Source organism: Acinetobacter sp. SWBY1, from assembly GCF_002946595.1.
GTDB classification, from domain to species: domain Bacteria; phylum Pseudomonadota; class Gammaproteobacteria; order Pseudomonadales; family Moraxellaceae; genus Acinetobacter; species Acinetobacter towneri.
The window spans coordinates 1556507-1613529 of sequence record NZ_CP026616.1; the positions used below are offsets into that span (position 1 = coordinate 1556507).

A 57023-nucleotide genomic window follows, 5' to 3' on the forward strand; every position below is an offset into this window, starting at 1 on the left:
CGTTCTGCTAACGTGGTGAGTGTTGGCCCAATGCTACAAGGCTTGAACAAGCCAGTGAATGACTTGTCACGTGGTGCATTGGTAGATGACATTGTGTTCACCATTGCATTGACTGCAATTCAAGCAGAGCAACAAGCAGCTCAATAACTCGTAAAGTTAAGTTTTACAAACCACCTGATTGAAAAATTGGGTGGTTTTTTATGTGTAGATTTCGTCTAAGAGATTTTTTTTAAATGAGAAGGCACCTAGGTAGGTGCCTCTCATTTAGATTTTTGATTCAATGAAGTCTTCTATATCTCTCAAATATATTAGAACTGTTTTTGCAAAATATTGACTCTAATAGTATGAGTAGTTTATGGACTGTACTTAAAGGATTAATAGAGGTAAGCGTCCGCTGAACACACCTTCTGAATTCATCCTATAAGCCTTAATTTAGTCCCCACTTAGAAACAAGTGGGGACTTAAATTTATGACTACAAATAATCAGACATCCATCGCATCTCTTGCGAAAAAACGAAGAACATACAGTGCTGAATTTAAACAGCAGATCGTTCAGGCTTGTAAAGCACCGGACGTTTCAATTGCTTCAGTCGCTTTGCAACATGGATTGAATACAAATCTTGTATCCAAATGGATTCGCTTAATTGATGCTAAGCCAGGGAGTGATCGCTCACCACTACCGAATAAACCTGCATTTATTGCCTTATCTTGCTCTGCACCATTAGATCCTACTCCTACTGACATGTTAACGGTTCAAATTACTTTACCCCACTCAAAAGCAAAAATTGGCTTGAAATGGCAAGTATCGAAAATATCTGCTTTAGCAGAATTACTCAAGGTACTTGCAACATGATCCGCATTGATGAAATCTGGCTCTCCACCCAACCTCTGGATATGCGAGCAGGGATGGATACGGTCATGGCGCAGATTATGAAAGCCTTTGGCTCAATCAAACCGCATTGCGCCTACCTGTTCTGTAATAAACGTGGCCATCGTATGAAAGTGCTGGTACATGATGGACTGGGCATCTGGCTGTGTGCCAGGCGGCTGGAACAGGGAAAATTCCACTGGGCTCAAGTTCACCAAGGTGAAACCGTGGCCCTCAGCCCGGAACAGTTACAGGCATTAATCCAGGGTTTGCCCTGGCAGCGCATTGGACGACAGCAGGTGGTGACGATGCTTTAAACCAGGCTGTTCCATTCTGCTATTCTCCAAACGTTCTATTTCATTCTTCTCATGACCTCAGGCATACTGCGGTCATGAATACGCTGCCTGACTTAAGCCAACTGACCCATGAACAACTGCTGGAATTTACCCGGCAGTTGGCGATGCAGCATCAGTCTCTGGCACAATCAAATCAAGAATTAGAAAAATCAAACCAGCAATTGGATGCCAAAGTTCAGCATCTTTCTATTCTCAATCAAAAATACGAGCATGAACTGGCGCTGTTTAAAAAGCATAAATTCGGCAGTAAAAACGAACATCTCACTGCAAAACAAATCCACCTGTGGGATGAAGCGGTTGAAGAAGATATTGCCGCGGTTGATCTAGAACTGGAACGGCTAAATGCAGATAAAACCGATGCAGTGACACACAAAGCCAAAACCAATAAACCTAAACGTCGACCACTGCCAGATCATCTACACACCATCCGTATTGAGCATGAACCTGCATCAACCCAATGTGCTTGTGGCTGCCAACTTCGTCGTATCGGCGAAGATGTCAGTGAAAAACTGCATTTCAGACCGGCACAGTTCTATAAGGAACAGCATGTGCGTGGTAAATGGGTCTGTGATCAGTGTGACACTCTGACTCAGCAAGCGATGCCCGCCTATGTGATTGATAAAGGCATTGCTTCACCTGAACTGCTCAGCCATGTTTTGGTATCGAAGTATGCCGATCATTTGCCGCTGTACCGTCAGCGCCTGATCTATCAGCGGGCGGGCATTGATCTGTCCAGATCTACTTTATCTGACTGGATTGGTCGCTGCGGTGTGGAACTAGAACCTCTGGCCAATGCCTTAAAACAGGTGGTGCTGCAACAGCGGGTGATCCATGCCGATGAAACACCGGTCACCATCATGCGGATGGGTGAGAATGATAAAAAACCGAAGAAAGGTTATGTCTGGGCCTATGCCACTACACAGTACAATCCAGTTCAGGCGGTGATCTATGACTTTCAGGATAGTCGTTCAGGCCAGCATGCTGCAGAGTTCTTGAAAGGCTGGCAGGGTTATCTAGTCTGTGATGATTACAGTGGTTATAAAGCACGCTTTAAATCAGGCCAGGTCATTGAGGTGGGCTGCATGGCCCATGCACGTCGTAAATTCCATGAGCTACATGTGACCAAAAAAAGTCAGGTCGCTGAACAGGCCTTAGTGCTGATTCAGAAACTGTATGCGATAGAAGCAGAGCTCAGGAAAAAGACCGATGGTACAGCAGAACAGCGCCGCGAATACCGACAACAGCATAGTCAACCGGTGATGCAACAACTGTATGAATGGCTCAACCAACATCAACTGACTGTGCATCGAGTTCTCCCACCGCCAAGGCGATCAATTACACTCTGAAGCGTTGGCCAGCTTTAAGCGCTATCTGGATGATGGCAATCTACCGATTTGCAATAACTGGGTGGAAAACCAGATGCGCCCCTGGGCGTTGGGACGTAAGAACTGGTTATTTGCAGGTTCGCTGCGCAGCGGTCAGCGAGCAGCCAATATTATGACATTAATCCAGTCAGCAAAGCTGAATGGCTTGGATCCGTATGCCTATTTAAGTGATGTGCTGAAAAGGTTACCGACACATAAAGTGACCCAAATAGAAGAATTACTGCCACACCGGTGGCAACCCGACCAAAATTAAAAAATAGGTATGGGGTTCAGCGGACGCTTACGTTACAATTTGAATGCTACATCTTTTTCATAATCAATAGCCTCTAACATAAAAAGATCATTTGTTCTTAGGGTATTTTTTTTGGCATTTTTATGGGTGATAAATTGAAAGAAATAACAACATTTACTGGTTGTTTTATTGCCGGAACTTTAATCCGTGTTCAAAGAAATCTTGATTTACCACATATAATGTGGAAACAGATTGAAGATATTCAAATCGGAGATTTAGTTTTATCAAGACCTGAAGATGGTACAGATATTCAGGAGTATAAGCCTGTAGTTAATACTTTTAAACTAGATAAAAAACCAGTATGGGTACTGCGTACTTTAGAGTTAGTGGCTGATTTTATTAACAACCCAACTCTTTCTTCCGAAATTATTGCAACAGCTAACCACTCCTTCTGGGTATGTGGCATTGCTTCAATTGCTGGAGAGTTAGATAGTTTAGTATTAACTCAAGGACGATGGAGCCGCCTTGATCAGTTAAATAATGGCGATGTTGTTCAGTCAAATAATAAATATTTTGTCGTGTTACATGCAACGCAATTATATCAAACAGAAGAAGCGCATATTGCATGGGCATTAGACCCTGAAGGCGATGGCTATGGTTCAGCTTTTGATTTGAATACTATTAGAGAAACAGGAAGGATAAATGGGAAGTTTGCTTATAATTCTTATCATTCTGAGAATGAACAAGGAGAAAGTGAATATATTCCATATCTCGCTGATGTCTATAATTTTGAAGTTGAAGATTATCATACCTACTATGTCGGGACACGATCATTCTGGGTTCACAATACCAATTGTGGGGCATTTACGAACCCAAATGACCAAGTACCATAGTCTCTTTATTGAAAATTTATCAACCAATTTTCAGAGGGGCTTGAGGATAAGGGTATTTTTTAATTTCATCCTCTCCCTCTTGCGCGTAATTACGCTCATCCTTAATAAGGAGAGGGAATTTCCATTGTGAAATAAATTACAGTGAAACCCTCTGCGCCAGCAAAGTTGCAAAATGTTGTTTAATCCGATTTCCCTGTGCATCCACCCGATGCAACTCACCGACATTTTCATTAGAATTCTTTCATAAATCAAAAAAAGACCGCTCCTTCGCTGAAGATTTGCACTCTATTTTTCTGCATATTGGTGCATAATCTACAGATGAAATACATCGATTCAAAGAAGCTTTCTGAATCACAGTTTAAGCGATATACAGGCATCTCATGGTCAACCTTTTATTTAATGGTTGAACAATTAAAGAAGAAAATTCCTGCTAAAGGTAGACCACCCAAGCTAAGCTTAGAAGATCAGGTTCTTCTATGCCTGAGCTATTGGAGGGAGTATCGGACTTTATTTCATGTTGCAACGAGCTATGGTGTTTCAGAGCCAACAGCTTCACGAATTGTACGTCATGTGGAAGACTGCTTAATTCAGTCAAACCTGTTCAATTTACCGAAGAATTTACCTACAGGTGAAGGCATAGACTGGAATGTTGTCATCGTAGATGCCACAGAAATTCCAATACAAAGACCTAAAAAAACAGAAGAAAAGCTATAGTGGCAAGAGAAAGAGTCACACTTTCAAGGTACAGGCGATCATTCATTATAGAACTCAGCAAATCCTAAGCTTGTGTACGAGTCGCGGTGCAGTGCATGATTTCGAGCTATTCAAACGCAATTTAAATCAAATTCCTAAAGGGGCTTTTATCCTTGCAGATAAAGGCTATCAGGGAATTTATGCTGTTTACGCTAATAGTCTATTGCCGTTAAAAGCTAAACGACACTGTAAGTTAGATCCTAAACTTAAAATGTATAACCAAGAGATCAACAAAAGAAGAATCGGGATTGAGCACGTATTTAGTCGCCTTAAGACCTTTAAAACTCTGGCTGACCGTTACCGAAATAGAGGTAAAAGACTTGGTCTGAGATTTAATTTAATCGCGGGGATTTATAATATGGAATTGAGTGAAAAATGACTTATGAAAGAGGTCTACTATTCTGTTCTAAATATTTGTTTGAGTAAAAACATTAATTAGCTCTTCTACAATTTACATAATACACCTTATACGCAATGCTTTTGAAATTGTGTTATAATTCAATATGTTAATACCTATTTTATAGCCCACTCTCCATCGAATGGGCTTTTTTTATGGTTTTTCACTTTCTACGCTCAATTCTCAATCATTGTTCCACATTATTATTGAGCATAACGAATATCAAAACTTCTGCGCCAACCACACCGTATGCCCTGCACAATCCTGATCTTCAGCCTGCATGTCCAATACCTTAAACCCATGTTGTGCTAACAATTGACGGTATTCTTCTTGCGATAAACTGGCATGATAGAGAGCCTCACCAAACATTTCCCCGATTGCCTCGCCTGCTGCTGGCCCACTTGTAAACATCAATACGGCATTGGGTTTAGACCACTTTGCAAATTGTGTAAACATGCCATGCTGGTCTTGTGGCGTTAAATGAAAAAAACTATCCCACGCCAAAATAGCATCAAAGCGCTGATTCAATTCTACAGAACGCATATCGGCTTCAATCCAACATTGTGATGGAAAATGTTCTCGTGCCATTTCCAGCATGGTGTCTGAACTATCCACACCTGTAAGCTGATGCCTGTGTTGTAATAGATACGCTGCAATTGGACGGCCTGAACCACAACCTAAATCTAAAATTTTGGCCTGCGCAGGTAAATAACGCAGCAAACGATCCAGCCAGTTTTTCTCATATAGCACCTGACCACGTAAAGCCGTCCACGCTCGGGCATGCCTTTTATACATTGGGATAATCTGAGCCGCCAAAGCAGAGGAATCTGTCATCACATAACTTCAATATTGAGCAAATAGAGTTCTGAACATAGCGGAAAATTTAGCCTTAAAGAAGCAAAATCAGTGCATATCGCAATGTTTATTTTTGCTTGATCTTTCATCAATCTCCCACAGCCCATGTGCGATATTAAACTTTCGCCCAAAGCTTGATCAAAGTGCCCACAACGACCACATTTTGTCTTATAATTTAGTCCGCTAGCTATCCGCCCGCTCAAGAGATTTTTGATATGACAACTATTATCAAGCAAGAAGACTTGATCACTTCGATCAAAGACGCGCTTCAGTTTATTTCCTACTATCATCCACAAGACTTCATCCAAGCGATGAGCCGTGCTTATGATCGTGAAGAAAACAAAGCTGCGAAAGATGCGATTGCACAGATCTTAATTAACTCACGTATGTGTGCAGAAGGTCATCGTCCAATCTGTCAAGATACTGGTATCGTAAACGTATTCCTTGAAGTGGGCTTAGACGTTAAATTTGATTTAACCATGAGCTTAGATGATGCAATTAACGAAGGTGTACGTCAGGGTTACCTAGAAAACTCAAACGTGCTTCGTGCATCTGTATTGGCTGATCCTGCATTTGGTCGTAAAAATACCAAAGACAATACCCCTGCAGTAATTCACTACAAACTCGTTCCAGGTAACAAAGTTGATATTACGGTTGCTGCTAAAGGTGGTGGTTCAGAAAACAAATCTAAATTGGCCATGCTGAACCCATCTGACTCAATTGTAGACTGGGTACTTAAAACTGTTCCAACCATGGGTGCAGGCTGGTGTCCACCGGGTATGCTTGGTATTGGTATTGGTGGTACTGCTGAAAAAGCCATGATGCTTGCAAAAGAAGCACTCATGGAAGAAATCAACATGGACGAATTATTACGTCGTGGCCCACAAAACAAAATGGAAGAGCTCCGTATCGAGATCTTCGAGAAAGTAAACGCATTGGGTATTGGTGCTCAAGGTTTAGGCGGCTTAACTACAGTACTTGATATTAAAATCAAAGACTATCCTTGCCACGCTGCGGGCAAACCAGTGGGAATGATTCCAAACTGCGCTGCAACACGTCACGCACACTTCCAGTTAGATGGTTCAGGTGTTGCACACATTCAAGCACCTAAACTGGATGACTACCCAGAAGTGACTTGGGACTCTTCTAAATCTAAACGTGTAGATTTAGACAACATCACTCAAGAAGAAATGAACACTTGGCAGCCGGGAGATACTTTATTATTAAACGGTACGATTTACACAGGTCGTGACGCTGCACACAAACGCATGGTCGACATGATCAACAATGGTGAAGAATTGCCAGTCGACTTAAAAGGCAAGTTCATTTACTACGTTGGCCCAGTTGATCCTGTTGGTGATGAAGTGGTTGGCCCTGCAGGTCCAACAACAGCAACACGTATGGACAAGTTCACACGCCAAGTATTAGAACACACTGGTTTGTTCGGTATGATTGGTAAGGCGGATCGTGGTCCTGCAGCAATTGAAGCTATTAAAGACCATAAAGCAACTTACCTTATGGCAGTAGGTGGTGCAGCCTATCTTGTATCTAAAGCTGTACGTGAAGCAGAAGTAGTTGCTTTTGAAGACTTGGGCATGGAAGCAATCTACAAGTTCAAAGTTGAAGATATGCCTGTTTCTGTTGCGGTAGATGTAAACGGTACATCAATCCACGCCATTGCACCAAAAATCTGGCAAGCTAAAATTGGTAAAATTCCTGTTGTAGACGCTGCAGCAGAATAATTTTCCAATACAGTGATAAAGAAAAAGCACCCAACTTTGGGTGCTTTTTTATGCATGCTAGAAATGAATAAAAGCAATGCGCGAGATAAAGATGAAAAACCTTACCAGGTTCTAGGATCCCACAACTTAAATGGCTGGGTTAAATGCACATCTTCTGCAGGGTCATATTTCTCATGCTTAATTTTTTGTGGCTTTTTGCGTAACTTGCCTGTGTGCTGATCTTCCGCAACAAAGTTATAGCTTTCTGTTTTCAGTTGAGTAAATGCTATTTCCTGTTGCGCCGTACTTGAAGGCATGAGCATTAAAGGCCCTGAAACCTCTTTGCGGGTACTCAAGTTTTCTTCATCATATTTAATAAAATACGACTGCCCTGCCTGCACCTGAAAATCCAAATACTTCGGTTTTTGGAAATGTAATGCACCTAAAGGACGACTCACACTCAGACGATACGCGCCCGGTGCAAGTTCAATCCAGTAATAATGATTGTGCAATAAACTTGGAATCCGATGCTTATTGATAAACATACTGGTCGCGACAATTTCCTGTCTGTTCCATTTGGAATCTGGCCGATATAAATACACGATTGCAGCATCAGCATGTTGTGCCTGAACAGGTTTAAAATTTTGCCCTAGTTTTTGATTGACCCAACCACCAATGGTCATCATGCCCAAACGGTGTTGTTCTACAAAACCAGGTTTTTGTTCTAAATCTAAAACTTTTAAGGTACTAGGTGGTTGCGTTTGTTGCACCACGTTTTTTTTGCCATGACATCCCAGCAACATTAAACTGGTCACGACCAAAATTGCGACACCACGCATGTCTATCCCTCACTGCGTTTCTTATTTTTGTAAATCACGTTTTTGAAATCACGCTGCAAATTCATTTTGCAATTGTTGTTTTGAATAATGGGCATCCACGCCTAGGTCTAAGATTAACACTGCCTTGATTTTTTTGACAATAAAAAACGTGCCGAAACCTAGCGTTTCGGCACGTTTCAGACGAATAGCGTATTAAGCAGTTTTGCTGTCTAATACTTTTAAGTCAATTTTTTCTGCTGCAGGTTCTTCTGTTTGAGGCTGACGTTCGGTCTGAAATTCAGGTTTAGCACCTTCTTCAATCACCGCTTCAGTCACTACCACTGTGCCAACATCGGTACGGCTTGGCAAGTCGTACATGGTTTCGAGCAAGGCATTTTCCAGAATTGAACGCAAACCACGCGCACCTGTATTACGTTCAAGGGCTTTTTTCGCCACTGCACGTAATGCCGCATCTTCAAAGACTAAATCGACATTTTCCATCTCGAATAAGTATTGATATTGACGGGTTAAGGCATTTTTCGGCTCGGTCAGAATTTGCATCAATGCATCTTCATCTAGCTCGTCTAGCGTTGCAATTACAGGCAAACGACCAATGAACTCTGGAATTAAGCCAAATTTCACCAAATCGGTTGCTTCTACCTGACGAAATAAATCAGACAATTTCTTGCCTTCATCTTTTTTCTTCACGTCTGCCGTAAAACCAATGCCGCCTTTTTCTTGGCGTTGCTGCACAATTTTCTCTAAACCAGAGAATGCGCCACCGCAAATAAACAAGATATTTGAAGTATCAATTTGAATGAATTCTTGCTGCGGATGCTTACGTCCACCTTGAGGCGGAATAGAAGCCACCGTGCCTTCAATCATTTTGAGCAAGGCTTGCTGAACACCTTCACCAGACACATCACGAGTAATTGATGGGTTTTCAGACTTACGCGTGATCTTGTCAATTTCATCAATGTAGATAATGCCTTTTTGTGCTTTTTCTACATCGTAATCGGCTTTTTGCAACAGCTTTTGCACGATGTTTTCGACATCTTCACCCACATAACCCGCTTCGGTTAAAGTCGTGGCATCTGCCATTGCAAAAGGCACATCTAATAGACGTGCTAAGGTCTGTGCAAGTAAGGTTTTACCCGAACCCGTTGGACCTACCAACATGATGTTACTTTTTGAGATTTCGACAGCATCGCCTGCTTTATGCGCCTGATTGCTCACTTTTAGGCGTTTGTAATGGTTATATACTGCAACCGATAAGGTTTTTTTCGCAGTATCTTGACCAATTACATACTGATCAAGCGCAGCACGAATTTCATGTGGTTTTGGCAATGGACGTGTTGCCCAATCACCCGACTCAACTTGTTGACTGGTCTGAACCAAGTCTAAGCATACGTCCACACATTCATTACAGATGTATGCGTCCTCGCCTGCAATCAGCTTCCCGACTTCAGACTGCGTTTTACCGCAAAATGAACAATGTTTTTGTCCCTGAGGATGTTCGGACATAGTCACTCCAATATCTCAATCTTTAAAACTTATGGACGTTTTGTTAAAACTTCATCCACAAGACCGTATTCCTTCGCTGCCTGTGCAGTCATAAAGTTATCACGGTCGGTATCTCTTGCGACAGTTTCATAGTCCTGACCACTATGTTCTGCCATTAAACGGTTTAAACGCTCTTTAATGAATAGAATTTCACGTGCATGAATTTCAATATCAGATGCCTGACCACGGAAACCACCGAGTGGCTGGTGAATCATGACACGTGCATTTTCAAGACAATAACGCTTACCTTTTGCACCTGCGTTGAGCAGAAAAGCACCCATAGATGCCGCTTGTCCCATACAGTAAGTCACAACGTCAGGCTTAATAAATTGCATGGTATCGTAAATTGCCATACCTGCAGTCACAGAACCGCCTGGTGAGTTAATGTATAGGTGAATATCTTTATCCGGGTTTTCTGCTTCTAAAAACAACATCTGCGCCACAATTAAGTTGGCCATATTATCTTCGACTTCACCCGTCAAAAAAATGACACGTTCACGTAAAAGACGTGAATAAATATCAAAAGAACGCTCACCACGAGAGGATTGTTCAACCACCATGGGCACTAAAGCATTTTCAATTGTTGGAACATACATATGGTTATTTATTCCTAAATTCTTGTGACACGACTCATGTTCACAATATGAGGGATAATTGTCTAAATTGCAAAATATTCACAGCTTAAATCGTAGATATTTTGAGTTAAATGTTGTCGATCTGTGAAAAACCCAAAAACTGCGATGCAATAAAAAAGGCGCACAAAGCGCCTTTTTTACCTAAAGCCTATTAGCCTTGTTGACGAGCTTGTTGCTCTTTCAATAAGTCTTCATAGCTTACAGATGTATCAGTCACTTTTGCAGAAGCCAAGATGTGATCTACAACCTGATCTTCTAAAACAACTGCTTCGATTTGTGAACGCTGTTGTTTGTCGTTTTTGAAGTATTCAATCACTTCGCTTGGATCTTCATAAGAAGAAGCCATGTCTTCGATGTAAGCATCTACACGCGCTTGATCTACTTCAAGTTTAGCATTTTCTAATACTTTGCTAACCAATACGCCAAGTTTTACAGATTTTTCAGCTTGTTCTTTGAACAATTCATCTGGAAGCATGCTTGAGTCAAATGCTTTTGCACCTTGCGCACCAAACTGTTGTGTGAATTGCTGAATCATTTGTTGACGTTGACGGTCAATTTCTTGAGCAACCATTGCAGACGGAATTTCAACTTCGTTTGCCGCAACGAGTGCATCAAAAGTTGCGCCTTTTACTTGGTTACGTAAACCGTTTTTCACTTCACGTTCCATGTTTTTACGAACGTCAGCTTTTAACTTTTCTACGCCTTCTTCTTCAGAAATACCGAAGATTTGTAGGAATTCAGCATCAATTTCTGGAAGTTTTTGCTTTTCAACCAGCTTCAATGTGATTTTGAATTGTGCTGCTTTACCTGCAAGGTTCGCTGCTTGGTAGTCTTCAGGGAAAGTTACATCAATCACTTTCTCTTCGCCTTTTTTCATGCCCACGATACCATCTTCAAAACCAGGAATCATGCGACCAGAACCAAGTACCAGTTTAAAGTCTTCAGCAGCACCGCCTTCAAACTTCTCGCCATCTACAGTGCCTTCAAAATCAAAAGTCACTTGCATGTCTTTTTTCGCCATGCCTTTGGTTTCTGCCCAAGAAGCACGTTGCTTTTGAAGATTTTCAAGCATTTGCTCAATATCTTTGTCGTTCACTTCTGAAGACTTACGTTCAACTTCTAAACCTTCAAATTTCACTTCAACTTCTGGATAAACTTCAACAGTCGCTTCATATACTAAAGCGTCGTCTTTCATTTCAGTTTTTTCGATATTTGGCATACCAACAGCGTTGATTTTTTCTTGTTGGATTGCTTCAAAAACGGTATCACGAATAATGTCGTTCACCACTTCTTGATAAATACCCGCACCGTATTCACGACGAACAACGTTTACAGGCACTTTACCTGGACGGAAGCCGTTGATCTTCACAGTTTTGGCAGTGCGTTTCAAGCGAGCTTCAAACTGCTCGTTAATACGGCTCGTCGGTACAGATACATTTAAACGACGGGCAACGCCCGAAACCGCTTCAGAAGTTACTTGCATGGCTTCCTCGATATAGTTAGTAATAACAGTTTATAAAAAAGTGCCACATTATATGACAACATTAAAGGATATACAAAATACGTTCTGATCTCGACTGAATTTTTTTAATCGACACGCTATTTTCTGTAAATTTTCAACTTTGTGTATATTTCTTGTTGTAAATAAGAATCCTTATCATTATTATTAGCCAACTCCTTCATGAATGATTCTAATTACCATATAGGTCTGAATTAGGATCATTGATTCATATTAGAGATATAATTTTATGGCTAAGTTCAACCTACACCCGCTGTGTCTTGCATTACTTGGGGCAACCTCTACTGCTGTTTTCGCAAATACCTCTACCGATGCGACTTCAACCCACCAACTTTCCACAATTGTGGTTTCAGCGGCAGGTTTTGAACAAAAAATTAAGGATGCACCTGCATCAATTACTGTCATTAGTGCAGAAGATTTAAAAAATAAACGTATCAACTCCGTTGCTGATGCCTTGGTTGATGTGGAAGGGGTTGATATTAGTCCAACAGCAGGAAAAACAGGCGGACTAAATATTCGTATTCGTGGGATGGATGCTGAATATACGTTGGTACTGATTGATGGCCGCCGCCAAAACAGTACAGGTGATATTACCCCTAATGGTTTTGGTGAATCAAATAACAGTTTTATTCCGCCAATTTCTGCAGTTGAGCGAATCGAAATTATCCGAGGACCCGCTTCTACCCTTTATGGCTCAGATGCCATTGGCGGTGTCGTTAATATTATTACCAAAAAAGTTTCACCAGAATGGACAGGTGCTGTCACACTCGAAGGGACAATTAACCCAAACTATTCAGATTTTGGCAATCAACGCTCAGTAGATGCCTACGTTACTGGTCCTTTAATTCAAAATTTACTTGGTATTCAATTACGTGGCCGTAAAGCGGAACGTGATCAATCTCATGTAACCCCAGATGCCAATTCAGATACCGAGTTATCTCAAGGTAACAGCCCAACCAAATCTGATTTAGAAACTCTTGGTGTTCGCCTAACACTAACACCTAATGATAATCATGATATTTCTGCTGAATATGAGCAAACCGAACAATGGTATGACAATAGTAAAGGGCAATTGGGTACCTTAGGTGCAGATGGAGGATACAACTCCTCTCAAGAATATAATCGTGAAAAAGTGGTTCTAGCCCATACTTGGCGTACCAATATCGGTACTTTAGATTCAAGTATTAGCAATACTCAGACCGAAACTGTAGGACGTTTAATTCCAGCACGTGCTCAGAATTTATCCAAAACTGTCACACCTCGCTTACTTGAGAGTGAAGATACTATTTTTGATACAAAGTTCACCACACAACACTTTAGTGGGCACAACATAACACTAGGCGGTCAATGGTGGGATGCAAGCATTAAAGACGGCTTACGTGTGAATAAAGAAGTTTCTTTTGATCAACTCGGTTTATTTGCAGAAGATACTTGGGCATTGACGGATAGCTTAGCTCTGACTTTAGGTCTACGTTTTGATGATCACAGCACTTTTGGTGATTTTTGGACACCTCGTGCGTACCTCGTTTGGAATGCAAATGACAATTGGACATTTAAAGGCGGATATTCTGAAGGATATAAAGCACCACGTTTAGAGCGCTTAACCAATGGTATTTATAATGTCAGCGGCCAGGGACGTAACCCAGTTTTTGGTAATCCTAATTTAAAGCCAGAAACAAGCAACAACTTTGAGTTAGCTGCATATTTCAATAATAACGATAATTTTGATGCCAACATTACTGCCTTCTATAGTCAGGTGGAAGATAAAATTGTAAATGGTAATGCTGAACTAAAATGTGACACAGATACCAATAAAGCAGCCTGTGAAGCATTTATGGACTCCATTGGAACACCGTGGACCATGGATTATTATAAAAGCAAAGGGCAAACACGAGCAGACTCATGGAATGTTACTCGTCCAACTAACGCAGAAGAAGCCGAGGTTTATGGAATCGAAACTGGTTTCAATTGGGAGTTTATCCCTGCTTGGAAATTTGGTCTAAATTACACTTGGACAGAAACCGAAATTAAAGATTCCAAGTTGGGTAATCCACCTTTAAACGATACTCCTGAACATATTGTAAATGCTTCTTTAAAATGGCAAGCAGCTGATTACGTGAATCTATGGGCTCGTGGTGAATACCGAAGTGAGCGTGCTCGTTTTACATCAACTTATGAAAACTTAACTGCTGCCAACCAAAAGGTTTATGATGAATTAGGTGACTTTAAATCTTATGCCTTATTCCATATTGGCTCTAATTTTACCGTAAACGATAATTGGGATATTGGTGTCGCACTGTACAATGTTTTTGATAAAGACTTTACCGATTACGAACTAATTGATGGCAGTTATTACAACCGCCACAGCAACACCCAAGAAGGTCGCCGTGTTCAATTGAGTACAACCTTTAAATTCTAAACTCGCTTTATATTTCTCAAACCCTGCTTCGGCAGGGTTTTCTGTCTTTATTCCCAAGCCTTTCACGTTTACATCGTTTTATTAAATAAAAATATTGATAATGATTATTATTTTCAAATAAGAATCAAAGGAAAGTGTCATCCCACACATTGTTGTTGATAATGATTCTCAATACAATTAGCAACACTTGTTATAGACGTCATAACAACAACTTCACACTTTATTCATCTTGAACTAAAAACGCTGAATAAAGCGTGGCCTCCTGTTGGTTTACATTTAGGGAACTACCATAAATGGCACAGATCAAAAGCCGCAAACACAATCGCTCTGCGCAACTGATGGCTTTAGCCGCCTCTCTTCCACTACTTGCACATGCCGCAAGCCCTGAAGATGACGTCACCCACTTACCTACCATTACGGTTAAATCAGAAGCCGAAAGCAAATACAAGGCAGACAGTTTAAGCTCTGCAAAATACACACAGCCGTTGTTGGATACTCCACAAACCATATCTGTAATTAAAAAAGAAATTTTGCAGGAGCAAGGTGCAACCTCGTTGGTTGAAGCCTTACGCAACACTCCAGGCATTACCCTGCAACTTGGTGAAAATGGTAATACCAGCGCAGGCGATGCCTTTCAAATGCGAGGTTTTTCTACCCAAACCTCAACTTATGTCGATGGTATTCGAGATTTAGGTGCTATCAGCCGTGATGTCTTTAACCTTGATCAAATTGAAGTGGTCAAAGGCCCATCAGGTTCAGAAGCAGGTCGTGGTGCGGCTTCGGGTTATATCAATTTGGTGAGTAAATTACCGCAAAGTGAAAACAGTCAGGAAATTTCTGCCAGCTATAACACCGCAAAACATGCCCGACTCTCAGCAGACATTAACCAAGTCATCAACCCCAATACGGCATTTCGTCTGAACATGATGGGGCAAGAAGGTGGTGTGGAAGGACGTGACTATATCGAAAATAACAGTTATGCCATCGCCCCTTCTCTTGCTTTCGGATTAAACACGGCCACTCGTTTATATTTGTATTCTCAACACATCAGACAGCGCAATATTCCAGATGGTGGTATTCCAACAATCGGCATGCAGGGCTTTTATAACTCAGACTCGCTGTTAGCGACTGCACCTAAAGTCAATCGGGAAAACTTTTATGGTCATGTCAATGACTATGAAGATGTCGATGCAGATATGTTTACTGCAAAAATTGAAAGTGATTTAACAGATCGACTCAAACTGACCAACATCACCCGTGTAGGCAAAACGCAGATGAATCGGGTGCTGACAGGGATCAATACGGGTGCTAGTGGTTTAAGAACCAATGGTTCACCTGACCCAGCACAATGGGAAGTGAATCGCTCCCGCCAAGGAGTTGATCAGGAAAATAAGATTCTGGCCAATCAAACCACTTTAAATTTCGATCTACAAACTGGCGCTGTTGAACATGATGTTGTTGCAGGTATGGAGTTTTTAAAAGAACAGCAATCCAGCAAACTGTTGGCCACACAATTGCCAGGTGAAGCGACCGTCAATACACCTTGGGCTAATCTTTATCGACCTGACCGCAATCAAGCCATGCCAGCGCTTATTTATAATGGCGGTTATACCAATGGTGAAACCCAAACTGCCGCAGCTTATTTATTCGATACTTTAAAATTTGGAGAGCGTTTCCAGCTGAACGGCGGTGTTCGGGTCGATTATTATGAAACCGATTATCAGGGCTTAACTTTGCCGCGAGGTGGTAATGCCTTGGTCGCCAAAGACCTCAGTACGCACGACACATTGTTAAGCTGGAAACTTGGCGGTGTGTATAAACCTACTTTAAATAACAGTGTGTATGCCTCTTATGCCAAATCATTGACTCCGCCAGGCAGTGCCAACTTCACGCTGTCTGAATCAGGCAATGATGCCATTAATGCGCAGCCTCAAGAAACCCATCATTATGAAGTAGGCAGCAAATGGGAGTTATTGCAAGGCAAACTTGCTATGGCTGCTGCAGCGTATCGTACAGAAAATGAAAACCAATCGACCATAGATCCAATTTCTCAGCTTGCAGTACAAGAAGGTAAAAAGCGAGTCGATGGCGTTGAGCTGAGTGCTGTGGGGCAAATTACCGATGCCTGGAATATTTCTGCAGGCGTTGCCCACATGAAAGTTAAACAACTGAATCAACGTTCATCGAGTAGCACAACATTATCTGAACGCTGGTCACCTGAATGGACTGCAAGCTTATGGTCAACCTACGACTGGGCAGGCTTTAAATTTGGTTTAGGCGCTCGTTATGTTGATGAACAAAAACGTGTAGTCACTGACAGCACCGCACCTGCCAACATGCCGAATATCCCAGGCTATGTCGTCATTGATGCTTTGGTAGGCTACAACTTTAACAAACACGCTTCACTAAATCTGAACCTCTACAACCTTGCCGATAAAGAATATATCAGCACCCTTAACAATGGTGGTGGTCGTGTGGTTCTTGGACAGCCACGCTCGGCAACGCTTAGCTTGAATTACAAGTTCTAAGTAATTGCAATAAATCTATAGCGTAGCTCAAAAGAGACTATATAGATTGGTTCGGGCGATGAGTCGCTTTCATAGCACAGATCGCTCGAACTTTTACTGCTGAACCATAATGTCGAGTATTCAATTTTTTGAATTATAACTTTCACAGGAAGAATCAATATGATGCTTCACATTCCTAACGTACTCAGTAAAGTGCAAGTCCAGCAAATTCGGGCTGAGTTAGACAGTGCATCGGCTTGGCAAAATGGCCAATTCAGTGCAGGCGCACAAGCACAGAAAATTAAACAGAATTTACAATTTGACCTGCAGCATCCGAGCTATGTAACTCTGTCACAAGACATCCTCAGTGCACTAAAACAACAGGCTTTATTGCAGTCCTTTGCCTTGCCGATGCACATTCTGCAACCCATGTTCAATTGTTATCAAAACACAGCAGCCTATGGCAATCATGTTGATAATGCCGTGCAATATTGCGCACAGGTACAACGTCCGATTCGCACAGATGTGTCCATGACCCTGTTTTTAAGTGAGCCTGAAGAATATCAGGGCGGTGAACTGATTATTGAAGACAATTACGGTAGTCATGAAGTCAAACTCAGTGCAGGTGATGCCATCGTGTACCCTGCTACCAGTTTACATCGGGTCGAACCTGTTACAGCAGGTCAACGAATTGCAGCGTTTACATGGTGTCAAAGTATGGTCAAAGATGACTGGCAACGCAGTATGCTGTTCAATTTAGATATGACTATTTTGCAATTGCGTCAACAACTTGGAGATACAGCAGAAGTATTGGCACTAACCGCACATTATCACAATCTGATTCGTCAATGGAGTCAGTTATGAATACCACGCCATTGGCAGCTTTGAATCACATCCCGCCACATTTACACACCATTGCCGACTATCAAAAACAGGCGCAATTACATTTAGATGCAGCCACTTGGGCCAATTTAGAAGGCGCTGCAGGCGATGAATATAGTCTGAACAACAATTTACGTGCGTTTGCCGATATTCAATTATTGCCCCGTCATTTAAATACTTTTGCAGGGGCAAATACGCAAATTCAGCTCTTGGGCGAACAGTATCCACACCCAATTTTTTTAGCACCCGTGGCTTACCAACAACTGTTTCATCCACAGGGGGAAATTGCTACAGCGCAAGCGGCAGCCGCCCTACAAGCCCCCATGATTCTCAGTCATTTAAGTACCACTTCAATGAGCACACTGAATCAGGTTTCGGGCACGGCAAAATGGTTTCAACTGTATTGGCAAGGCAGTCGTAAAGCTGCTTTGGATTTGATTTTTCAAGCGCAACACTATGCCTATCAAGCCATTGTACTCACGGTTGATGCACCGCACATGGGCATTCGAGATCGGGAACGTCGCGCTGCTTTTCAATTGCCTGCACATATTCGGGCGGTATATCAATCATCTGTAAATACCACTCCGCTTAAGGAAAATCAGCACCCTCTTTTTGATGGATTGATGCAGCAGGCTGCCACATGGGAAGATATTGCTTGGTTGCTACAACACAGTCCACTGCCTATTTTACTCAAAGGTATTTTACACCCTGCCGATGCACAACAGGCGTATCAATACGGCGTACAAGGGATTATTGTGTCTAATCACGGTGGTCGAGTTTTAGATACCGCAGTCAGTCCAATTCAAGTTTTAAGTACTATCCGAAAAATTTTACCGCACGATTTCCCTATTCTATTGGACAGTGGTATCCGCCGTGGCACAGATATTTTTAAAGCATTAGCCCTAGGGGCAAATGCAGTATTAATTGGACGGCCATATATTTATGGCTTGGCAGTTGCTGGTGCATTAGGGGCAGCGCATAGCATCAAGCTCTTAAAAGAAGAATTTGAAGTGAGCATGGCACTTATGGGAACAAGCAGCATTGAACAGATTAACAACAGTTATATTTATCAGAAATAAAACAAATAACAGAAAAAATTTTCACAGGTATGGCTATATTTGTAAAAAACAGGGAATTATTACCCTTGCAGATCCATTAACATACAGATATTGGTTTACAAGTGCCATGATTCGACTTTTAGCGATAGTCTCCTGAAAATAGCTTGTAAATTGATAGAATAGACACAATCTATATTTATAGTAAGTTGCCGTTATCCACGACCGATGCAACCGCTACTATTCAAGGAGTTTTCACATGATGCTGGCAGATCCAAGCAAAAAATACCGTCGTATGTACCAGCGCGTCGACTTACCAGACCGCCAATGGCCAAATAACGAAATTACCAAAGCGCCAATCTGGATGAGTACCGACCTACGTGACGGTAACCAAGCGATCTTTGAGCCAATGAACATTGAACAAAAATTCAAAATGTTCCAAATGCTTGTGAAAATTGGTTTTAAACACATCGAAATTGGTTTCCCATCGGCATCTCAAGTTGACTTCGATTTCACGCGTAAATTGATTGAAGAAGGTCATATTCCAGATGACGTATATATTGAAGTATTGGTACAAGCACGTGACCATTTAATCGCACGTACTTTTGAATCTTTACAAGGTGCAAAACGTGCAATTGTGCATATTTATAATGCCAACTCGCCTACCTTCCGCCAAAAAGTCTTAAATGTAGATGTTGCGGGTGCCAAACAATTGGCCATTAACGCTGCAACCAAAGTAAAAGAATATGCAGCGAAGCAACCTGAAACTGAGTGGGTATTCCAGTACAGCCCAGAATGTTTCACTGCAACTGAGTTAGAAGTGGCTAAAGATGTTTGTGATGCGGTAACTGAAATTTGGGAAGCATCGCCAACCAATAAAGTCATTTTAAACTTGCCTGCAACAGTGGAAGTGTCTACACCAAACGTGTATGCAGACCAAGTTGAATGGATGCACCGCAATATTGAGCGTCGTGATGGTGTGATCATTTCAGTACACTGTCACAATGACCGTGGTTGTGGTATTGCCGCTTCTGAATTGGCCATCATGGCGGGTGCAGACCGTGTAGAAGGTTGTGTATTTGGTAACGGTGAGCGCACAGGTAACGTAGACGTTGCTGCGATTGCGTTGAACATGTACACCCAAGGTGTTGCACCAGAGTTGGATTTCTCAAACATCAACGAAATTATTGCAACAGTTGAAGAATGCACAGGCTTGCCAGTACACCCTCGTCATCCGTACGCAGGTGACTTAGTCTTTACTGCATTCTCTGGTTCACACCAAGACGCAATTAAGAAAGGTTTTGAGTTCCAGAAAAATGAAGAAATTTGGGATATGCCTTACTTGCCAATTGACCCGAAAGATTTAGGTCGTGACTATGACGCAGTGATTCGTGTCAACTCACAATCGGGTAAAGGCGGTATTGCTTACTTGTTAGAATCGAACTACAACGTGACTTTGCCGCGTCGTTTACAAATCGAATTCTCGCAAATTGTGCAACAACGTACCGATGAACAAGGTACAGAAATTAGCGCAAGCGAAATTTGGAACTTGTTTAAAGAAACTTACGTTGCGGTAAAAGATGCACAATATGCAACACAAAACTACAAATTGTCTGATGAAAATGGCAATCAGGTCATTGAACTAGATGTTGTAGTAAATGGTGAAACGCAGCACTTACGTGGCGAAGGCAATGGCCCAATTTCAGCGATTTTAAACGCATTGCAATTGCCAATTGATGTCTTGAACTACGAAGAGCGCAGCATTAGCTCGGGTGCACATGCAAAAGCGTTGGCTTTAATTGAATTGCAAGTGAAAGGCACAGGTAAATCTGCATTTGGTGCAGGGGTTCATGACAACATTGTGACTTCATCAATTGATGCGATCATTGCTTGTACAAATCGCTTGATTGAGCAAGGTGTATTAAGCACGGATCAAGTGGTTGCTGCCGCAGTTTAAAGCGCTGCAAACGCATAAAAGCATTTTGAAAAGGATACCCCAAGTGGTATCCTTTTGTTTATTCATCCTCAGGATTTAAGGCGAATTATTCCCGTGTCTTTTCCAGCTGACTCAGTAGGCATTGTTGTTCCAGAAAAGTTCCAATTTGAAGAACCCCTAGAGCTCGAATGTGGCCGTGTTCTACCCCGCTTCGAACTGATGGTCGAAACCTACGGCACGCTCAATGCCGACAAATCCAATGCTATTCTGATCTGTCATGCGTTGTCAGGGCATCATCATGCTGCAGGTTATCATCATGCCGACGATAAAAAAGCAGGCTGGTGGGATGCCTGTATTGGCCCGGGAAAAGCCATTGATACCAACCACTTTTTTGTGGTGGCCTTAAACAATATTGGCGGATGCAACGGCTCGACTGGTCCAACATCGCCAAACCCTGAAAATGACAATCGCCCTTATGGCCCAGATTTTCCATTGGTCACTGTGCGAGATTGGGTCAAAACCCAAGCCATGCTGTCTGACCGTTTAGGCATTGAGGTTTGGTATTCAATTATTGGCGGCTCTTTAGGTGGCATGCAGGCTTTGCAATGGTCGGTTGATTATCCTGATCGTCTGAAAAAATGCGTCATTATTGCCAGTGCACCAAAACTCTCCGCACAAAATATTGCTTTTAACGAAGTCGCGCGTCAGTCGATTTTATCTGACCCAGATTTTCATCATGGGCGTTATTTGGAACATGACAGCTATCCAAAACGTGGATTGATTTTGGCGCGCATGGTTGGACACATCACTTATTTGTCTGAAGAAGCCATGAAACAGAAATTTGGTCGTGACTTAAAATCTGGCAAGTTTATGTATGGCTTTGATGTCGAGTTTCAGGTCGAAAGCTATTTACGCTATCAGGGCGAACAATTTAGCCGTAATTTTGATGCCAATACCTATTTAATTATGACTAAGGCACTGGATTATTTTGATCCTGCACGTGAATACGAACAATCCTTACAAAAAGCCATGGCGAACACAAAATGCAAGTTTTTAGTGGTGTCTTTTACCACCGACTGGCGTTTTAGCCCTGAGCGTTCGCAGGAAATTGTGGATGCCTTAATTAGCAATCATAAGCCTGTCAGCTATTTAGATATTGATGCCGAACAAGGACACGATTCGTTCTTGTTCCCAATTCCACTATACGTGAAAGCCATGCGTGCATTCTTGGGTGGAACAGAACATCTTCAAGCAACCCCACAGGAGGCCGTGTAATGCGTCTTGATCAGCAACTTGCCGAAAAGTGGATTAAACCGAATTCTAAAGTACTCGATTTAGGTTGTGGCGATGGCGAACTGTTGGCTCACATGAGCAAACAGCATAATATTCGTGCATACGGATTAGAAATTGATCAAGAAAAGATTGCAATTGCGATCAGTCGCGGATTAAATATCATCCAACAAGACTTGAATTTGGGGCTTAGCCGCTTTGCCGACCAGTCTTTTGACTATGTGGTCATGGCACAAGCCTTGCAAGCAGTAGATGCACCTGACGTATTATTAAGAGATATGGTGCGTGTGGCTAAACAGGCAATTATTACCTTTCCAAACTTTGCGCATTGGAAGACTCGCTCTTTTCTCGCCTTAAAAGGAAAAATGCCTGTTTCAGACGCATTACCTTATATGTGGTACAACACCCCAAATATTCATTTATGTACGTTTCGTGATTTTGAGGCACTTTGTGCCGAAAATAATATTCGCATCATTAACCGACTTGCCGTGAATGGGAATCAACAAGATAGTTTACTCAGTAAGCATCTGCCTAATTTGTTTGGTGAAGTCGCAATTTATCGAGTGAGCGCTCTATGAAAAAACTATTATTAAGCACCACGCTATTGGTTGGACTGTTGAGCATTCAAGCCCACGCAGATTATGTTCCACCATCTTCTGTAGCAAGCCAAGCAGCACAATATTCTGTGATGGATATTAACGGCTTAACGAAAGCAGCCAAAGCAGGTCAAGCAGGCGCACAATTTTACTTAGCGACTAAATATCAACAAGGTAAAGACGTACAGCAAGACAGCCGTCAAGCGTTTGCTTGGTACAAAGCTGCGGCAGATCAAGGTTTATCTGCAGCGCAATTGAATGTAGGCCGTATGTTGGCAGATGGCATTGGCACGAAAAAAGACGAAGTCTTGGCACGTCAATATTTTGAAAAAGCAGCCAGCCGCGGCGACAACCGCGCAAGCTTTAACCTTGCCATGATGGAAGAACAAAAGAAAAACTATATGGGCGCATATCAGTGGTATGAATTATCTACCCGTGATGGCATGCTCGATAACAAAGTGATTTCTTTGTCTGAAGGTAAGAAAACTGCATTGGCAGCGAACTTGACCCAAGAACAAATTCGTCAAGCACGTGACCGTGCCGACAAGTGGATTCAAGCGCAATAAATCCAACCGCGTTTAATTTCATTAAAAGCACCTTCGGGTGCTTTTATATTTTATTCAAAATAAGCCTGATGCATGGCCTTTAGCAGTTCAGGGGTTAATGCTTCTACCGATGCAGAACCCAATACGGCGTCTATACCACAATGCGGGCAAATTGCGGTTTGCTCGTCATCACACCAATCTTCAATTTCACTATAATCAAAAATTTCAAGACAATAAAAGCAACCACAATGCTCACTTTGCTGGAGTAATGCGCGATGCTGGCTTGAATCACGATATAGTTCTGAAATTTTTCTCACACTTGTCCCCCTTCTACTTTTTAAAAATAAATCTATGCAAGATTAACCTTTTAAATCTGAAAAATCCGTTAAAATATGCCCTATTGTTTTCAATTTAGATCTAAATTATGACTGCAACTGATTGGCGCGCTCAAGGCACTTTGGTTTTAGCAAGCAACAACAAAGGCAAAATTGCAGAATTTGAAACCTTGTTTGCACAGCTCGACTTACCTGTACAGGTGATTCCACAAGGTCAGCTCAATATTGAAGATGCGGTGGAAGATGGTTTGAGCTTTGTCGAAAATGCTATTTTAAAAGCTCGCCATGCCGCAAAAATTTCAGGCAAGCCTGCCATTGCCGATGATTCAGGTTTATGTGTGCCAATTTTAGGTGGTGCGCCAGGTATTTATTCTGCACGTTTTGCAGGCGAACATGGTAATGATACTGCCAACAATGAAAAACTGCTCAATAAACTCAAACCACTACGTCAAGATGGTGAAGCCATTGAAGGCATGTTTGTCTGTGTTTTAGCCTTGGTTGAACATGCCGATGACCCACTACCTAAAATATTTCAGGGGATTTGGAAAGGGGAAATTTTAGCAGAAACCCGTGGTGAAAATGGTTTTGGCTATGACCCACTGTTTTGGTTACCTGAATTAGGTGTGTCGAGTGCTGAAATGTCGAAAGCAGAAAAAAATAAAATCAGTCATCGTGGTCAGGCCATGCAGCTGTTTAAAGATAGCCTACAAGCTGAATTACCGTAACAACTGCTAAGTCAAATCTTAATTGTTCAAATACAACAGCCTGTGGTCATGTACAGGCTGTTTCTTTTTTCCAAATTTATATTCTTTAATCCCCTGTCTTTAAATCGCAACACATTCGTCACCGCATTGTCATACAGACCTGTTGAGATAGGCTCAACTATTGAGAGGTCTAAATCATGGCAGGATTATCTATTTGGCACGTGCTGATTTTTGCAATTGTGGTCATTTTATTATTTGGTACATCTAAACTGAAAAACTTAGGTAAAGATGTCGGTGGTGCAGTCAAAGATTTTAAAAAATCAATTAAAGACGATGAAGCTGAAACAGCTCAACTCAAAGAACCGCGTACCATCGAACATCAGGCCAACAGCAGTGATGTCAATTCGACAGTAAAACACTAAGGCTGAGGGTTTGAGATTATGCTCAATATTGGAATGACGGAACTGCTGATTTTCGGCATCATTGCATTATTGGTGCTGGGTCCTGAGAAACTTCCAGAAGCTGCGCGTTTTGTTGGAAAATGGTATGGCAAAGTAAAACGTATGGTCAGCAATGTTCAAAACGACATCGACCGTGAATTGCGTTTATCTGAATTACGTGAACAAATGCAGCAAGAAATGGCACGTATTCAAGAGCTTGAAGCAAAAATGCAGGCTCAGATGTCCGAAATGAAAAATGAAAAAATCTTTGATGATGCAAAATCATCGACAGACTCAAAACAGGCATCTTTAAACAACTTACAACAGCAGTTTTATCAACCTGTTGAAAATACAGAAAAACAGTGCATGGTGCGCATCCCTAAAGCGCCAGTGCGGACTGCATCAGCATCTATCTCACCCATCCAAAATACAACAACATATACTGAAATGAAGGTCGCGGTATGAGTCAGCCCAATTCTACTCAGCTTCCTCATTTGGCAGTGAAGTCTGAGCAACCTGCATTAGAAGAAATGCCAATTACCAAGCACCTGATGGTACTGCGTAAGCATCTTTTTAAAATTGTCGGGTTAATTATTGCCTTATTCTTTTGTTTATTGCCATTTGCCAATAAAACCTATCAGGTCTTGTCAGAGCCCTTACGAGCACAATTGCCACATACATCGACCATGATTGCGACTGATGTTACCGCAACCTTTATGGCGCCGTTTAAACTAAACTTTTTTGTCGCGCTGTTCATTGCGATGCCATTTATTTTGTATCAGATTTGGGCATTCGTAAAACCAGCGTTATATGAAAAAGAAAAAAGTTTGGCGCTGCCTTTGCTGATCGGCAGTATTTGCTTGTTCTATATCGGAATTAGCTTTGCTTACTTTGTCGCCTTGCCATCCATTCTGCACTTTTTCATTAGCGTTTCCCCTGAAACAGTCGCCCCGATGACCGACATTAATAGCTATCTTACGTTTTGTTTGAAGCTGTTTTTGGTTTTTGGTTTTACCTTTGAGATTCCAATTGTCACACTTTTGCTGATTATGATTGGTGTCGTGTCTACGCAAACTTTGGTTGAAAAACGTCGCTTTATTATTGTTGGCTGTTTTTTTGTGGCCATGTTTGTCACACCGCCAGACGCTTTATCGATGATCATGCTTGCCATTCCGATGTGGATGCTGTTTGAAATTGGTTTGTTTTTTGGCAAATTAATTGAGAAGCGCCGAGTCAGTCACAGCTAATCTAAAATATTGAATTTTAAAAAGAAGCACATGGTTGCTTCTTTTTTTGTGCGTGTAGATCACAACTGAACGGATTTAATCAGTTTGACACATAAGCTTAACCCGCATGTCATGTTTAGCCACTAATTTACATATAACTTTCAAACGACTAAGCAATTTGCTAGGAAAAAAAATGACTGATTTTATGCCTTACAATGAAGATCAAGAGTTAGATAATAACACTTCAGACAATACGCACTTTCGTGACATTCTAGAACAACGCATGAGCCGTCGCAGTTTAATTAAAAAAACTGCAAGCGGTGCAGCAGCTTTAGCTTTAGCTTCTTCTTTATCTGCATGTAGTGATGATGATGAAGATACAAATGTAACACCACCAACAAGTAAAGAAGAACCCAATACCAAGCCTGAAACATTAACATTTAAAGCTGTAGATAAAAATTTAAATGATATTGTTACTGTTCCTGAAGGTTACCAAGCAACTGTATTATATGCTTTAGGTGACTCAATCAATCCTTCTTATAGCAATTGGAATGCAGATGCAGATGTTCCATCTGGCCCAAGTTTCCAATTCCGCTCTGGTGACTGTCACGATGGCATGAGCTATTTTGGCTTAAGTACTAAAACTGGTCGTTATGATGAAAATGCATCAGATCATGGCTTATTGGTTTTGAACCACGAATATATCAACCAAACCTTCTTACATCCAAAAGGCGCAACTAAAAAGGATGGACGTCGCCCAGAAGATGAAGTGATTCGTGAAGTAAATGCACACGGTGTTTCAGTCGTTCATATTAAGAAAAATGCTGAAACTCAAGCTGTAGAGATTGTGAAGTCATCACCATTTAACCGTCGTATTACAGCTTCGACTGTCATGGATTTTGCAGGGCCTGTAGCTGGTTCTCCATTACTGCACACAGCATTCTCTCCCGCTGGTCGTCAAACTCGAGGCACACAAAATAACTGTGGTAATGGTTATACACCATGGGGCACTTATTTAACTGCTGAAGAAAATTTTATTGGTTATTTCCAACGCTCAGGTACAGACCAATACTCAGCCCGTAGTGAAGCTGAAAAAATAGCACTTAAACGCTATGGCTTAGGCTTAGAGATCTCTTATCAAACTGAAAAAAATGCAGACGGTAGTGTTAAACGTGATGCGAAAAACAACATCATTTATATTTTAGATGCCGATGGTAAAAAAATTCCAGAACGCGATGAGCAAGATCGCATCGTGTATTTGAATAAATCTTCACGCTATGGTTGGGAAACAGCAGTAGCCGGTTTTGAATCTCAAGACATGTATGATCGTTGGGCTGCTAACGTAACCAAAGAGTCTGCAACTCAAGACTATCGTAATGCGCCAAATACATTTGGCTGGATTGTAGAAATTGATCCATTCGATAGCCGCTCAAACCCAGTAAAACGTACTGCATTAGGTCGTTTTGCTCACGAAGACTGTCGCGCCAGCCGCGCAATTGAAGGGCAAAAATTTGCATTCTATATGGGCGATGACTCGCGCGGTGAGTACATCTACAAATTTGTATCAGATGCAACATGGGATCCTAAAGATGTGAATGGTGGCTATCGAGCTGGCGACAAATATATGAATTCAGGGAAATTCTATGTCGCTAAATTTAATGCATCAGGCACAGGAGAGTGGATTGAACTGGCTTATGGTAAAAATGGCTTAACCGGAACAAACGCTATTTACCCATTTAGCTCACAAGCGGATGTCCTTACTTTTGCTCGTCTTGCAGCAGATGCTGTAGGAGCTACAAAAATGGATCGTCCAGAATGGGTTGCTGTAAACCCTGAAAATGGTGAAGTGTACGTGACTTTAACCAATAACTCGAACCGTGGTTCAAGCTATGCAACAGATCCTGCAAACCCACGTAACTACACCGATCCTGAAGGTGGTAAAGGTAACGTCAATGGTCATATTATCCGCTTTAAAGAAGAGAATACTGCAGCAACATCATTTGAATGGGATATCTATCTATTTGGTGCTGAAGCAAGTATGGATCCGACAATTAACCTTTCTAATTTAAGCGATGCAAACGACTTCTCAAGTCCAGATGGTATGTGGTTTGACCCACGTGGTGTTCTTTGGATTCAAACAGATGATGGCGCATATACAGATGTTACAAACTGTATGATGTTAGCAGCACTACCTGGTCAAGTTGGTGATGGCGGTGTTGTAAAAACTGTTGGTGATCAAAGTACAATTGCTGGTGCTCAAGTCACCGATAAAAACTTACGTCGCTTCCTTGTTGGGCCAAAAGAATGTGAAATTACAGGTGTAACCATGACACCTGACTACAAAGCAATCTTTATTAACGTTCAGCACCCAGGTGAAGATTCAAAGAGTTTTGATGCGCCAAGCAGCCATTGGCCTGCAACACAAACTGACATGAACAATAAAACTGCACGTCCTCGTTCAGCAACGGTTGTCATCACCCGTAAAGACGGCAAAGCAATTGCTGGATAACATCCATAAATTAAAAATGCCGACATCACGTCGGCATTTTTTATGCCTCAATGTTCAACTGTTGCTGCACAATATCTCCCTTTTGCTCACCATATTGTGTTTTTTCCAGCCATGTAAATTGCTGCGCCTGCATACGTAAAAAATTGGAACAACGTGTACCGTAAAGTGGACTTTGAATAAAAGTCGATGACAACAACGCTTCCATCTCCAATGAAATCCCTGTTTGCGGTAACAATTCAGATGCAACTTTGCGTTCATCTTGCAAAATATCCCACGCCGCAGCATTTAGCTCTGCCGTTGCAAGATCAGGCAATTGCAGCATCGGTAAAAACTCCTGCGTAAAGCGTTTGCGTAAGCGTGCAGTTTTCTCCCAAGGGTCACTCATCAATCCATTCGACACCACATAAACGCCTTTAGCTAAAACCTGCGGCGCTTCTCCACGGTTACTCATGTACACCGCCTGAGTGGTGTCACCCACAAATAAATTAAAACCTGCATATTCACATTGCTGTTTTTCTAAGGCTTGCGCAAAACGGATAGGCGTTTGCTCAGATTCTAAAAAAGCCTGAATAATATGCCCACGTGAAGTTGGATATTCACGAACATCATTCGCATCACGATAATTGGTAATCACAGCCCAGCGTCCCGATGGGGTAATGCCCATCCACGTACCGCCCGATTCTAAATCTTGCCCTGCAACAATTGGACTATCAGACCATGCTGCCAGTGCTGCTGTCGGACGCCGATAGAACTCATCTCGATTTGAAATCAAACACAGTGGTGTGTCTGTCAAGACCTGCCAAGCCAATGCCACAATACACATAATTTAAACTCTTGATCTTTACACATTGAATGTACAACATTTTTCATCACATTCAGCTAAAATCTGTGCAAAACAGAATCACAAGGAACAGGAATGCTCACCTATCCAAATATTGACCCCGTTGCTATTTCGCTCGGGCCTTTGCAAGTCCATTGGTATGGCTTGATGTATTTACTGGCATTTTTATTTGCATGGGGTTTGGCAACTTACCGTGCCAAACAGCGTGGATGGACACCAGACATGGTTTCCGACCTGATCTTTTACGGCGCTTTGGGCGTGGTGATTGGTGGACGTGTCGGTTATGTGTTTTTCTACGGCTTTGAACAATTTTTGGAAAATCCACTGTGGTTATTCCAAGTCTGGACAGGCGGCATGAGTTTCCATGGCGGCTTTCTGGGCGTGATTTTAGCCATGCTGTTCTGGTGTAAAAAATACAAAATGACGTGGTTTCAAACCTTGGATTTTATTGCCCCATGTGTACCTACAGGTCTAATGTTTGGTCGTATTGGTAACTTTATTGGTGGTGAATTATATGGTCGCCCTGTGACCGATCCGAATTTTGCTTTGGGGATGATTTTCCCGACCGATCCTTTACAATTGGTACGTCATCCATCGCAATTGTATCAAGCCTTATGTGAAGGTCTAATCCTGTTTATTGTACTGTGGTGGTTTAGCTCCAAGCCACGTCCACGCATGGCAGTGTCTGCCCTATTCCTGATTGGTTATGGTTTGGCACGCTTTGTTGTCGAATTTTTCCGCGAACCCGATCATGGTCAGCTCTTTATTGCATGGATGAGTAAGGGACAATTCCTGAGCTTGCCAATGATTTTGGTCGGTATCTGGATGATGTGGTATGCCTATCAAAAGAAAATTTATGATTGGGGTCCGCATAAAAATAGCTAAACCGCTATCCATTTACATGCAGCTTTCATCTATTCAGGCGAAGTTAATCTTCGCCTTTTTTATGCTACAGTGCCATCTAATACTTATACTTTTCAGACATCAATATCTCACATGCTTGAATTTTGGTTTAACCCACAGATTACCGTCAAAAAGAAAATTGCCCTGCTGCTGCTAATCGCGTTGGTCACCACCGCGTTATATCTTTTAGAACCCTTAAAGCTCGATGCGATTTTAATGTTTCTGGCTGCAGGTCTTGTTTTTTTAATTTGTCGTTACTGCAAAATTCATTTTACTGCGCTACATCCAACAGGTTGGTTAGCACGACTATTGACTTGGATTCCACTGGCTTTGTTACTCGCATTGATTTTTATGCAAATCCAACATGGCGAAATCTTAATTTCAGGTGCACAAGGCATTGGCTTTACCGCTTTGGCCATTTGTCTGTTTTCACCGTTGTCTTTGCTGCATCAACATCAAGCTTCCGACACACAATAAAGTCACAACTTTAAAAACTCTGCTATTATTCTTTCTGATTTATTGAGCCTAGAATGGCCCAGCCCACAAAATATTCACTTTTGCTTGACCAGAGAACGCTATGCGCCAGTATTTAGACCTACTCCAACATATTCTTGACCATGGTGGCGATAAAGGCGACCGTACTGGAACTGGCACGCGTTCAGTGTTTGGGCATCAAATGCGATTTGACCTAGCGCAAGGCTTTCCCCTGCTCACCACCAAAAAAGTGCATTTCCGTTCTATCGTGATTGAATTGTTATGGTTTTTAAAAGGTGATACCAACGTCAAATACCTACAAGAACATAAAGTCAGCATTTGGGATGAATGGTCTACTGCAGAACAAACTGCACGCTTTGGTCGTCCTGAAGGTGAACTTGGCCCTGTGTATGGACATCAATGGCGTAACTTTGGTGCCACTCAAAAAGCTGATGGTTTGTATGAGCAAGATGGTTTTGACCAAATTGCGTGGTTAATCAATGAAATTAAAACCAATCCAAATTCACGTCGTTTGATTGTGTCGGGCTGGAACCCGCAAGAAGCAGGACAAGTGGCGTTACCTCCTTGTCATACCCTGTTCCAGTTTTTTGTACACAACGGCAAACTTTCATGTCAGTTGTATCAACGCAGTGCCGATGTATTTTTAGGTGTACCCTTTAATATTGCCAGCTATGCTTTGCTGACCCACATGATTGCACAAGTCTGTGATTTAGAAGTAGGGGATTTTGTCTGGACAGGTGGTGATACCCATTTATATACCAACCACTTTGAACAGGCACAGTTACAGCTCAGTCGGGAGCCAATGGCTTTATGCCAGTTAAAATTGAATCCTGAAGTTAAAGATATTTTTGATTTTAAATTTGAAGATATTGAAATTGTAGGCTATGATTCACATCCTGCAATTAAAGCACCTGTCGCTGTTTAATTGCCTGTTGCTAGATTTATCATCTCAACATTTAAATTGCCCCAACGTCCCCAAAAGATGCTTGGCAGACTAAGAAAATACGAGCCTAATTATGTCATTTCAAAATTTAGAAGTTGTACACGTAGTCGCTATGGATCAACAACGCTGCATTGGTCAGGGTAACCAATTGCCGTGGCATATTTCGGCAGACTTAAAACACTTCAAAGAAATCACCCAAGGTGGCGTGGTGATTATGGGACGCAAAACCTTGGAGTCGACGGGACGCACCCTGCCTAAACGTGTCAATTGGGTGATTACCCGCGACCCAAACTGGGCATTTGAAGGCACAAAAGTGGCGCATAGCATTGAAGATGCCTTGCAACAAGCCGTTGCCGATGTTCAAGCCTCAGAAAAACCAAACACTTTATTTATTATTGGTGGTGGTGAAATTTTTAGCCAAACCATGCCGATCGCTGACCGTCTGGAACTGACCCATATCGAACTGGATGTACAAGGCGATGCGTATTATCCGGCCATTCCAGCTGAGTTTAAAAAAGTAGCCTCTGAACAGCATGTCGATGAAAAATCAGGCATTGCCTTTGAGTTTGCCCGCTACCAAAAATAATGCTGACAGCTTTGGCAATCTTTGATTATGATGACTTAAACGGAATTTAACTTGCCTCAGGAATGGCGGATGCTGCATTTCATCTTCAGTCTAGGTGTCATTCTTTCTTCTATTTGGCTGAGTATGGCCTTATGGATTCATCAGCCTTTGGGTTGGCTGATGACCCGTGTGCTGATTGGAACTTGGCTGGCTTTTACGCTCAGCATTTTGGGCATTTATATCACTCAACATTTACTAAGCCGCAATCAAGATATTCTGGTTTATCTATTGGGTTTTGCTTTGGGGCTGTTCTGGTATTTTGGGATGGATGCCAAGCAAGACCGTGACTGGAACCCTGAAGTCGCACGTATGCTGCATTATGAACAAGTACAAGATCAGGTCACGCTGCACAATGTCCGTAATTTTGACTGGCATGCCGATGGCAGCTATACCGAACACTGGGAAACCCGCCAATTTAATCTCAAACAGATTACTGGGGTGAATATTATCACTTCATATTGGATGGGACCTAAAATTGCCCACACCCTTGTCAGCTTCGACTTTGAAAATCAAGCACCTCTGACTTTTTCCATTGAAATTCGTAAAGAAAAACACGAAGAGTTTTCTGCAATTGGTGGCTTTTTTCGACAATATGAACTGAGTCTAGTCGCTGCCGATGAAAAAGATATTATCTACACCCGCAGTAATATTCGGGGTGAGCAAGTTTACTTTTTCCCAATTCAGATGACCCCTCAAGAAGCGCAGGCTTTGTTTCAGGAATATCTGCGTAAAGCCGATGCTTTGGCAGCTAAGCCACGTTGGTACAACACTTTGACCAGTAATTGCACCACACTGTTGTTTGATATGATTCAGGCCGTATCCCAAAAGCGCTTCCCTGCCGACTACCGTCTGTTTGCTTCGGGCTATTTACCTAATTATCTGTACGACTTACAGGCATTAGATCATCGCTGGGATATGCCAACTTGGTATCAACAGGCGCATATTAATCCACGTGTGGAAAACTTAAAAGATATCCACAGTCAGGACTTTTCCAGTCTGATTCGCGAAGGTGTACAGCTTGATGCTGTGCCAAAGCAGGCAACCACCTATCACTACCCGACCTATCAAACCAAAGTAATGCCTTGACCTATTTTGGTCATTTGGTTCTGCTAACATCAGCACAACCATAGAATGCCAAGTATCCTCAACAAAATTGCAGCAAAGCTACAAATTCAACTAGAGCAATCATGCATAATTTGTTTAGATAGCAACAATTTCCTAAAAATAAGTGAGCATCCCATGTTCAAAAAATCTTTTGGTATCGCAATATTTGCTTCAGTCATGCTTTTCTCTGGATGTGAAAATATGCCAACTCAAACGAGCACCAGCCAAATTACCGCAATCAATCAAGCTAACTTGGTACAACGTACATGGACGGCTACGCAATTGGGCAACAGTATGTTAAATACTGCAGCAAACCGCCAAAACTTGCCATATTTAAACTTTGATGCCACCACACAAACAGTCTCAGGTTCAGATAGTTGTAACCGAATCAACGCTAGCTATACCGCAGGACGTGACACCCTACAATTGGGTCAATTGGCGACCACGCGAATGGCTTGCTTAAATAACAACAACTTAGATCAGAAATTTCATGAAGCCCTGAATAAAGTGACACATTATCAGGTCTATGGCAAAACTCTAAAATTGCTAGATCGTCATGGAAATTTACTCATTCAATTTGAAACACCAACGGCTGTACGTTAATGTCTAAGTCTAACCATAAATATGCTTAAAATGGTTGATTCATAAAATATAAGGACAAAATCATGCAACAAGCATTGTTTGGTGGCGGATGTTTCTGGTGTGTCGAAGCCGTATTTTTACAACTGCAAGGCGTAGAAAAAGTCACCAGCGGTTATGCAGGCGGACATACCTTAAACCCAAGCTATGAAGATATTTGCCGTGGCGACAGCGGACATGCAGAAGTCATTTTGATTGATTTTGATGAGCAGCAGATCAGCTATTCACAATTACTTGAGGTGTTTTTTGCCACACACGACCCAACCACATTAAACCGTCAGGGCAATGATGTCGGCACACAATACCGCTCTGTGATTTATTATTTAGATGCTACACAGCAACAAGCTGCCGCCGAGATGATTGCAGCCTTACAAGCTGAAGGTGTGAATGTTGTGACTGAACTCAGTGCAGCACCTGAATTTTACCCTGCAGAAGACTATCATCAGAATTTCTTTGCCAAAAATCCAAATCAGGGCTACTGCAATTTTTCCATTCCACCGAAACTGAATAAATTACGCAGTAAATTTCAGCATTTACTGAAAGTATAACCATTGGATTTAAAAGCAAGTACAAAACGGTGATACTCATCTTTTGATGACATCACCGTTTACACCACTATTTATTTTACAAAAGTCGTCCAGACAAATGCCTGAGTACGTCCTTGTAAGGTCATCTTCAACTGATCGCCCGACTGTAATGCTGCCACTCCTGCGGGTGTGCCTGTCATCACCACATCTCCAGGCTCTAAACTAAACACTTGGTTAATATCTGCCAACAACGTAGCAATATCAAAAATCAATAAACTGGTGTCACCTTGCTGACGTAGCTCATCATTTATGTCTAAACTATAATGCACGTTTTTCCAGTCCTGAATTTCTGATACATCCACCCAGTCTGCCAACACACAAGAACCATCAAAGGCCTTAGCACGTTCCCACGGCTGACCTTTTTTCTTGAGTTCATCCTGCAATTCACGCAAGGTTAAATCCAAGCCCAAAGTCATTGCACCTACAGCATCTAGCACTTTGGCAGGGTCTGTTTCTGCATTTAATGGCTGATCAATACGTAAACTCAGCTCACACTCATAATGACAATTGCCCCAGACTTTATTCCAAGAAATACCATCACTTAAACTGCGTAAACTGCTTGGCGGTTTAATAAATAACACAGGATGATCAGGTACAGCATTACCTAATTCTTTGGCATGGTCTGCATAACTGCGACCGACACAGACAATTTTAGATGGACGTGTACTCATGATCATCCTCAAATAACTCGTAAATTGGGAAAATTAGAACTTACTTTTTAAAAGTATTTTCAAAAACCGTTTGTTCTGCAGGCAGATTAAATGCACGTTTCGGTACAATCACCACTGTACGATTTTTTAATTCCAGCATATAGGTGAGTTTACCCACAGCGAAATTTTGCACCTCGTTATAATGAAATACCTGTTTACGACCATTGGCATACAGCTCGGCATAGTCCTGAAATAAATCAATGCCTTGCTCGCTTTTTCCAAATTGGTATTTTACAAACTGGCGTTTAAACATCATTGGCAAAAACCAATAACGCATTAAAGTTTGCAAGATTAAAAAGAAAGCACCGAGTGCAACATAATAGCGACCTACCCCATCGAAGCCCAAATAAAAGCCCCAAGCAATAATCGCCACACTAATCAGCGGTGTAATAAAACGAGTGAATTGTTTTTTACCAAAAGTCGCAAGGGCAAAGCCGTCTTGAGATTCTTCTAAATTTAAAAAATAGCGCAAAGACAATGCTGGCTGCGTGTCAGACATAAGCTCATCATCAAGTCATTCAAATTGAGCTAAATCTTACACTAGATTGAGCACTTTCCTTATTTTTTTCGTGTTTATTCGCTCAAAGCCAGACGTAAAACAATGGTCATGCTTTTGACACAGAAATTTCATCATTTTTAGATAGTGTAGATGCAAAAAAACCGCATCAAAAGTGCGGTTTTTTATTTCAAGTTGGTGCGCTCAGAGAGATTCGAACTCCCGACCCCTTAGTTCGTAGCCAAGTGCTCTATCCAGCTGAGCTATGAGCGCGACGACTTGATGGGGTGCATTATACGTGTTTTTTTCTGGCTGTTAAGTATTAATTCATCATTTTGCAATCAAATGCACAGATATTGGACGATTCAAAAGAATTTTAACGTAAAACCATGAGTACGCTATTCTTTTTAATAAACTGATTATTGTTTGAGTTTACTAAATTTCAGGCACAAAAAAACCGCATTTAAGCGGTTGATTGTTCAAGTTGGTGCGCTCAGAGAGATTCGAACTCCCGACCCCTTAGTTCGTAGCCAAGTGCTCTATCCAGCTGAGCTATGAGCGCATTACTTGTGTGCCAATTTAGGCGATACGTTACTGTTCGGTTTACTTATTGGTGCGCTCAGAGAGATTCGAACTCCCGACCCCTTAGTTCGTAGCCAAGTGCTCTATCCAGCTGAGCTATGAGCGCGACATAAGTAAAGCGTGGCGGTGAGAGAGGGATTCGAACCCTCGATACAGTTACCCGTATGCGTCCTTAGCAGGGACGTGGTTTCAGCCACTCACCCATCTCACCGTAACGTGCCGCCATAATACAAATTAAGTGCTAGCACTGCAAGCTTCGATACCACAATTTTTGCATATTTTTGCTCAATTAAATATTTTTTAAACAATTTTCAGGATTCATCACCAGAATTACGCCTGAACTTTTGGCAATCGCTGCACAAAAACTAGAAACATCGTAAAATAACGACAGAAAACACATTATTGCAATCATTTACGTGCAGTCTTTCCGTACATGACTTATGCTAAACCTATCTTCTGACATGAAGTTTATTCCATGATGAAAAATTGGGTCGATCCTGAAGCGAAAGCTGAAGCCGAACGCTACGAAAATCCTATTCCAAGCCGTACCTTAATCTTAGAAACCATTGAAACCTTGCAGGCAGCACAGTCACATGCAGACTTGGTAGAGCATTTTGCGATTGCCGATCAAAAAAGTATTGATGCCCTGAGCCATCGTTTAATTGCCATGGTACGTGATGGTCAGCTCATGAAAGATGGATTCAAGTTCCAGCTGGCTGCAGAACAACCGACTCATGACGCCACGGTTTACATCAACAGTAAAGGTTTAGGCACAGCCAATATTGCAGGTCATGAAGATATTTTATTGCCTGAACGCGAACTACGTTTGGTGTTTAATGGCGATCAAGTCAAAGTCCGCCAGACATCGGTAGATCGTAAAGGCAAGGCATGGGGGTTTATTACCGAAGTCACCCAGCGTCGTGTCAAACAAATCATTGGTAAATTGTCAGAATACGATGGTGAATATTTTATTCAGCCTGCCCAGCCAAATAGCCATCAACCCATTACCCTTGAAAAAGAATTAATTGAACATGCCCAAGTTAAATTGGGCGATTCTGTGCGCATTGCGATTGACGACTATCCAACCCGCGAAGAATTTGCCACAGGACATATTATTCAGTCGATGGCAGACAAAGCCGATACTGAAATTATTATTCCGCAAACCATTTTAGAATTTGGTCTGCCGTATGAATTTCCTGAAGATGTCATTCAAGAAGCTGAAAGCTTTCAAGAAGCGACTGCCCAAGACCGTGATGGACGTGTTGATTTACGCGATTTAGCCTTAGTGACTATTGATGGTGAAGATGCCCGCGACTTTGACGATGCAGTATATGCAGAAAAACGTCCAGGCGGTGGTTACCGTGTCGTGGTCGCAATTGCCGATGTCAGCCATTACGTCCGCACAGGCAAACCTCTGGATGATGAAGCTCAGGAACGTGGGACTTCAGTCTATTTCCCGCATTTTGTATTGCCGATGTTGCCTGAAGCTTTATCGAATGGCTTATGTTCGCTCAATCCACAGGTTGACCGTTTGTGTATGGTCTGCGATTTAAAACTGTCACGCGCAGGTCGTGTCACAGGTTTTGAATTTTATCCATCGGTCATGCATTCCAAAGCACGTTTAACCTATACTCAAGTGGCACAATATTTTGAGGGTGATAGTGCGGCAATTCCAGAAGATCGGGAGGTGCGCAAATCATTAAATACTCTGTTCCAACTGTATCAAGTGCTGAAAGGTTTACGTGCTGAACGTCATGCCATGGAGTTTGAAACCGTTGAAACCTACATGATCTTTGATGAGTTAGGTGGAATTAAAGAAATTTTGCCGCGCAGCCGTAACGATGCGCATAAACTGATTGAAGAATGTATGTTACTCGCCAACGTCGCAGCAGCAGAATATGCACTCAAACATGATGTGCCGATGCTGTACCGTGTGCATGAACCGCCAGAGTTTTCACGTATTCAAAAAGTCCGTGATTTTGTCAAATTACTTGGGCTACATTTTCCAGAACAACCCACTCAGGCCGACTATCAAGCGGTGATTGAAGCCACTAAAGATCGTATTGATGCACCAAGTATTCACGCGGTGTTATTACGCTCAATGATGCAAGCCTATTATGGCGCCAATAATTCAGGTCACTATGGTTTAGCTTACGATGCCTACACGCATTTCACTTCACCAATCCGTCGCTACCCTGACCTATTGTTACACCGTGCCATTAAAGCGCATTTGAAGCAAAAGCCATCTCCACTGTCTGGTGCTGCCTTAGATGATGCAGGCGAACACTATTCTGCAACCGAGCGTCGTGCCGACGAAGCCTCACGCTCAGTCACCACATGGCTAAAATGTCACTATATGCAGCAGCATTTAGGTGAAGAGTTTGTAGGAGTCATTTCTGCAGTAGCTGAGTTTGGTCTGTTTGTAACGCTTAAAGACCTTTATGTAGATGGCATGATTCACGTTAGCCAATTGGGCGATGACTTCTTTGTCTTTGACCAAGCCAGCCAAAGTCTGATTGGACAAGCACGAGGTCAAAGCTTTAGCTTGGGCGATGAAGTCAAAATTAAAGTCGCAGCAGTCAATTTAGAAGACCGTAAAATTGATTTTGAATTGATGCAGCAGCTTACCCATGCAGGCCGTGCAGTTCGTATGCGTGCACCACGTGTAGCAAAGCCAATCAGCCGTGAAGCCACTGAACAAGTCTTTTCTGAACGTCCAAGCAAAGCGACTTTAAGTGAAAACGGTGAACAACCTGTACCAAAGAAAAAAGCCAAGAGCAAACCTAGCTCATACAGTAAAAAATCTTCGGCCAAGTCTGAAAGCAAGCCTAAAGACAAAGTGAAGAAAAAGACCAAAGTCAAAAAGAAAAAAGCCAATGCCAAGTCTAAATTAGATTAGCGTGTACTGTTTTCTTGAAACTTCAAAAAGAGCTACGGCTCTTTTTGTTTTTTCAGCGGTTCAGAACAGCTTAACTACATTATTGTGCCTGATTCATCAGTCTAAGCGGCTAAATCTGTGTGCACACCTTGATTTCAGCCCTCAAAAGCCCTACATCTATAAATCATGAAAGAAATTTAGATGGCACTCAAAAAATGAAATTACAGCAAGCAACTTTACCTGTTCCACAGTTTGATCAAATTACCCTGGCAGATTTAAAACAAAAAATTGAACACGCCATTCAGCAAGGGCAGCAGTTTTTAAATACGCTTACGGCTGTACCTGACAATACCACGGCGCAACTGCAGATTTTGGAACAGATTGACCAGCTCGAAAATAATATGAGTGAGGCATGGGGTGTACTGTCACATTTAAATGCCGTCATGAATAACCCTGAAACCCGTGAAGTGTATCAGGCGCTGTTACCAAGTTTAAGCGACTACTACACTCAATTGGGTCAGCACACGGTGTTGTATCAAAGCTATCAACATATTCACGACGCCAACACCTTTAAAGATTTGCCTGCTGCACAACAAAGCGCAATTCAACTGGCATTGCGCGACTTTAAACTGTCAGGTGTGGCCTTAGAAGGTGAAGCTAAAAAACGCTATGCTGAAATTTCAGCGCGTTTATCGCAACTGTCATCAGACTTTTCCAATCATGTGTTGGATGCCACCCAAGCCTATTACAAAGTATTGTCCGAAGATCAGCTCAAAGGTTTACCGCCAAGCAGCGTTGAATTGCTGAAACAATATGGTCAGCAACGCGAATTGGAACAAGCTGTGGCAACACTGGATATTCCTGCCTATTTAGCCATTATGACCTATGCCGATGATCGTGCTTTGCGCGAAACCTTGTATCAGGCATACACTACTCGCGCGTCCGATCAATCAGCCCAGTCTGAATTTGACAACACCCCGATCATGGAAGAAATCTTGCGTTTACGTCAAGAAATGGCGCAATTGCTCGGTTTTAACAACTATGCAGAATTATCCCTTGCCAGCAAAATGGCACCAAGTGTCGAAGCAGTCGATCAATTCCTGCGTGAACTGGCAGAACATGCTCGTGCACCTGCAGAACAAGAAATTGCCGAACTCAAAGCCATTGCCGCCCAAGATGGGATTGATACCTTACAACCGTGGGATACAGGCTACTATTCTGAAAAATTAAAATTACAGCAATTTAACCTTTCACAAGAAATGTTAAAACCATATTTCCCTGCACCGAAAGTGGTTGAAGGTCTATTTAGCATCGTCAAGCGTTTATACGATGTCGATATTATTGAGCGCGCTGCCCCTGTTTGGCATCCTGATGCACGTTATTTTGAACTTGAAGATCAAGGTCAAGTGATTGGTGGTTTTTACTTTGATCTATATGCCCGTACAGGCAAACGCGGCGGCGCATGGATGAGTGGTTTCCGTTCACGCATGCAATTGGCACAAGGTTTACAAAAACCAATTTGCTATATGGTGTGTAACTTTACCCCACCTGTTGCAGACCAACCCGCGCTTTTAACGCATGATGAAGTCATCACCCTATTCCATGAATATGGACATGGCTTACATCACATGCTAACTGAAGTAGATAATATTGCTGTGGCAGGTACACACGGTGTCGCTTGGGATGCGGTGGAGTTACCAAGCCAATTCATGGAATTCTGGACTTGGGATCAAGACAGTTTAGATATGCTGAGTGCGCATATTGAAACCCAAGACACCCTGCCTGAACATCTGCTTAAAGCGCTGTTAGATGCACGTTTCTTCCAATCGGGAATGCAAAGCCTACGCCAAATTGAATTTGCCCTATTTGACTTAAGTATTCACCGCAGCAACCCTGCTTTAAATGCGGAACAGATTCAAGCGATGCTAGATGATATTCGTCAAAACTATGCCGTTGCACCAACTACAGCTTATAACCGCTTCCAGCACAGCTTCAGCCATATTTTCGCAGGCGGTTATGCTGCAGGATATTACTCATACAAATGGGCAGAGGTTTTGGCCAGTGATGCCTTTGATCGCTTTGAAAATGAAGGGCTATTTAACACCGAAACTGGCAAGCAGTTTAGACAGCTTATTCTAGCAGTTGGCGGAAAAGATTCAGCGCTTGACGCATTTATCAATTTCCGCGGACGCGAGCCAAAAATTGACGCACTATTACGTCATCAAGGTTGGACGAACACAGTCAAAAATGCTTAAACTAAGAACTTTAGATAAAGTTAGGGGGAGTCGTGATGACCATTAAACGTCGTTTCATTGCAGGCGCAAAATGTCCAAAATGTCAGGCGATGGATCGGGTTGTCATGCTCACCGCTGGCGAAGCTGAATGGATCGAATGCATCGAGTGTGATTATACGGAAAACCGTCCAACACATATTGATGAACCTGAAATCCCAGAGGTTTCAGATGAAATTGGGGTGATCCAGTTTAAGCCGCGTCAGTCAAAGTAAAACAATAAGGTTCAACAACGCATGACTGAAGATCAACGACATAACCCTAAGCTTTTATGGGCGATTACGGGTGGGTTAATTATTGTCATTATTGCCGTATTTATCTTTCAATGGATGGGCGATAGCGACAATACTGCGCCTATAGAAACTGCCCCAACTACGGCGTCTGTAGCGAAAGCTGTACCTGCTGAAGCAACGCCATTGCAAGAAGATGAAGCAGCACCAAAACAGTTGGTCACAGAAGATTTACTCAAAGCACCTGTATCTGAGAATGCAGCGCTTGCCAAAGAAGAAGTGGCTAAATTAGATGACATTCAAAATCAGCTGAATGATCAACGTGCCTTATTAAAACAGCAACATAACGATGCCGATGAATTGATTAAACTGAAAGAAGAACAAATCAAAATACTGGAAGCCCAACTGGCACAGTAAGCCTCCTCTGCTTCACATCAGTCATTTTAAAATACGATAAAGGGTCAGTGTTGTAGCCAATTTAAGCTAGAATAGCCAGAGGTTATTCTGGCTTTATTTGTATGACATCTTCTGGTTCTGCCCAACAAAATTTGCTCAAAGCAATTATGCTGTTGACCTGCTCTGCCTTTCTGTTTTCACTCATGGGAGTGTGCGTTCGTTACGCATCAGAAACGGTAGATAATGCCACAGTGGTATTTTTCCGTAATTTCATTGGTTTGTTTATTTTTATCCCGCTCATTTTCAATAAAGGCTTGGGCTTTTTTAAAACTGAAAAGTTATGTATGCACACTTGGCGTTCGGTGGTCGGCTTAACCGCCATGTATGGTTTTTTCTACGCGATTGCCAATCTAAAACTGTCCAATGCGATGGTCTTTACCTATTCATCGCCTATTTTTATTCCCTTAATTGCATGGCTATTCCTTAAAGAAAAAATCACCAAACCGATGCTATTGGCTGCGTTCATTGGTTTATTTGGCGTGTTATTTGTCGCCAAACCCGATGCGGGTATGTTTAATAGTATGTCCGCGATTGGACTCAGTGCCAGTTTTTTAGCAGCGATGGCTTTTGTCACAGTACGCGCCCTGACTCAAACAGAACCGCCTGAACGCATTGTGTTTTATTTTTGCATGATTGGTACACTCATTTCTGTTGTACCGATGTTTTGGTCATGGCGCCCCTACAACTTAAAAGAGTTGAGTTTTTTAATTGGCGCAGGATTACTGGCCAATATCAGTCAGATCTTTATGTCCAATGCCTACCGTCTTGCCCCTGCAGGACAAATTGGCCCTGTGAATTACATTGCGATTATTTTTGCAGGGATTTGGGGCTTTAGCTTTTGGCATGAAACACCAGACTTATTTAGTTTAATTGGCTTTGCCCTAATTTTACTTGCCATTATTTTGTGCAGTCCACTATTACAAAAACACCTAAATCACCACTCCCCGCATTCATAATGCTGCTTTGTATTCCCTGCATATCAACCTATTAAAAAAACACCCCGTAGTGAACCACAGGGTGTTTTTAAATAATAAGATGACAGTGATTAAGTATCCATGTGCTTATTCATACCAGCCGAATAGCTTGAACGCATACGGTGCATAGGCAATAATCAACATCGCAGGAAGCATCACAATCATAGGCAAAATCCAACGCTCATAACGATAATAGAACGATTTATGACGAACTTCTGCATCGGCTGCAGCGACTTCTTCATCTCCAATCGACTGCCTTGCCAATAAGTGATTCAGCGCTACAGGTGGCGTCACATAGCCTAATTCAAAACCAATTAGGGTAATCATCCAGAAATGCGCAGGATGTATCCCATATTGATAAGCTACAGGCGCAACCGTTGCAGAAATTAGAATCACCGCACCGAATGGATCCATAATCATGCCCACAAAAATCATCAAGGCAACAATCAGGCTAATCACAATAAAGATGCTGCTAATGTCGGTTGGGAACGCTTCCATAATTTCAATGCGTTCTAAATAGCCACCTACACTGACTGAAAGCGCCATCAAAATTACCAATGCCCCAATATGTCCCACCGTTTCACTGGTCGATAAATGCAGAGCTTTGAAGAAACCATACTGACGCAATGGTGAATCAGGTGCAGTCAATAATGAGCGCTCAGATGAAGCTGCTGTCTGTTGTGCTACAGGCTTGTGATCTAAAGTCTGATCCCACTGCCCCATCGCTGGAATAGGCGCAGGTTCATGGCGCAATTTATCAAACAACACCATCATCAATAAAATAACCGGCATCATTACAGGTGCAGTAAATTCATTCATATTGGTGTCTAAAGCATATTTATAGAACAACCAAATCAACACAAAAATGAGGATATATGGTAGTACAGGGCCAAAAGCACGTAAGGACAATGGCGCAGCTATGTTCGGTGCAGCAATGCGGAATTTATTTTCAGCAAAGAACAACGAAATCACTAAAAATAGGGTTGAAGTCAGTAGGAACACATACAAACCATAGTGATACAGCATGTCCGTTGTGACTTCTTTATTCAGCGATGCCACCACAACAATCAATAGGCATGGACGAAGCACGACCCCCATTGAACCCGACATAGCTGTTGCCGCCAGTGCAAACTGACGTCGTCCACCCGCATTCCAAACTTCTTTATAAATGATCGCACCTGCAGCAATGACAAAAATCCCCGATGCACCGGTATAAGCCGTTGGTAATGCAGCAGCAATCAGAATCAGCCAGGTTAAGGTTTCAGGTGCCAAATTCCACGGACGCAGAATATTCAGGAACAAATCCACAATTCGGGTTTGTTTGAGCAACATCCCCGCCCAAATAAACAATGCCAAGTTCAGGAAAATACTGGAGAATTCGACCAGTTGCCCCAAGTAAATCCCTTGCCCCATTGGATAATCCATCAGGATGGTAAAGGAGAAACCTGTACTAATTGCCATATAGGCATACAAAGGCACACTCAGGAAAGCAAGACCTAAACTACCGCCTTCACGGGTTGGTGCGGGTGGCTTAATGAGCTGGAATAAACTAATCAAAGTCAGAGTTGCAAACAGAATCATCCACATCCAGTAAATGACCTGTGTTTCGCCACTCATCGGTACGCCCGAATCGAGTACTGAACGATATTGACTGATACTTGACGAGGTTAAGAAACCATTCGCCACCACCATTAAGGTCGAGTACACCTTGAAGTCAATTTTGGTCGCAGGGCCACGTAAACCAATGTGATGGGTTTTTAAAGTGGCACTGATTGCGGCAAAGACCACCATCAACACCAATAAAATGGCACGGTTTTCAGTACCAAATTTAAAAATGCCAAAGAAAGAGGTTTCAATGGTTCGATACATTTTCAAGCTTGGATGAGCTTGAATATGCTGAATCGCCTGATCATGAAATTGAAATTTTTCTTCACAAATTTGTTTGGCTGCCAAAATTGAAGCGCGGACATCTGACTCAGAGGCGGTGCCAAAAATATCGGCAAACTCATCAGCAGCATTGGCTTGCATTTGGGCATGTACTTGCGCATCGACATCGGGGTTGCGTTCACAGTCAGGTGCAGTGGGTTCGGCACGTAAAAATGAATATTGCATACCTGTTGCAGGGTCACCATATAGGCGTTCACCCATGCGCAACAACTGACCATGTACCATTTCACCTGTACCAATAATGAGGGTCAGTAACAACAAGATCAAAATAACGAATGTAGAAATCCATTCTGTCCATATATGTCTGAGCAAAGCCAAGCCAGACCTGCGTTGTCCGTTATTGTGCATATATTTTCCTGTTTTTATTCTGCGCAGAAACCGAGACTCTCGAATTTCTGTCTATCCTTATTCAACGGAATGTCCATCTTCCATTGAGCATTTTTGTATTCAGTTTAAATGTGCATGAGCGTCGTTATTTTTAAAATGACAATATAGATTTTCTTTTAAGTAAAAATGGTCAATTGTGAGATTTTATGTGAGCCCTTTTTGCCATCATTTTGATGTAATTTTAATGCGGATCAATGCAATAGGCCCAAATAATATAAGCCAGTGCAAAAATTACTCCCCAAATCACCCCCAATAAATGTGCCTCAACTAATACAGGACTCCCGATTAATTCTGCTGTACCCAAACTGCCCACGGTATTTTCCCAAATCAGTTTAGATAAAATAAGCAGCAAGACCAATGTGGCAAAGCCACGTTCTTTTTTATAAAGCAAATGCACACATGCCACCGCCACATAAGCACCATGCAACACCCCAGAAAGTCCTGCATAGGCATCAATATCGGCAAGGAAGTAATAGAAACTCAGACTAATCGCTGGCGGTAGTACCAACAAAAGCGCCACAAAGTGCCATACTTTGGCATGCGGAAAAATAAAAGGTAAACAGGCAAACGCGATCATATTGAGTAAATAATGAATCCAGCCCACATGCACCCAATGCCCTGTCCATAAGCGCCAAAATTCATCCAATAAATGTGTAGACCAATAAATAAAATGCTCTGCAAAAATCTGCAAACATGCCGAAACCGACATACATGCCGCAATAAACACAATTTTTCGACTGAGAAATTGAGATGAATATTGCATAGGCGCTTGCATCCTCCAAATTATTCTTGTTATGTGCTTCGGCAAACGGATTGCCCAATCCTAAAACTTCTTGTCTATATTGAATTGGGCAATCTTGATATTTTTACAATTGAGCTGCCGTATCCTCATTAAATAAATCATCTAATTCAGATGAATCATCTTGTTCATCCCAGAAACGTTGCTGATCACCAGTACGCACACCTGTATGTTCAGTCCAGTAACGGTCTGAAATTCCTTGTACCATGCTTCCTGCCATGGCATCAATCAATTTAAATTGTGGATTTACAGGTTTTTCGTCACTGCGTGCATTAGAAAAGGCTTTGAGTGCATCGCGGATTTTGGCATCTTCACCACTGGCTTGGGCAGCAACCGCATATAAAGCGTGTGATAAACGCACCCCTTTATTTTCACCAATTTGCATCGACTGCTTTAAGGTTTGATACGGATCAGGTTTGCCATCTCCCGCACCCGGAAGCAAAGTCCAAATTACGGCACGTGTTGCCTCTGGTGCACCCCAGAATTTTTCATTATTTAAACAGGTCATGCCACGTTCAACAATCGCAGCAATGTCTTTAGGCACATGCACTGCCCCGCCTGAATTAATATCATTGGTCATGGCTTGCAAGCCGCTCAACATCCCCAACATATACACGGTTTGGTCAATATCACTGTTCATTTTTGGACAACCTTCGCCCAAAGGTTTCCGATATTTCTTTTCCCAACGATGCTGAAACAGTTGATAGCCTGTGTATTGACGCTGTGCAGCCAAAGCCGCCCAACGCTTTTGTTGAATCCGCGCATCTTGCGCTTCGCCTACTTGCCCTGCTTTTGCTGCACGTAAATAACGCAATTCAGCATCCAAAGCTTTTTCTTCGGCACAAATACCCGCAGCCGAATACATTAGTACCGCAACACGGGTTGGGTCTGCGCCCATATCTTTAGTCGCCATAATGGCAGGGGTTAAGGAATTACCAGAATTACACACCATTTCAGCATCTTCCATCGCTAAAATTGGCGGCACAATATGTTTTTCAGTAAATCCAAGTGCGACATTGGCACCTGTTTTGATCACTTGTGAACAACCTGATAATAATAAACTTGTGATTGCAAATACGGCCACACCCTGGCCTATTTTTTGGACTTGCGACATTTTCCTGTCCTCTATAATTGTGTTTATGTCCATTGCAACAAACATAGCAGAAGCAATATCTGAATAAAAGCGTCTACTTGCTGCTTCAGATGGATAACTTTGCCATGTTTTAAAGTGACTAAAATTGACTGAAATCTGTCATCCGACAAAATTTAGGCAAAAAAAAGTAGCATTGCGACGGTTCAGCACATGCTACTTATTAACTGATGCCCAATTCGGGCTTATCTTAAAAAATCTTTCGACTAAATTTAAATCTGCACATTTCAGGAATCTGATTTGTATTGATCTACACTTGTCTGGAATGAATATAACTGAAAATAGGGATATGTGTAATCTTTTATGCCAATATAAAATGACTGATCAGGACGCGAAAAATAGATGATAATTTTATCTTTATGATACTTATAGTTTTTTATTATTATAAAAATATACAGCTGTCTGTAAATTAGAGCATTTTCGCCAATACTTTTAGAGCCTTCCATTCCGCCTTGGAAACCTGATCACACCAAATCACCAGAGGTTTAAAGGCTTGCTGAAATTCCATGACGATATAAATTTGATGATCTATCACTTGACGCAGTTGCACACGCTGAATTTCAATTTGGCGAGCTGTGCTTTTAATCTGTTGTGATACTACACGAGGCGCGAGATAGGAAATTGACCATTCACGGTCATCTAATTGATCTAAACCAACAATTCGGTTTGCACGAACAAATTTAAAATATGTCCAGCCCATAATGACAATACATACAACGCTAAGCCATGGCTTTAACACTTGTAGTAAAAGCCAAACGATGAGTAGAGCGATCATCAGCTGAAACACTATTGCGATGACACTAGGTTTCAGCTGAAACTGCTGCTTAGCCATGCACATAATGCTTTAGTTTACGGATAAAATCTTTCAACTCAGGACGTGGTGGCTCAGACACTTCCATAAACCAATCCAATAAATCTGGGTCTTCCTGCTCAACCAAATCGGCAAACATTTGTTTTTCTTCCGCACTGGCAGTCAAATAATGATTTTTCACATACGGGTCAAAATAGACATCAATTTCCTTTAAACCACGACGGGCACGGTAAATCACTTTGCGTTCTTCTAAGCTGATGTCATCACTCATGCGGTTTCCCCATTAAAATTAAACTCAGGCTAGTTTAACCGACCCCTTTTAAAGTTTCGATGACTTTTATGCAGCATTGACCAAAAGCATCATCTTTCATTTGCAATTGAAACCTTTGCACCTTGTTGCCCCCTATAAATTCTTCTAAGGTGAATTCAAAATAACAACATCAGGAAGATAAAACCATGCAATCTGCCGCAATTCGCCCCATTGCCAATATGTTACCGCGCACCTTATTCAGTGCTGAACACGACAGTTTTCGTGATTTGGTACGAAAATTCTATTTGCAGGAAGTCATCCCCCATACTGAAAAATTTGAAGCGCAGCAGCATGTAGACCGTGAGCTATGGCGTAAAGCAGGTACTTTGGGTTTGCTGTGTAGCACCATGCCTGAAGAATATGCAGGTTCAGGGGTAGACCGCTTATACAGCATGATTTTGATTGAAGAACAAGCCTATGCAGGTGACAGTGCTACCGGTTTTTCACTGCATTCAGATATTGTCGCCAATTACATTAATAACTTTGGCACAACTGAACAAAAACAACACTGGTTACCCCGCATGGCCACAGGCGAAGTGATAACCGCGATTGCCATGACCGAACCTGGTACAGGTTCAGACTTACAAGCTGTGCGTACCTCTGCGGTATTGGATGGCGATGAATACGTGATTAATGGTTCTAAAATTTTTATTACCAACGGCTATTTGTGCGACATGGCGATTGTGGTATGTAAAACAGCGAACACAGACAAAGGTTCAGCCAATCTGTCTTTAATATTGGTAGAAGCAGACCGTGCGGGATTTAGCAAAGGCAAACCACTGAATAAAATTGGTATGAAAGGTCAGGACACTTGCGAATTATTTTTTGATAATGTCCGCGTGCCTCGCAGCAATTTATTGGGTGCAGAAGGCATGGGCTTTATCATGCTGATGAAAGAACTGGCTTGGGAACGCTTAATTGTCGCGATTATTTGCCAAGCAGGTGCAGAAGCTGCTTTTGCACATACACTGCAATATACTCAGCAACGTCAAGCCTTTGGCAAAAGTATTCATAGCTTTCAAAATACGCGCTTTAAACTGGCAGAATTACGCACCGAAATTGATTTCTGTCGAGCTTTTTTAGATCAATGTATGCAGTTACAACTTCAAGATCAGCTCAGTGTTGAAGCTGCAGCGGCCGCCAAATATAAAATTTCAGAGATGTACTCCAAAGTGGTGGATGAATGTCTACAACTGCATGGTGGTTATGGCTATATGCTTGAGTATCCAATTGCACGTGCTTACTTAGACAATCGGGCCAATCGTATTTATGCAGGCACCAATGAAATTATGAAAGAGCTGATTTCACGTTCTTTATAAAATTTCCACCTCAACATGTAAATGGCGCAAGCAATTTTAAATTTCTTGTGCCATATTATTTTTGCACCCAACGATTTAAGACACTAATTTAGGTTTACGCTGCTGTGCAGGCACAGCTTGTTTGAATTTTAAAATACCATCTTCAAAACTTGCTTGTTTTAAAGTTTTGCGATCTTCTAAGTAATTGTTGGTCACTCGCCATGGCGCATGTTTGCCTTGCTTTGGCATCACATCAGCAGCACGCGCGATATAGCCCGAACTCAAACTGCCCATCACCGTATCTTCCAATAACTCTGTTTTGTCACCTTGAGGAATTACCTCGTCATAACCTTGTCGATCCATATAATTGAGCAAACGACAAATATAATCCGCAGCCACATCCACTTTAAGCGTCCAAGAGGCATTAATATAGCCAATAATCATCGCCATATTCGGTACATCGCTGATCATCACACCTTGATATAGCATGTGCTTCGAAGTGTCTAAAGGCACACCATCAATTGTGGCTTGAATACCACCTAGAATCTGAATATTCAAACCAGTGGCAGAGACAATAATATCGGCATCCAGATGCTTACCTGATTTTAATTGCACACCTGTTTCAGTAAAACTTGCAATTTGATCAGTTTCAATCGAGGCATGCCCTTCGCGTAAAATCTTAAATAAATCACCATCAGGCACAACACATAAACGCTGATCCCACGGATTATAATGTGGCGTGAAATGCTTCATATCCACCTTGCCTTTGAGCTGCATTTGGATAGATTTCAGCAACAAAGTCCGCAGTAATTTCGGCTGTTTTTGTGCTAAAGCATAAATTGCGCGTTGCATGCCAATATTACGTGCGCGCGTGATTTTGTAAGCAACATCTTCAGGCAAAACTTTACGCATTTGCTGATAAACAAAATCCATTGCAGGCACTGAAGCAATATATGTCGGTGAGCGTTGCAGCATGGTGACATGCGCTGCACCACCTTTCGACATGGCAGGGACTAAGGTAATGGCGGTTGCACCACTACCAATAATTAAGACCTTTTTACCACGATAATCTAAATTTTCAGGCCAATGCTGAGGGTGGATAAATGTGCCTTTAAACGCCTGCTGATTCGGAAAGTCAGGCTGAAAACCTTGATCGTAATTGTAATAGCCTGTGCAACCTAAAACAAAATTAGCCACCCAAGTTTCAATCTGTTGCACTGCATTTTCTATACGTAACGTCCACTTACGTGTTTGAGAGTCATAATTGGCAGATAACACACGATGCTGAAAATGAATTTTTGAGTGTAAGGCTTTTTCTTGAATGACTTCTTCTAGATAGTCTTTGATAGATGCGCCATCGGCAAGTACATTGGTTTTTTTCCAAGGCTTAAAATTATAACCAAAAGTCGACATATCCGAATCTGAACGAATGCCCGGATATTGGAATAAATCCCAAGTGCCACCAAAACTTTGACGACGCTCAATAATTTCAAAAGAACGCTGTGGGCAGTTTTGACTTAAATGTGCTGCTACACCAATGCCCGAAATCCCTGCCCCAATAATTAATATATCAACCTGCTTATCCATGTTTTATTGTCCAGCTTGAATGATGTTTTTTATTAAAGCATAAATTTGACAATACACAATGTCAAGTTTAGCAAAAGTTACTAAAATTTATATCAATTCGGGACAATTTCATCATTTATTGAGATTCAATATATTTTTTTCATAAAAAAAGACCGGTAAAACCGGTCTTTTTCTGAACAACGTGCGTTATTCTTGGCGAAATTATTTAACTTCGCGATCTACAAGCTCAACGTAAGCCATCGGTGCAGCATCACCCGCACGGAAGCCCGCTTTAAGAACACGTAGATAACCGCCGTTACGCTCTTTGTAACGAGGGCCAAGAACGGTAAATAATTTACCAACAGTTGCTGCTGAACGAGTACGAGCAAACGCTAAACGACGGTTTGCTACTGTATCGTTTTTAGCTAAAGTGATTAAAGGCTCAGCAACACGACGTAATTCTTTTGCTTTAGGAACAGTTGTTTTGATTAACTCGTGTTCGAACAAAGAATTAGCCAAGTTTTGGAACATCGCTTTGCGATGGCTGCTTGTACGGCCTAATTTCACACCACTATTACGATGACGCATGGTGATAGTCCTACTTAATTAACGGCTACGATAGGCGAAACGATCGTCCATACGGAGACTAGCCGGTGGCCAGTTCTCTAAACGCATGCCGAGCTGTAAGCCTTTAGAAGCCAGAACATCTTTGATCTCTGTAAGCGATTTTTTACCCAAGTTAGGCGTTTTAAGTAGCTCAACCTCAGTACGCTGTACAAGATCACCAATGTAGTAAATATTTTCTGCTTTCAAACAGTTAGCAGAACGAACAGTAAGCTCTAGATCATCTACTGGACGAAGCAAGATTGGGTCAACTTCTTCACGAGGCTCTTGAGCAACAGGAGCTTGATCTTTCTGAAGATCAACAAAAATTGCAATTTGTTGTTGCAAGATTGTTGCCGCTTTGCGGATCGCTTCTTCTGGATCAACTGTACCATTGGTTTCAAGATCAATGATCAACTTGTCAAGGTCAGTACGTTGTTCTACACGCGCATTTTCTACGATGTAAGACACACGTTTGATTGGGCTATAAGAAGCATCTAACTGCAAACGACCTACAGGGCGAGTTTCGCCTTCTGGGAAACGTGAATCAGATGTTTCATAACCACGACCTTGAGCAACTTTCAGGCGCATTTTTAAATTGCCTGTAGCACTTAAAGTGCCAATCAAGTGTTCAGGGTTAACCACTTCAACATTATGCGGTAAACGAAGGTCTGCAGCAGTTACATCGCCTGGACCTTGTTTTTCCAATGTCAAATAAGCTTCATTTTGATCGAACAGCTTAATAGACAATCCTTTCAGGTTCAGCAAGAGCTCGACGATGTCCTGCTGCAAGCCTTCCAAAGTACTGTACTCGTGCTCGACACCTTCAATTTCAACTTCTACCACAGCTGCGCCAGGTAAAGAAGAAAGAAGGATGCGACGTAAAGCATTACCAAGAGTGTGACCAAAGCCACGCTCTAATGGTTCTAGAATAACTTTTGCCGAGGTCCCGCTTGCCGCTTCGACCTTGATCGCTTGCGGAGTAAGAAACTCATTTGCAGTACGCGTCATTATTGCTACCTCAAGGATTATTTAGAATACAATTCTACAATCAAGCTTTCGTTGATTTCAGCAGGTAAATCAGAACGATCTGGTGCAGCTTTAAACGTACCTTCAAATTTAGAATGGTCAACTTCCATCCATGAAGGGATACCACGTTGAGCAGCCAATTCAATTGCGTTTTTAATACGTAATTGTTGTTTTGCACCTTCGTGAACTGCAATTACATCACCAGCTTTAACTTGAATAGACGCAATGTTAACACGACGACCATTTAAAGTAATGCTACGGTGAGATACAAGCTGACGAGCTTCTGCACGTGTAGAACCAAAACCCATGCGATAAACAACGTTATCAAGACGGCTTTCGAGCAATTTCAACAAGTTCTCACCTGTTGCGCCTTTCACACGAGCAGCTTCTTTATAGTAGTTACTAAATTGACGCTCTAAAACACCGTACATACGACGTACTTTTTGTTTTTCACGTAATTGTAGTGAGTACTCAGATTGCTTACCACCACGAGCCCCGCCATGTTGGCCAGGAGCTTTAGCGTGTTTTTTAGTTTTGACGTCAAATGGTTTAACGCCAGATTTTAGTTGCAGGTCTGTCCCTTCGCGGCGAGAGAGTTTGCATTTTGGACCAATATAACGAGCCATGAATGTTTCTCCTTACACGCGACGTTTTTTAGGTGGACGGCAACCGTTGTGAGGGATTGGAGTCACATCGGTAATGCTGTTAATTTTATAACCCACTGCACCTAATGCACGAACCGCAGACTCACGACCTGGACCAGGACCTTTAACAAGGACGTCCAAGTTTTTCAAACCGTAATCTAAAGCAGCTTTACCAGCAACTTCAGCAGCTACCTGAGCAGCGAACGGAGTTGATTTACGTGATCCACGGAAGCCTTGTCCACCTGAGGTAGCCCAAGCCAGTGCATTACCTTGACGATCGGTAATGGTCACAATGGTGTTATTAAAAGAAGCGTGAATGTGTGCAACACCCTCAGAGACGGTACGAGTGACCTTCTTGCGTGTGCGAGTATCTTTAGCCATCTTTTAGCTTCCAGAAATCTTATTTCTTAATCGGTTTGCGCGGACCTTTACGGGTACGTGCGTTAGTTTTGGTGCGTTGACCACGGACAGGCAAGCTGCGACGATGACGAAGACCGCGGTAGCAGCCTAAATCCATTAAACGTTTAATGTTCATGGAAATTTCGCGACGTAAGTCACCTTCGGTCGGAACCTTAGCAACTTCTGCACGAATCGCATCAAGCTGAGCGTCATCTAATTCACGGATCTTTGTTGTTGGTGCGATACCAGCAGCAGCTAAGATAGTCTTAGCAGTGTGGCGACCAATACCAAAGATATAAGTGAGAGAGATAACAGCGTGCTTGTTATCCGGAATGTTTACACCGGCAATACGAGCCATTCAATTTTCTCCAAAAAGGCAGTTAAGATAATCAACCGCCCCACAAAAATCTTGAGGGGCGGATAATAACCTAATTAGCCTACTGAAATCAACAGGTCTTAATCAAATTAACCTTGACGCTGCTTATGACGAGGTTCTGCGCTGCAAATTACGCGAATAACCCCATTACGACGGATAACTTTGCAGCTACCACAAATTTTCTTTACAGAAGCTTGTACTTTCATGATGAAACCTCTAAGTGCGCTTATCCCTTAGGATGAGCAGTCGTTTTTCTCATTAACGTTTGATTATCGTACTGGTGCGAGGTGAGATGTGCTTGAAGCTGAGCCATAAAGTCCATCACAACCACTACAACGATTAATAATGATGTACCACCTAAGCTAAATGGAATTCCAAATGAGCTTTGTAGAATCATCGGCATTAAGCAGACTACAGTGATGTAAATCGCGCCAATAAAGGTCAAACGACTGAGAATATGATCTAAGTAACGAGCAGTTTGCTCACCTGGGCGAATACCAGGCACATAAGCTCCGCTGCGTTTCAAGTTTTCCGAAACTTCTTTAGGGCTGAAAACCAGCGCAGTGTAGAAGTAACAGAAAAAGATAATTAACGCACCAAAGAGCACCAAATACAACGGTTGTCCAGGCGACAATACCAATGCCAAGTCTTGTAGACTACGCTTGATTAATCCAGCATTAGGGTCCGCACTGCCGACCCATTGACCTAAGCTCGCTGGGAACAAAAGCAATGAACTGGCAAAAATTGCTGGAATCACACCTGCCATATTAATTTTTAATGGCAAATGCGTTTGCTGAGCAGTAAATACACGACGACCTTGTTGTTTTTGGGCATAGTTTACTGGAATACGACGCTGCGCCTTCTCAATAAACACAATTGCTGCAAGTACACCCAAAGACAATAAACCAAAAATTGCCAAACCAATCAGGCTTGACTGGCCACTATCAATAGATGTGAAGGATTGCATAATTAAATTAGGCAAGCCTGCAACAATACCTGCGAAAATGATCATGGAAATACCATTGCCCACTCCGCGTTCGGTAATTTGTTCACCCAACCACATTAGGAACATTGTGCCTGCAACCAAAGAGGTAACAGCTGGAACGTAAAAAGCCAGACCTGACGTTAAGGTAATACCTTGACCAATCAGACCTGCACACATCCCAATCGCTTGCACAAGTGCAAGAAACAATGTGCCTTGGCGCGTATATTGATTAATTTTGCGTTTACCTTGCTCGCCTTCTTTTTTCAAAGCTTCAAGCGAAGGAACCACGGTAGACATCAACTGTACGATAATCGAAGCAGAAATGTATGGCATGATCCCTAAAGCAAGAATCGACATCCGCTCTAATGCACCACCCGAAAACATGTTAAACAAACCAAGGATTGTACCTTGGTTTGCATTAAACAATTGTTCAAGTGCGGCATTATTAATGCCTGGTACTGGAATATGCGCTCCTAGTCGAAATACCAATAACGCACCAATGAGAAACATCATTCGGCGTATAATTTCACGGTATTTCACGTGAAATGGTTGGCCTTTCATCATGTGAACATGACCTGAAGAACTAGGAGACATAGACACTGGGGATTACTCCTCGACTTTACCGCCAGCCGCTTCAACAGCAGCTTTAGCGCCTTTAGTCACAGCAACACCTTGAATAGTGAATGCGCGAGTAATTTCACCAGAAAGTACGATACGAGCACGAGCCATATCTTTACGTACAACGTTCGCTGCTTTTAAAGTTTCAAGGCTAACGATGTCGCCTTCCACTTTAGCAAGCTCAGATAAACGTACTTCAGCAGTTTTCAAAGCGATTTGGCTAGTGAAACCGAATTTAGGTAAACGACGATATAACGCAGTTTGACCACCTTCGAATCCAGGACGTGTACCACCGCTCTTACGTGAGTTTTGACCTTTGATACCACGACCACCAGTCTTACCAACGCCAGAACCGATACCACGGCCTAGACGACGGGCTTCACGCTTAGCACCTTCTGCAGGTGCAAGTTCATTTAAACGCAGAGTCATGGCTTATTCCTCTACACTAACCATATAGTAGACTTGGTTGATCATACCACGGTTAGAAGGCGTATCTTGCACTTCTACAGTATGACCAATACGACGCAGACCTAAACCTTTAAGGCTAAGCTTGTGATTTTTCAAGCGGTGCGATGCAGATTTAGTCTGGGTAACTTTAATCGTTTTCATGATTGATTACCCTTGAATTTGTTCTACTGAAAGACCACGTTTCGCAGCAACCTTTTCAGGAGTTGTCATGTCACGCAAACCGTTAAAAGTTGCGTTCACTACGTTTGCAGCGTTAGTAGAACCACGGCATTTAGTCAATACGTTACGTACACCTGCAGCTTCTAAAACTGCACGCATAGAACCACCCGCAATTACACCAGTACCTTCAGATGCTGGTTGCATGTAAACACGGCTTGCACCATGACGCGCATGAATCGGGTGTTGTAAAGTACCATCTGCCAATTCGATAGTGATCATGT

General features: G+C 42.2%; 58 protein-coding genes, 4 tRNA genes and 2 pseudogenes (2 of these 64 running past the window's edge). 34 read left to right on the forward strand and 30 right to left on the reverse strand.

Annotated elements, in window-relative coordinates:
- From pta to C3Y93_RS07410, 5 genes and pseudogenes are all read left to right on the forward strand, one after another.
- Positions 1 to 147, forward strand: the 3' end of a protein-coding gene (pta, locus tag C3Y93_RS07385) for a phosphate acetyltransferase (protein ID WP_104852547.1). 1995 nt of this gene lie to the left of the window's left edge; 147 of the gene's 2142 nt are visible here — the last part of the coding sequence; its start codon lies beyond the left edge, outside the window; its stop codon occupies positions 145 to 147.
- A gap of 322 nt (positions 148 to 469) precedes the next feature.
- The gene (gene tnpA, locus C3Y93_RS07395) at positions 470 to 853 is read left to right on the forward strand and encodes an IS66-like element accessory protein TnpA (protein ID WP_104852548.1); all 384 of its coding nucleotides are present in this window, start codon (positions 470 to 472) and stop codon (positions 851 to 853) included.
- Entirely contained in the window at positions 850 to 1185 is a 336-nt protein-coding gene (gene tnpB / locus C3Y93_RS07400) for an IS66 family insertion sequence element accessory protein TnpB (RefSeq protein ID WP_077164742.1), read from the forward strand. The genes tnpA and tnpB overlap by 4 nt, the downstream gene beginning before the upstream one ends.
- Positions 1186 to 1259: 74 nt before the next feature.
- Positions 1260 to 2862: pseudogene (tnpC, locus tag C3Y93_RS07405) on the forward strand (IS66 family transposase).
- 122 nt (positions 2863 to 2984) lie between these two features.
- Complete coding sequence (locus tag C3Y93_RS07410) at positions 2985 to 3734, forward strand: hypothetical protein (protein ID WP_104852550.1); 750 nt, start codon at positions 2985 to 2987, stop codon at positions 3732 to 3734.
- Positions 3735 to 3870: 136 nt separating this feature from the next.
- On the opposite strand, the pseudogene C3Y93_RS07415 reads toward C3Y93_RS07410, so the two are convergent.
- Positions 3871 to 3966 (reverse strand): annotated as a pseudogene (locus C3Y93_RS07415) (tellurite resistance methyltransferase TehB); the annotation flags it as partial.
- Positions 3967 to 4052: 86 nt separating this feature from the next.
- Between C3Y93_RS07415 and C3Y93_RS07420 the strand changes: the two are divergent.
- Together C3Y93_RS07420 and C3Y93_RS14280 are read left to right on the forward strand one after the other, a co-directional pair.
- On the forward strand, positions 4053 to 4448 hold the full coding sequence (locus tag C3Y93_RS07420; RefSeq protein ID WP_171287389.1) for a transposase family protein: 396 nt from the start codon (positions 4053 to 4055) through the stop codon (positions 4446 to 4448).
- The gene (locus tag C3Y93_RS14280; RefSeq protein WP_158660395.1) at positions 4396 to 4866 is read left to right on the forward strand and encodes a transposase; all 471 of its coding nucleotides are present in this window, start codon (positions 4396 to 4398) and stop codon (positions 4864 to 4866) included. The genes C3Y93_RS07420 and C3Y93_RS14280 overlap by 53 nt, the downstream gene beginning before the upstream one ends.
- Positions 4867 to 5106: 240 nt before the next feature.
- Here C3Y93_RS14280 and C3Y93_RS07430 read toward each other — a convergent pair whose 3' ends face one another.
- Positions 5107 to 5718 (reverse strand): class I SAM-dependent DNA methyltransferase, encoded by a 612-nt coding sequence (locus C3Y93_RS07430; protein ID WP_104852552.1) that lies wholly within the window; start codon positions 5716 to 5718, stop codon positions 5107 to 5109.
- 236 nt (positions 5719 to 5954) lie between these two features.
- Between C3Y93_RS07430 and C3Y93_RS07435 the strand changes: the two genes are divergently transcribed.
- On the forward strand, positions 5955 to 7481 hold the full coding sequence (locus tag C3Y93_RS07435) for a fumarate hydratase (protein WP_104852553.1): 1527 nt from the start codon (positions 5955 to 5957) through the stop codon (positions 7479 to 7481).
- Between the two features lie 101 nt (positions 7482 to 7582).
- Here C3Y93_RS07435 and C3Y93_RS07440 read toward each other — a convergent pair whose 3' ends face one another.
- The 4 genes from C3Y93_RS07440 to tig form a co-directional block, all read right to left on the reverse strand.
- The gene (locus tag C3Y93_RS07440; protein ID WP_104852554.1) at positions 7583 to 8299 is read right to left on the reverse strand and encodes a DUF2846 domain-containing protein; all 717 of its coding nucleotides are present in this window, start codon (positions 8297 to 8299) and stop codon (positions 7583 to 7585) included.
- A gap of 192 nt (positions 8300 to 8491) precedes the next feature.
- Positions 8492 to 9802: an ATP-dependent protease ATP-binding subunit ClpX gene (gene clpX, locus C3Y93_RS07445; protein WP_004974856.1), complete on the reverse strand. Its 1311-nt coding sequence runs from the start codon at positions 9800 to 9802 to the stop codon at positions 8492 to 8494.
- Between the two features lie 29 nt (positions 9803 to 9831).
- Positions 9832 to 10437 (reverse strand): ATP-dependent Clp endopeptidase proteolytic subunit ClpP, encoded by a 606-nt coding sequence (gene clpP, locus C3Y93_RS07450; RefSeq protein ID WP_004974855.1) that lies wholly within the window; start codon positions 10435 to 10437, stop codon positions 9832 to 9834.
- A 190-nt stretch (positions 10438 to 10627) separates the two neighbouring features.
- Complete coding sequence (gene tig, locus C3Y93_RS07455; RefSeq protein WP_104852555.1) at positions 10628 to 11959, reverse strand: trigger factor; 1332 nt, start codon at positions 11957 to 11959, stop codon at positions 10628 to 10630.
- A 265-nt stretch (positions 11960 to 12224) separates the two neighbouring features.
- On the opposite strand from tig, the gene C3Y93_RS07460 reads away from it, so the two are divergent.
- The 8 genes from C3Y93_RS07460 (at position 12225) to C3Y93_RS07495 (ending at position 23246) form a co-directional block, all read left to right on the forward strand.
- Positions 12225 to 14414, forward strand: coding sequence for a TonB-dependent receptor domain-containing protein (locus C3Y93_RS07460; RefSeq protein WP_104852556.1), 2190 nt, complete (start codon positions 12225 to 12227; stop codon positions 14412 to 14414).
- Positions 14415 to 14707: 293 nt separating this feature from the next.
- Complete coding sequence (locus tag C3Y93_RS07465) at positions 14708 to 16942, forward strand: catecholate siderophore receptor Fiu (RefSeq protein ID WP_104852557.1); 2235 nt, start codon at positions 14708 to 14710, stop codon at positions 16940 to 16942.
- A 159-nt stretch (positions 16943 to 17101) separates the two neighbouring features.
- A complete protein-coding gene (locus tag C3Y93_RS07470) occupies positions 17102 to 17785 on the forward strand; it encodes a Fe2+-dependent dioxygenase (protein WP_104852558.1) in 684 nt (227 codons plus the stop codon).
- The gene (locus C3Y93_RS07475; RefSeq protein WP_104852559.1) at positions 17782 to 18882 is read left to right on the forward strand and encodes an alpha-hydroxy acid oxidase; all 1101 of its coding nucleotides are present in this window, start codon (positions 17782 to 17784) and stop codon (positions 18880 to 18882) included. Before C3Y93_RS07470 ends, C3Y93_RS07475 begins: the two co-directional genes overlap by 4 nt.
- 235 nt (positions 18883 to 19117) lie before the next feature.
- Entirely contained in the window at positions 19118 to 20815 is a 1698-nt protein-coding gene (gene leuA / locus C3Y93_RS07480) for a 2-isopropylmalate synthase (protein WP_104852560.1), read from the forward strand.
- Between the two features lie 93 nt (positions 20816 to 20908).
- Positions 20909 to 22069: a homoserine O-succinyltransferase MetX gene (gene metX, locus C3Y93_RS07485; protein WP_104852561.1), complete on the forward strand. Its 1161-nt coding sequence runs from the start codon at positions 20909 to 20911 to the stop codon at positions 22067 to 22069.
- Positions 22069 to 22662 carry a methionine biosynthesis protein MetW gene (gene metW, locus C3Y93_RS07490; RefSeq protein ID WP_104852562.1) on the forward strand — a complete coding sequence of 198 codons (594 nt, stop codon included), beginning with the start codon at positions 22069 to 22071 and terminating at the stop codon, positions 22660 to 22662. The genes metX and metW overlap by 1 nt, the downstream gene beginning before the upstream one ends.
- Positions 22659 to 23246: a tetratricopeptide repeat protein gene (locus C3Y93_RS07495; protein WP_104852563.1), complete on the forward strand. Its 588-nt coding sequence runs from the start codon at positions 22659 to 22661 to the stop codon at positions 23244 to 23246. The genes metW and C3Y93_RS07495 overlap by 4 nt, the downstream gene beginning before the upstream one ends.
- A 50-nt stretch (positions 23247 to 23296) precedes the next feature.
- On the opposite strand, the gene C3Y93_RS07500 is transcribed toward C3Y93_RS07495, so the two are convergent.
- Entirely contained in the window at positions 23297 to 23542 is a 246-nt protein-coding gene (locus C3Y93_RS07500; RefSeq protein WP_104852564.1) for a cytoplasmic protein, read from the reverse strand.
- Between the two features lie 107 nt (positions 23543 to 23649).
- Between C3Y93_RS07500 and rdgB the strand changes: the two genes are divergently transcribed.
- The 5 genes from rdgB to C3Y93_RS07525 all read left to right on the forward strand — a co-directional run bounded on the left by rdgB (position 23650) and on the right by C3Y93_RS07525 (position 28439).
- Entirely contained in the window at positions 23650 to 24285 is a 636-nt protein-coding gene (gene rdgB / locus C3Y93_RS07505; protein WP_104852565.1) for an RdgB/HAM1 family non-canonical purine NTP pyrophosphatase, read from the forward strand.
- A gap of 176 nt (positions 24286 to 24461) precedes the next feature.
- The gene (gene tatA / locus C3Y93_RS07510) at positions 24462 to 24686 is read left to right on the forward strand and encodes a Sec-independent protein translocase subunit TatA (RefSeq protein WP_104852566.1); all 225 of its coding nucleotides are present in this window, start codon (positions 24462 to 24464) and stop codon (positions 24684 to 24686) included.
- A gap of 18 nt (positions 24687 to 24704) precedes the next feature.
- Positions 24705 to 25169: a Sec-independent protein translocase protein TatB gene (gene tatB / locus C3Y93_RS07515; RefSeq protein ID WP_104852567.1), complete on the forward strand. Its 465-nt coding sequence runs from the start codon at positions 24705 to 24707 to the stop codon at positions 25167 to 25169.
- Positions 25166 to 25951, forward strand: coding sequence for a twin-arginine translocase subunit TatC (gene tatC / locus C3Y93_RS07520; RefSeq protein WP_104852568.1), 786 nt, complete (start codon positions 25166 to 25168; stop codon positions 25949 to 25951). Before tatB ends, tatC begins: the two co-directional genes overlap by 4 nt.
- A gap of 172 nt (positions 25952 to 26123) precedes the next feature.
- A complete protein-coding gene (locus C3Y93_RS07525) occupies positions 26124 to 28439 on the forward strand; it encodes a PhoX family protein (RefSeq protein WP_104852569.1) in 2316 nt (771 codons plus the stop codon).
- 40 nt (positions 28440 to 28479) lie between these two features.
- Here the strand turns inward: C3Y93_RS07525 and C3Y93_RS07530 are convergent, their stop codons facing one another.
- Positions 28480 to 29262: an NRDE family protein gene (locus tag C3Y93_RS07530; RefSeq protein ID WP_004974805.1), complete on the reverse strand. Its 783-nt coding sequence runs from the start codon at positions 29260 to 29262 to the stop codon at positions 28480 to 28482.
- Between the two features lie 93 nt (positions 29263 to 29355).
- Here C3Y93_RS07530 and lgt point away from each other — a divergent pair, with 93 nt between their 5' ends.
- From lgt to msrA, 7 genes are all read left to right on the forward strand, one after another.
- Positions 29356 to 30165 (forward strand): prolipoprotein diacylglyceryl transferase, encoded by an 810-nt coding sequence (gene lgt / locus C3Y93_RS07535; protein WP_104852570.1) that lies wholly within the window; start codon positions 29356 to 29358, stop codon positions 30163 to 30165.
- 111 nt (positions 30166 to 30276) lie between these two features.
- Positions 30277 to 30660 carry an AzlD domain-containing protein gene (locus tag C3Y93_RS07540; protein WP_104852571.1) on the forward strand — a complete coding sequence of 128 codons (384 nt, stop codon included), beginning with the start codon at positions 30277 to 30279 and terminating at the stop codon, positions 30658 to 30660.
- 100 nt (positions 30661 to 30760) lie between these two features.
- Complete coding sequence (gene thyA, locus C3Y93_RS07545; protein WP_104852572.1) at positions 30761 to 31603, forward strand: thymidylate synthase; 843 nt, start codon at positions 30761 to 30763, stop codon at positions 31601 to 31603.
- Positions 31604 to 31694: 91 nt separating this feature from the next.
- Positions 31695 to 32207: a dihydrofolate reductase gene (locus tag C3Y93_RS07550; RefSeq protein WP_104852573.1), complete on the forward strand. Its 513-nt coding sequence runs from the start codon at positions 31695 to 31697 to the stop codon at positions 32205 to 32207.
- A 69-nt stretch (positions 32208 to 32276) separates the two neighbouring features.
- Positions 32277 to 33332, forward strand: a complete 1056-nt coding sequence (locus C3Y93_RS07555; protein WP_104852574.1) for a DUF4105 domain-containing protein — start codon at positions 32277 to 32279, stop codon at positions 33330 to 33332.
- A 153-nt stretch (positions 33333 to 33485) separates the two neighbouring features.
- Positions 33486 to 33953 carry an META domain-containing protein gene (locus C3Y93_RS07560; RefSeq protein WP_104852575.1) on the forward strand — a complete coding sequence of 156 codons (468 nt, stop codon included), beginning with the start codon at positions 33486 to 33488 and terminating at the stop codon, positions 33951 to 33953.
- 62 nt (positions 33954 to 34015) lie between these two features.
- Positions 34016 to 34537 (forward strand): peptide-methionine (S)-S-oxide reductase MsrA, encoded by a 522-nt coding sequence (gene msrA / locus C3Y93_RS07565; RefSeq protein WP_004974785.1) that lies wholly within the window; start codon positions 34016 to 34018, stop codon positions 34535 to 34537.
- A 71-nt stretch (positions 34538 to 34608) separates the two neighbouring features.
- Here the strand turns inward: msrA and C3Y93_RS07570 are convergent, their stop codons facing one another.
- From C3Y93_RS07570 to C3Y93_RS07595, 6 genes are all read right to left on the reverse strand, one after another.
- A complete protein-coding gene (locus C3Y93_RS07570) occupies positions 34609 to 35247 on the reverse strand; it encodes a fumarylacetoacetate hydrolase family protein (RefSeq protein WP_104852576.1) in 639 nt (212 codons plus the stop codon).
- A gap of 40 nt (positions 35248 to 35287) precedes the next feature.
- Entirely contained in the window at positions 35288 to 35785 is a 498-nt protein-coding gene (locus C3Y93_RS07575; RefSeq protein WP_096901373.1) for a YcxB family protein, read from the reverse strand.
- Between the two features lie 193 nt (positions 35786 to 35978).
- Positions 35979 to 36055 (reverse strand) — tRNA-Arg (locus C3Y93_RS07580).
- A gap of 212 nt (positions 36056 to 36267) precedes the next feature.
- Positions 36268 to 36344 (reverse strand) — tRNA-Arg (locus tag C3Y93_RS07585).
- 49 nt (positions 36345 to 36393) lie between these two features.
- A tRNA-Arg gene (locus C3Y93_RS07590) sits at positions 36394 to 36470 on the reverse strand.
- 15 nt (positions 36471 to 36485) lie between these two features.
- Positions 36486 to 36575 (reverse strand) — tRNA-Ser (locus C3Y93_RS07595).
- Between the two features lie 264 nt (positions 36576 to 36839).
- On the opposite strand from C3Y93_RS07595, the gene rnr reads away from it, so the two are divergent.
- The 5 genes from rnr to C3Y93_RS07620 all read left to right on the forward strand — a co-directional run bounded on the left by rnr (position 36840) and on the right by C3Y93_RS07620 (position 43175).
- Positions 36840 to 39263, forward strand: coding sequence for a ribonuclease R (rnr, locus tag C3Y93_RS07600; protein ID WP_104852577.1), 2424 nt, complete (start codon positions 36840 to 36842; stop codon positions 39261 to 39263).
- A 194-nt stretch (positions 39264 to 39457) separates the two neighbouring features.
- Positions 39458 to 41497, forward strand: coding sequence for a M3 family metallopeptidase (locus C3Y93_RS07605; protein WP_104852578.1), 2040 nt, complete (start codon positions 39458 to 39460; stop codon positions 41495 to 41497).
- Between the two features lie 41 nt (positions 41498 to 41538).
- Positions 41539 to 41748: a YheV family putative zinc ribbon protein gene (locus tag C3Y93_RS07610; RefSeq protein ID WP_171062592.1), complete on the forward strand. Its 210-nt coding sequence runs from the start codon at positions 41539 to 41541 to the stop codon at positions 41746 to 41748.
- A 21-nt stretch (positions 41749 to 41769) separates the two neighbouring features.
- Positions 41770 to 42180 carry a hypothetical protein gene (locus tag C3Y93_RS07615; RefSeq protein ID WP_104852579.1) on the forward strand — a complete coding sequence of 137 codons (411 nt, stop codon included), beginning with the start codon at positions 41770 to 41772 and terminating at the stop codon, positions 42178 to 42180.
- A 101-nt stretch (positions 42181 to 42281) separates the two neighbouring features.
- The gene (locus C3Y93_RS07620; RefSeq protein WP_104852580.1) at positions 42282 to 43175 is read left to right on the forward strand and encodes a DMT family transporter; all 894 of its coding nucleotides are present in this window, start codon (positions 42282 to 42284) and stop codon (positions 43173 to 43175) included.
- Positions 43176 to 43280: 105 nt separating this feature from the next.
- Here the strand turns inward: C3Y93_RS07620 and C3Y93_RS07625 are convergent, their stop codons facing one another.
- The 5 genes from C3Y93_RS07625 to C3Y93_RS07645 form a co-directional block, all read right to left on the reverse strand.
- A complete protein-coding gene (locus C3Y93_RS07625; RefSeq protein ID WP_104852581.1) occupies positions 43281 to 45488 on the reverse strand; it encodes a TRAP transporter large permease subunit in 2208 nt (735 codons plus the stop codon).
- A gap of 220 nt (positions 45489 to 45708) precedes the next feature.
- Positions 45709 to 46290, reverse strand: a complete 582-nt coding sequence (gene rrtA / locus C3Y93_RS07630) for a rhombosortase (protein ID WP_104853260.1) — start codon at positions 46288 to 46290, stop codon at positions 45709 to 45711.
- Positions 46291 to 46393: 103 nt separating this feature from the next.
- A complete protein-coding gene (locus C3Y93_RS07635) occupies positions 46394 to 47440 on the reverse strand; it encodes a hypothetical protein (protein ID WP_004974758.1) in 1047 nt (348 codons plus the stop codon).
- A 445-nt stretch (positions 47441 to 47885) separates the two neighbouring features.
- The gene (locus tag C3Y93_RS07640) at positions 47886 to 48308 is read right to left on the reverse strand and encodes a protein YgfX (RefSeq protein ID WP_096901367.1); all 423 of its coding nucleotides are present in this window, start codon (positions 48306 to 48308) and stop codon (positions 47886 to 47888) included.
- Positions 48301 to 48558, reverse strand: coding sequence for a succinate dehydrogenase assembly factor 2 (locus C3Y93_RS07645; protein WP_004974752.1), 258 nt, complete (start codon positions 48556 to 48558; stop codon positions 48301 to 48303). Before C3Y93_RS07645 ends, C3Y93_RS07640 begins: the two co-directional genes overlap by 8 nt.
- 185 nt (positions 48559 to 48743) lie before the next feature.
- Here C3Y93_RS07645 and C3Y93_RS07650 point away from each other — a divergent pair, with 185 nt between their 5' ends.
- A complete protein-coding gene (locus tag C3Y93_RS07650; protein ID WP_104852582.1) occupies positions 48744 to 49916 on the forward strand; it encodes an acyl-CoA dehydrogenase family protein in 1173 nt (390 codons plus the stop codon).
- A 75-nt stretch (positions 49917 to 49991) separates the two neighbouring features.
- Here the strand turns inward: C3Y93_RS07650 and C3Y93_RS07655 are convergent, their stop codons facing one another.
- The 11 genes from C3Y93_RS07655 to rpsE form a co-directional block, all read right to left on the reverse strand.
- Positions 49992 to 51482, reverse strand: coding sequence for a flavin-containing monooxygenase (locus tag C3Y93_RS07655; protein WP_104852583.1), 1491 nt, complete (start codon positions 51480 to 51482; stop codon positions 49992 to 49994).
- A 201-nt stretch (positions 51483 to 51683) separates the two neighbouring features.
- Positions 51684 to 52049, reverse strand: a complete 366-nt coding sequence (gene rplQ / locus C3Y93_RS07660) for a 50S ribosomal protein L17 (RefSeq protein ID WP_004974746.1) — start codon at positions 52047 to 52049, stop codon at positions 51684 to 51686.
- Between the two features lie 18 nt (positions 52050 to 52067).
- On the reverse strand, positions 52068 to 53075 hold the full coding sequence (locus C3Y93_RS07665) for a DNA-directed RNA polymerase subunit alpha (protein WP_004974745.1): 1008 nt from the start codon (positions 53073 to 53075) through the stop codon (positions 52068 to 52070).
- 17 nt (positions 53076 to 53092) lie between these two features.
- Positions 53093 to 53719 carry a 30S ribosomal protein S4 gene (gene rpsD, locus C3Y93_RS07670; RefSeq protein ID WP_004974744.1) on the reverse strand — a complete coding sequence of 209 codons (627 nt, stop codon included), beginning with the start codon at positions 53717 to 53719 and terminating at the stop codon, positions 53093 to 53095.
- 12 nt (positions 53720 to 53731) lie between these two features.
- Positions 53732 to 54118 (reverse strand): 30S ribosomal protein S11, encoded by a 387-nt coding sequence (gene rpsK / locus C3Y93_RS07675; protein ID WP_001040166.1) that lies wholly within the window; start codon positions 54116 to 54118, stop codon positions 53732 to 53734.
- Between the two features lie 19 nt (positions 54119 to 54137).
- Positions 54138 to 54494, reverse strand: coding sequence for a 30S ribosomal protein S13 (gene rpsM / locus C3Y93_RS07680; protein WP_004974734.1), 357 nt, complete (start codon positions 54492 to 54494; stop codon positions 54138 to 54140).
- A gap of 107 nt (positions 54495 to 54601) precedes the next feature.
- Positions 54602 to 54718, reverse strand: a complete 117-nt coding sequence (rpmJ, locus tag C3Y93_RS07685; RefSeq protein ID WP_000867907.1) for a 50S ribosomal protein L36 — start codon at positions 54716 to 54718, stop codon at positions 54602 to 54604.
- Positions 54719 to 54738: 20 nt separating this feature from the next.
- Positions 54739 to 56058 carry a preprotein translocase subunit SecY gene (gene secY, locus C3Y93_RS07690; protein ID WP_171257418.1) on the reverse strand — a complete coding sequence of 440 codons (1320 nt, stop codon included), beginning with the start codon at positions 56056 to 56058 and terminating at the stop codon, positions 54739 to 54741.
- A gap of 45 nt (positions 56059 to 56103) precedes the next feature.
- A complete protein-coding gene (gene rplO / locus C3Y93_RS07695; RefSeq protein ID WP_004974728.1) occupies positions 56104 to 56544 on the reverse strand; it encodes a 50S ribosomal protein L15 in 441 nt (146 codons plus the stop codon).
- 3 nt (positions 56545 to 56547) lie between these two features.
- A complete protein-coding gene (gene rpmD / locus C3Y93_RS07700) occupies positions 56548 to 56724 on the reverse strand; it encodes a 50S ribosomal protein L30 (protein WP_004786899.1) in 177 nt (58 codons plus the stop codon).
- A gap of 6 nt (positions 56725 to 56730) precedes the next feature.
- Positions 56731 to 57023, reverse strand: the 3' portion of a protein-coding gene (rpsE, locus tag C3Y93_RS07705; RefSeq protein ID WP_004974725.1) for a 30S ribosomal protein S5. 205 nt of this gene lie beyond the right edge of the window; only the last 293 of its 498 coding nucleotides appear in the window; the start codon falls outside the window, past its right edge; it ends in the stop codon at positions 56731 to 56733.

What these genes read in the sequence shown, in the direction of transcription:
- C3Y93_RS07665 (WP_004974745.1), bottom strand. Translation starts at nt 53,075, where the DNA reads ATGACGCGTACTGCAAATGAGTTTCTTACTCCGCAAGCGATCAAGGTC.
- C3Y93_RS07540 (WP_104852571.1), top strand. Translation starts at nt 30,277, where the DNA reads ATGCTTGAATTTTGGTTTAACCCACAGATTACCGTCAAAAAGAAAATT.
- C3Y93_RS07570 (WP_104852576.1), bottom strand. Translation starts at nt 35,247, where the DNA reads ATGAGTACACGTCCATCTAAAATTGTCTGTGTCGGTCGCAGTTATGCA.
- lgt (WP_104852570.1), top strand. Translation starts at nt 29,356, where the DNA reads ATGCTCACCTATCCAAATATTGACCCCGTTGCTATTTCGCTCGGGCCT.
- rpsM (WP_004974734.1), bottom strand. Translation starts at nt 54,494, where the DNA reads ATGGCTCGTATTGCCGGTGTAAACATTCCGGATAACAAGCACGCTGTT.
- C3Y93_RS07615 (WP_104852579.1), top strand. Translation starts at nt 41,770, where the DNA reads ATGACTGAAGATCAACGACATAACCCTAAGCTTTTATGGGCGATTACG.
- C3Y93_RS07645 (WP_004974752.1), bottom strand. Translation starts at nt 48,558, where the DNA reads ATGAGTGATGACATCAGCTTAGAAGAACGCAAAGTGATTTACCGTGCC.
- C3Y93_RS07420 (WP_171287389.1), top strand. Translation starts at nt 4,053, where the DNA reads ATGAAATACATCGATTCAAAGAAGCTTTCTGAATCACAGTTTAAGCGA.
- rrtA (WP_104853260.1), bottom strand. Translation starts at nt 46,290, where the DNA reads ATGCAATATTCATCTCAATTTCTCAGTCGAAAAATTGTGTTTATTGCG.
- clpX (WP_004974856.1), bottom strand. Translation starts at nt 9,802, where the DNA reads ATGTCCGAACATCCTCAGGGACAAAAACATTGTTCATTTTGCGGTAAA.
- tatB (WP_104852567.1), top strand. Translation starts at nt 24,705, where the DNA reads ATGCTCAATATTGGAATGACGGAACTGCTGATTTTCGGCATCATTGCA.
- C3Y93_RS07440 (WP_104852554.1), bottom strand. Translation starts at nt 8,299, where the DNA reads ATGCGTGGTGTCGCAATTTTGGTCGTGACCAGTTTAATGTTGCTGGGA.
- clpP (WP_004974855.1), bottom strand. Translation starts at nt 10,437, where the DNA reads ATGTATGTTCCAACAATTGAAAATGCTTTAGTGCCCATGGTGGTTGAA.
- C3Y93_RS07575 (WP_096901373.1), bottom strand. Translation starts at nt 35,785, where the DNA reads ATGTCTGACACGCAGCCAGCATTGTCTTTGCGCTATTTTTTAAATTTA.
- C3Y93_RS07650 (WP_104852582.1), top strand. Translation starts at nt 48,744, where the DNA reads ATGCAATCTGCCGCAATTCGCCCCATTGCCAATATGTTACCGCGCACC.
- C3Y93_RS07410 (WP_104852550.1), top strand. Translation starts at nt 2,985, where the DNA reads ATGGGTGATAAATTGAAAGAAATAACAACATTTACTGGTTGTTTTATT.
- tnpA (WP_104852548.1), top strand. Translation starts at nt 470, where the DNA reads ATGACTACAAATAATCAGACATCCATCGCATCTCTTGCGAAAAAACGA.
- C3Y93_RS07560 (WP_104852575.1), top strand. Translation starts at nt 33,486, where the DNA reads ATGTTCAAAAAATCTTTTGGTATCGCAATATTTGCTTCAGTCATGCTT.
- rpmD (WP_004786899.1), bottom strand. Translation starts at nt 56,724, where the DNA reads ATGAAAACGATTAAAGTTACCCAGACTAAATCTGCATCGCACCGCTTG.
- C3Y93_RS07525 (WP_104852569.1), top strand. Translation starts at nt 26,124, where the DNA reads ATGACTGATTTTATGCCTTACAATGAAGATCAAGAGTTAGATAATAAC.
- C3Y93_RS07655 (WP_104852583.1), bottom strand. Translation starts at nt 51,482, where the DNA reads ATGGATAAGCAGGTTGATATATTAATTATTGGGGCAGGGATTTCGGGC.
- C3Y93_RS07635 (WP_004974758.1), bottom strand. Translation starts at nt 47,440, where the DNA reads ATGTCGCAAGTCCAAAAAATAGGCCAGGGTGTGGCCGTATTTGCAATC.
- C3Y93_RS07640 (WP_096901367.1), bottom strand. Translation starts at nt 48,308, where the DNA reads ATGGCTAAGCAGCAGTTTCAGCTGAAACCTAGTGTCATCGCAATAGTG.
- tig (WP_104852555.1), bottom strand. Translation starts at nt 11,959, where the DNA reads ATGCAAGTAACTTCTGAAGCGGTTTCGGGCGTTGCCCGTCGTTTAAAT.
- C3Y93_RS07495 (WP_104852563.1), top strand. Translation starts at nt 22,659, where the DNA reads ATGAAAAAACTATTATTAAGCACCACGCTATTGGTTGGACTGTTGAGC.
- rpmJ (WP_000867907.1), bottom strand. Translation starts at nt 54,718, where the DNA reads ATGAAAGTACAAGCTTCTGTAAAGAAAATTTGTGGTAGCTGCAAAGTT.
- rplO (WP_004974728.1), bottom strand. Translation starts at nt 56,544, where the DNA reads ATGACTCTGCGTTTAAATGAACTTGCACCTGCAGAAGGTGCTAAGCGT.
- rnr (WP_104852577.1), top strand. Translation starts at nt 36,840, where the DNA reads ATGATGAAAAATTGGGTCGATCCTGAAGCGAAAGCTGAAGCCGAACGC.
- tatA (WP_104852566.1), top strand. Translation starts at nt 24,462, where the DNA reads ATGGCAGGATTATCTATTTGGCACGTGCTGATTTTTGCAATTGTGGTC.
- C3Y93_RS07605 (WP_104852578.1), top strand. Translation starts at nt 39,458, where the DNA reads ATGAAATTACAGCAAGCAACTTTACCTGTTCCACAGTTTGATCAAATT.
- secY (WP_171257418.1), bottom strand. Translation starts at nt 56,058, where the DNA reads ATGAAAGGCCAACCATTTCACGTGAAATACCGTGAAATTATACGCCGA.
- tnpB (WP_077164742.1), top strand. Translation starts at nt 850, where the DNA reads ATGATCCGCATTGATGAAATCTGGCTCTCCACCCAACCTCTGGATATG.
- metW (WP_104852562.1), top strand. Translation starts at nt 22,069, where the DNA reads ATGCGTCTTGATCAGCAACTTGCCGAAAAGTGGATTAAACCGAATTCT.
- C3Y93_RS07625 (WP_104852581.1), bottom strand. Translation starts at nt 45,488, where the DNA reads ATGCACAATAACGGACAACGCAGGTCTGGCTTGGCTTTGCTCAGACAT.
- C3Y93_RS07555 (WP_104852574.1), top strand. Translation starts at nt 32,277, where the DNA reads ATGCTGCATTTCATCTTCAGTCTAGGTGTCATTCTTTCTTCTATTTGG.
- C3Y93_RS07435 (WP_104852553.1), top strand. Translation starts at nt 5,955, where the DNA reads ATGACAACTATTATCAAGCAAGAAGACTTGATCACTTCGATCAAAGAC.
- leuA (WP_104852560.1), top strand. Translation starts at nt 19,118, where the DNA reads ATGATGCTGGCAGATCCAAGCAAAAAATACCGTCGTATGTACCAGCGC.
- C3Y93_RS07550 (WP_104852573.1), top strand. Translation starts at nt 31,695, where the DNA reads ATGTCATTTCAAAATTTAGAAGTTGTACACGTAGTCGCTATGGATCAA.
- C3Y93_RS07430 (WP_104852552.1), bottom strand. Translation starts at nt 5,718, where the DNA reads ATGACAGATTCCTCTGCTTTGGCGGCTCAGATTATCCCAATGTATAAA.
- rpsK (WP_001040166.1), bottom strand. Translation starts at nt 54,118, where the DNA reads ATGGCTAAAGATACTCGCACACGCAAGAAGGTCACTCGTACCGTCTCT.
- C3Y93_RS07470 (WP_104852558.1), top strand. Translation starts at nt 17,102, where the DNA reads ATGATGCTTCACATTCCTAACGTACTCAGTAAAGTGCAAGTCCAGCAA.
- rpsD (WP_004974744.1), bottom strand. Translation starts at nt 53,719, where the DNA reads ATGGCTCGTTATATTGGTCCAAAATGCAAACTCTCTCGCCGCGAAGGG.
- C3Y93_RS14280 (WP_158660395.1), top strand. Translation starts at nt 4,396, where the DNA reads ATGCCACAGAAATTCCAATACAAAGACCTAAAAAAACAGAAGAAAAGC.
- msrA (WP_004974785.1), top strand. Translation starts at nt 34,016, where the DNA reads ATGCAACAAGCATTGTTTGGTGGCGGATGTTTCTGGTGTGTCGAAGCC.
- C3Y93_RS07475 (WP_104852559.1), top strand. Translation starts at nt 17,782, where the DNA reads ATGAATACCACGCCATTGGCAGCTTTGAATCACATCCCGCCACATTTA.
- C3Y93_RS07465 (WP_104852557.1), top strand. Translation starts at nt 14,708, where the DNA reads ATGGCACAGATCAAAAGCCGCAAACACAATCGCTCTGCGCAACTGATG.
- tatC (WP_104852568.1), top strand. Translation starts at nt 25,166, where the DNA reads ATGAGTCAGCCCAATTCTACTCAGCTTCCTCATTTGGCAGTGAAGTCT.
- rplQ (WP_004974746.1), bottom strand. Translation starts at nt 52,049, where the DNA reads ATGCGTCATCGTAATAGTGGTGTGAAATTAGGCCGTACAAGCAGCCAT.
- rdgB (WP_104852565.1), top strand. Translation starts at nt 23,650, where the DNA reads ATGACTGCAACTGATTGGCGCGCTCAAGGCACTTTGGTTTTAGCAAGC.
- C3Y93_RS07530 (WP_004974805.1), bottom strand. Translation starts at nt 29,262, where the DNA reads ATGTGTATTGTGGCATTGGCTTGGCAGGTCTTGACAGACACACCACTG.
- C3Y93_RS07620 (WP_104852580.1), top strand. Translation starts at nt 42,282, where the DNA reads ATGACATCTTCTGGTTCTGCCCAACAAAATTTGCTCAAAGCAATTATG.
- C3Y93_RS07460 (WP_104852556.1), top strand. Translation starts at nt 12,225, where the DNA reads ATGGCTAAGTTCAACCTACACCCGCTGTGTCTTGCATTACTTGGGGCA.
- thyA (WP_104852572.1), top strand. Translation starts at nt 30,761, where the DNA reads ATGCGCCAGTATTTAGACCTACTCCAACATATTCTTGACCATGGTGGC.